Origin of the sequence: Oceanobacillus alkalisoli, assembly GCF_021556485.1 — a bacterium.
In the GTDB taxonomy this organism is placed as follows: domain Bacteria; phylum Bacillota; class Bacilli; order Bacillales; family Amphibacillaceae; genus Oceanobacillus; species Oceanobacillus alkalisoli.
This window is the reverse complement of the sequence record NZ_JAKGBW010000002.1, coordinates 1-57671: the sequence shown is the minus strand read 5'-3', so window position 1 is coordinate 57671 and position 57671 is coordinate 1. Positions and strand designations below refer to the sequence as shown.

At 41.4% G+C, this 57671-nt stretch carries 53 protein-coding genes, 1 tRNA gene, 1 other RNA gene, 1 pseudogene and 1 other annotated feature; of the genes and pseudogenes, 10 read left to right on the top strand and 46 right to left on the bottom strand.

Features of this window, described 5'->3' with window-relative positions:
- Positions 1-283: 283 nt before the first annotated feature.
- From LZD48_RS02440 to LZD48_RS02385, 12 genes are all read right to left on the bottom strand, one after another.
- On the bottom strand, positions 284-1024 hold the full coding sequence (locus tag LZD48_RS02440; RefSeq protein WP_235761146.1) for a PRC-barrel domain-containing protein: 741 nt from the start codon (positions 1022-1024) through the stop codon (positions 284-286).
- Positions 1025-1087: 63 nt separating this feature from the next.
- Positions 1088-1909, bottom strand: coding sequence for a S1C family serine protease (locus tag LZD48_RS02435; RefSeq protein ID WP_235761145.1), 822 nt, complete (start codon positions 1907-1909; stop codon positions 1088-1090).
- Between the two features lie 12 nt (positions 1910-1921).
- A complete protein-coding gene (locus tag LZD48_RS02430; RefSeq protein WP_235761144.1) occupies positions 1922-3958 on the bottom strand; it encodes an ABC transporter ATP-binding protein in 2037 nt (678 codons plus the stop codon).
- Positions 3958-5706, bottom strand: a complete 1749-nt coding sequence (locus LZD48_RS02425; RefSeq protein WP_235761143.1) for an ABC transporter ATP-binding protein — start codon at positions 5704-5706, stop codon at positions 3958-3960. The genes LZD48_RS02430 and LZD48_RS02425 overlap by 1 nt, the downstream gene beginning before the upstream one ends.
- Before the next feature lie 363 nt (positions 5707-6069).
- On the bottom strand, positions 6070-6306 hold the full coding sequence (locus LZD48_RS02420; RefSeq protein WP_235761142.1) for a hypothetical protein: 237 nt from the start codon (positions 6304-6306) through the stop codon (positions 6070-6072).
- 219 nt (positions 6307-6525) lie between these two features.
- Positions 6526-7602: an undecaprenyldiphospho-muramoylpentapeptide beta-N-acetylglucosaminyltransferase gene (gene murG, locus LZD48_RS02415; protein WP_235761141.1), complete on the bottom strand. Its 1077-nt coding sequence runs from the start codon at positions 7600-7602 to the stop codon at positions 6526-6528.
- Positions 7603-7745: 143 nt separating this feature from the next.
- A complete protein-coding gene (odhB, locus tag LZD48_RS02410) occupies positions 7746-9008 on the bottom strand; it encodes a 2-oxoglutarate dehydrogenase complex dihydrolipoyllysine-residue succinyltransferase (RefSeq protein ID WP_235761140.1) in 1263 nt (420 codons plus the stop codon).
- Between the two features lie 13 nt (positions 9009-9021).
- Entirely contained in the window at positions 9022-11868 is a 2847-nt protein-coding gene (locus LZD48_RS02405; RefSeq protein ID WP_235761139.1) for a 2-oxoglutarate dehydrogenase E1 component, read from the bottom strand.
- Between the two features lie 530 nt (positions 11869-12398).
- Complete coding sequence (gene trmL, locus LZD48_RS02400; protein ID WP_235761138.1) at positions 12399-12872, bottom strand: tRNA (uridine(34)/cytosine(34)/5-carboxymethylaminomethyluridine(34)-2'-O)-methyltransferase TrmL; 474 nt, start codon at positions 12870-12872, stop codon at positions 12399-12401.
- Between the two features lie 52 nt (positions 12873-12924).
- Entirely contained in the window at positions 12925-13767 is an 843-nt protein-coding gene (locus LZD48_RS02395; protein WP_235761137.1) for an amidase domain-containing protein, read from the bottom strand.
- Positions 13768-13824: 57 nt separating this feature from the next.
- Positions 13825-14961: a tRNA epoxyqueuosine(34) reductase QueG gene (gene queG, locus LZD48_RS02390; protein WP_235761136.1), complete on the bottom strand. Its 1137-nt coding sequence runs from the start codon at positions 14959-14961 to the stop codon at positions 13825-13827.
- A gap of 317 nt (positions 14962-15278) precedes the next feature.
- Positions 15279-15352 (bottom strand) — tRNA-Gly (locus LZD48_RS02385).
- 222 nt (positions 15353-15574) lie between these two features.
- Between LZD48_RS02385 and dat the strand changes: the two genes are divergently transcribed.
- Positions 15575-16453, top strand: a complete 879-nt coding sequence (gene dat, locus LZD48_RS02380) for a D-amino-acid transaminase (RefSeq protein ID WP_235761135.1) — start codon at positions 15575-15577, stop codon at positions 16451-16453.
- A 207-nt stretch (positions 16454-16660) separates the two neighbouring features.
- Here dat and LZD48_RS02375 read toward each other — a convergent pair whose 3' ends face one another.
- The 20 genes and pseudogenes from LZD48_RS02375 to LZD48_RS02280 form a co-directional block, all read right to left on the bottom strand.
- Complete coding sequence (locus LZD48_RS02375) at positions 16661-17860, bottom strand: aspartate aminotransferase family protein (protein ID WP_235761134.1); 1200 nt, start codon at positions 17858-17860, stop codon at positions 16661-16663.
- On the bottom strand, positions 17853-18653 hold the full coding sequence (gene argB / locus LZD48_RS02370; RefSeq protein ID WP_235761133.1) for an acetylglutamate kinase: 801 nt from the start codon (positions 18651-18653) through the stop codon (positions 17853-17855). The genes LZD48_RS02375 and argB overlap by 8 nt, the downstream gene beginning before the upstream one ends.
- A gap of 9 nt (positions 18654-18662) precedes the next feature.
- The gene (gene argJ, locus LZD48_RS02365) at positions 18663-19889 is read right to left on the bottom strand and encodes a bifunctional glutamate N-acetyltransferase/amino-acid acetyltransferase ArgJ (RefSeq protein ID WP_235761132.1); all 1227 of its coding nucleotides are present in this window, start codon (positions 19887-19889) and stop codon (positions 18663-18665) included.
- Positions 19890-19900: 11 nt separating this feature from the next.
- On the bottom strand, positions 19901-20941 hold the full coding sequence (gene argC, locus LZD48_RS02360; RefSeq protein WP_235761131.1) for an N-acetyl-gamma-glutamyl-phosphate reductase: 1041 nt from the start codon (positions 20939-20941) through the stop codon (positions 19901-19903).
- 770 nt (positions 20942-21711) lie between these two features.
- The gene (locus LZD48_RS02355; RefSeq protein WP_235761130.1) at positions 21712-22671 is read right to left on the bottom strand and encodes an alpha/beta hydrolase; all 960 of its coding nucleotides are present in this window, start codon (positions 22669-22671) and stop codon (positions 21712-21714) included.
- A gap of 121 nt (positions 22672-22792) precedes the next feature.
- The gene (locus tag LZD48_RS02350; RefSeq protein ID WP_235761129.1) at positions 22793-23908 is read right to left on the bottom strand and encodes an ABC transporter permease; all 1116 of its coding nucleotides are present in this window, start codon (positions 23906-23908) and stop codon (positions 22793-22795) included.
- Positions 23905-25167, bottom strand: coding sequence for an ABC transporter permease (locus tag LZD48_RS02345; protein WP_235761128.1), 1263 nt, complete (start codon positions 25165-25167; stop codon positions 23905-23907). Before LZD48_RS02345 ends, LZD48_RS02350 begins: the two co-directional genes overlap by 4 nt.
- A gap of 11 nt (positions 25168-25178) precedes the next feature.
- Positions 25179-26111, bottom strand: coding sequence for an ABC transporter ATP-binding protein (locus LZD48_RS02340; RefSeq protein ID WP_235761127.1), 933 nt, complete (start codon positions 26109-26111; stop codon positions 25179-25181).
- 696 nt (positions 26112-26807) lie between these two features.
- Positions 26808-27623 carry a cytochrome c oxidase assembly protein gene (locus LZD48_RS02335; protein WP_235761126.1) on the bottom strand — a complete coding sequence of 272 codons (816 nt, stop codon included), beginning with the start codon at positions 27621-27623 and terminating at the stop codon, positions 26808-26810.
- 92 nt (positions 27624-27715) lie between these two features.
- Complete coding sequence (locus tag LZD48_RS02330; protein WP_235761125.1) at positions 27716-28351, bottom strand: response regulator transcription factor; 636 nt, start codon at positions 28349-28351, stop codon at positions 27716-27718.
- Positions 28348-29433, bottom strand: coding sequence for a sensor histidine kinase (locus LZD48_RS02325; RefSeq protein WP_235761124.1), 1086 nt, complete (start codon positions 29431-29433; stop codon positions 28348-28350). Before LZD48_RS02325 ends, LZD48_RS02330 begins: the two co-directional genes overlap by 4 nt.
- 27 nt (positions 29434-29460) lie before the next feature.
- Positions 29461-30297 (bottom strand): SAM hydrolase/SAM-dependent halogenase family protein, encoded by an 837-nt coding sequence (locus LZD48_RS02320; protein ID WP_235761123.1) that lies wholly within the window; start codon positions 30295-30297, stop codon positions 29461-29463.
- A 63-nt stretch (positions 30298-30360) separates the two neighbouring features.
- Positions 30361-30610, bottom strand: a binding site (T-box leader).
- Positions 30611-30696: 86 nt separating this feature from the next.
- Positions 30697-31080: a hypothetical protein gene (locus LZD48_RS02315; RefSeq protein WP_235761122.1), complete on the bottom strand. Its 384-nt coding sequence runs from the start codon at positions 31078-31080 to the stop codon at positions 30697-30699.
- Positions 31081-31228: 148 nt separating this feature from the next.
- Positions 31229-31415, bottom strand: a non-coding RNA gene (gene ssrS, locus LZD48_RS02310) — 6S RNA.
- Between the two features lie 351 nt (positions 31416-31766).
- Positions 31767-32291, bottom strand: coding sequence for a hypothetical protein (locus LZD48_RS02305; RefSeq protein ID WP_235761121.1), 525 nt, complete (start codon positions 32289-32291; stop codon positions 31767-31769).
- A gap of 9 nt (positions 32292-32300) precedes the next feature.
- The gene (locus LZD48_RS02300) at positions 32301-33059 is read right to left on the bottom strand and encodes a hypothetical protein (RefSeq protein ID WP_235761120.1); all 759 of its coding nucleotides are present in this window, start codon (positions 33057-33059) and stop codon (positions 32301-32303) included.
- An 82-nt stretch (positions 33060-33141) separates the two neighbouring features.
- Positions 33142-33363 (bottom strand): hypothetical protein, encoded by a 222-nt coding sequence (locus LZD48_RS02295; protein ID WP_235761119.1) that lies wholly within the window; start codon positions 33361-33363, stop codon positions 33142-33144.
- A 363-nt stretch (positions 33364-33726) separates the two neighbouring features.
- Positions 33727-33987: a hypothetical protein gene (locus tag LZD48_RS02290; protein ID WP_235761118.1), complete on the bottom strand. Its 261-nt coding sequence runs from the start codon at positions 33985-33987 to the stop codon at positions 33727-33729.
- Positions 33988-34000: 13 nt separating this feature from the next.
- Complete coding sequence (locus LZD48_RS02285; RefSeq protein ID WP_235761117.1) at positions 34001-34483, bottom strand: OsmC family protein; 483 nt, start codon at positions 34481-34483, stop codon at positions 34001-34003.
- A 226-nt stretch (positions 34484-34709) separates the two neighbouring features.
- Positions 34710-34856 (bottom strand): annotated as a pseudogene (locus LZD48_RS02280) (GntR family transcriptional regulator); the annotation flags it as partial.
- 212 nt (positions 34857-35068) lie between these two features.
- On the opposite strand from LZD48_RS02280, the gene LZD48_RS02275 reads away from it, so the two are divergent.
- The 4 genes from LZD48_RS02275 to cydS all read left to right on the top strand — a co-directional run bounded on the left by LZD48_RS02275 (position 35069) and on the right by cydS (position 38800).
- Positions 35069-35845 carry an NRDE family protein gene (locus tag LZD48_RS02275; RefSeq protein ID WP_235761429.1) on the top strand — a complete coding sequence of 259 codons (777 nt, stop codon included), beginning with the start codon at positions 35069-35071 and terminating at the stop codon, positions 35843-35845.
- Between the two features lie 479 nt (positions 35846-36324).
- A complete protein-coding gene (locus tag LZD48_RS02270; protein ID WP_235761116.1) occupies positions 36325-37671 on the top strand; it encodes a cytochrome ubiquinol oxidase subunit I in 1347 nt (448 codons plus the stop codon).
- On the top strand, positions 37668-38681 hold the full coding sequence (locus tag LZD48_RS02265; RefSeq protein WP_235761115.1) for a cytochrome d ubiquinol oxidase subunit II: 1014 nt from the start codon (positions 37668-37670) through the stop codon (positions 38679-38681). The genes LZD48_RS02270 and LZD48_RS02265 overlap by 4 nt, the downstream gene beginning before the upstream one ends.
- A gap of 5 nt (positions 38682-38686) precedes the next feature.
- Entirely contained in the window at positions 38687-38800 is a 114-nt protein-coding gene (gene cydS, locus LZD48_RS19195) for a cytochrome bd oxidase small subunit CydS family protein (RefSeq protein WP_438822739.1), read from the top strand.
- 341 nt (positions 38801-39141) lie between these two features.
- Here the strand turns inward: cydS and cydC are convergent, their stop codons facing one another.
- From cydC to LZD48_RS02245, 4 genes are all read right to left on the bottom strand, one after another.
- The gene (gene cydC / locus LZD48_RS02260) at positions 39142-40857 is read right to left on the bottom strand and encodes a thiol reductant ABC exporter subunit CydC (RefSeq protein WP_235761114.1); all 1716 of its coding nucleotides are present in this window, start codon (positions 40855-40857) and stop codon (positions 39142-39144) included.
- Positions 40854-42584, bottom strand: coding sequence for a thiol reductant ABC exporter subunit CydD (gene cydD, locus LZD48_RS02255; RefSeq protein WP_235761113.1), 1731 nt, complete (start codon positions 42582-42584; stop codon positions 40854-40856). Before cydD ends, cydC begins: the two co-directional genes overlap by 4 nt.
- 748 nt (positions 42585-43332) lie before the next feature.
- On the bottom strand, positions 43333-43551 hold the full coding sequence (locus tag LZD48_RS02250; RefSeq protein WP_235761112.1) for a YdbC family protein: 219 nt from the start codon (positions 43549-43551) through the stop codon (positions 43333-43335).
- A 12-nt stretch (positions 43552-43563) separates the two neighbouring features.
- Entirely contained in the window at positions 43564-43998 is a 435-nt protein-coding gene (locus LZD48_RS02245) for a universal stress protein (RefSeq protein ID WP_235761111.1), read from the bottom strand.
- Between the two features lie 162 nt (positions 43999-44160).
- Here LZD48_RS02245 and LZD48_RS02240 point away from each other — a divergent pair, with 162 nt between their 5' ends.
- Positions 44161-45201 carry a C45 family autoproteolytic acyltransferase/hydrolase gene (locus LZD48_RS02240; RefSeq protein WP_235761110.1) on the top strand — a complete coding sequence of 347 codons (1041 nt, stop codon included), beginning with the start codon at positions 44161-44163 and terminating at the stop codon, positions 45199-45201.
- 97 nt (positions 45202-45298) lie between these two features.
- Positions 45299-45856: a beta-class carbonic anhydrase gene (locus LZD48_RS02235; RefSeq protein ID WP_235761109.1), complete on the top strand. Its 558-nt coding sequence runs from the start codon at positions 45299-45301 to the stop codon at positions 45854-45856.
- 99 nt (positions 45857-45955) lie between these two features.
- Here the strand turns inward: LZD48_RS02235 and LZD48_RS02230 are convergent, their stop codons facing one another.
- The gene (locus LZD48_RS02230; RefSeq protein ID WP_235761108.1) at positions 45956-47353 is read right to left on the bottom strand and encodes an MDR family MFS transporter; all 1398 of its coding nucleotides are present in this window, start codon (positions 47351-47353) and stop codon (positions 45956-45958) included.
- Positions 47354-48082: 729 nt separating this feature from the next.
- On the opposite strand from LZD48_RS02230, the gene LZD48_RS02225 reads away from it, so the two are divergent.
- Entirely contained in the window at positions 48083-48616 is a 534-nt protein-coding gene (locus LZD48_RS02225) for a YusW family protein (protein ID WP_235761107.1), read from the top strand.
- Positions 48617-48765: 149 nt separating this feature from the next.
- Here LZD48_RS02225 and LZD48_RS02220 read toward each other — a convergent pair whose 3' ends face one another.
- From LZD48_RS02220 to mscL, 8 genes are all read right to left on the bottom strand, one after another.
- Positions 48766-49323: a 5-formyltetrahydrofolate cyclo-ligase gene (locus tag LZD48_RS02220; protein WP_235761106.1), complete on the bottom strand. Its 558-nt coding sequence runs from the start codon at positions 49321-49323 to the stop codon at positions 48766-48768.
- 21 nt (positions 49324-49344) lie between these two features.
- Complete coding sequence (locus LZD48_RS02215) at positions 49345-51021, bottom strand: formate--tetrahydrofolate ligase (protein ID WP_235761105.1); 1677 nt, start codon at positions 51019-51021, stop codon at positions 49345-49347.
- Positions 51022-51598: 577 nt separating this feature from the next.
- Positions 51599-52126, bottom strand: a complete 528-nt coding sequence (locus LZD48_RS02210; protein WP_235761104.1) for a GNAT family N-acetyltransferase — start codon at positions 52124-52126, stop codon at positions 51599-51601.
- Positions 52123-52284: a hypothetical protein gene (locus tag LZD48_RS02205; protein WP_235761103.1), complete on the bottom strand. Its 162-nt coding sequence runs from the start codon at positions 52282-52284 to the stop codon at positions 52123-52125. The genes LZD48_RS02210 and LZD48_RS02205 overlap by 4 nt, the downstream gene beginning before the upstream one ends.
- Before the next feature lie 57 nt (positions 52285-52341).
- The gene (locus tag LZD48_RS02200; RefSeq protein ID WP_235761102.1) at positions 52342-52920 is read right to left on the bottom strand and encodes an SLOG family protein; all 579 of its coding nucleotides are present in this window, start codon (positions 52918-52920) and stop codon (positions 52342-52344) included.
- A 74-nt stretch (positions 52921-52994) separates the two neighbouring features.
- On the bottom strand, positions 52995-53411 hold the full coding sequence (locus tag LZD48_RS02195; RefSeq protein WP_235761101.1) for a spore coat protein: 417 nt from the start codon (positions 53409-53411) through the stop codon (positions 52995-52997).
- A gap of 176 nt (positions 53412-53587) precedes the next feature.
- Positions 53588-54193 carry a Dph6-related ATP pyrophosphatase gene (locus LZD48_RS02190; RefSeq protein WP_235761100.1) on the bottom strand — a complete coding sequence of 202 codons (606 nt, stop codon included), beginning with the start codon at positions 54191-54193 and terminating at the stop codon, positions 53588-53590.
- A gap of 69 nt (positions 54194-54262) precedes the next feature.
- Positions 54263-54646, bottom strand: a complete 384-nt coding sequence (gene mscL, locus LZD48_RS02185) for a large conductance mechanosensitive channel protein MscL (protein ID WP_235761099.1) — start codon at positions 54644-54646, stop codon at positions 54263-54265.
- A 127-nt stretch (positions 54647-54773) separates the two neighbouring features.
- Between mscL and LZD48_RS02180 the strand changes: the two genes are divergently transcribed.
- Complete coding sequence (locus LZD48_RS02180) at positions 54774-56501, top strand: SulP family inorganic anion transporter (RefSeq protein WP_438822738.1); 1728 nt, start codon at positions 54774-54776, stop codon at positions 56499-56501.
- A 213-nt stretch (positions 56502-56714) separates the two neighbouring features.
- Complete coding sequence (locus LZD48_RS02175) at positions 56715-56915, top strand: cold-shock protein (RefSeq protein ID WP_156854769.1); 201 nt, start codon at positions 56715-56717, stop codon at positions 56913-56915.
- Between the two features lie 116 nt (positions 56916-57031).
- On the opposite strand, the gene LZD48_RS02170 is transcribed toward LZD48_RS02175, so the two are convergent.
- The coding region (locus tag LZD48_RS02170) for an IS3 family transposase (RefSeq protein ID WP_235761097.1) at positions 57032-57671 on the bottom strand (640 nt) is incomplete at its 5' end.

Below are 57671 nucleotides of genomic sequence, written 5' to 3'. Positions count from 1 at the left end.
CAAACTTTATGACTTATGTATTACTTATCTTACCGTTTTTCTATCTCAAGCGGTTTACAGCCCGATTAAAAATGTGTTACTTCTTCAAATGCGGAGGCGCCCGTTTCGCGACATACGGATTGGACTGAGCCGGAGGAGATATAGGAAACACAGCGACCAAAGGGAGCTGATGTTGACTTATCGTACGGAGGTGAAGGAAATCCGCTAGTCGCTGGGCGCTGGAGCAAGACGTCTCCTTTGAAATAATAGAAGCACAGGCCTTTTTTAAGCCTGTGCTTCTTTTTCATTGGAGTGCTTTTAATATATCTTCATTACTTGGGTAGTTCGTCTTGTTAGCAAATTGTTCGACCGTTTCATCAAGATAGACATCGCCTTCAAACCAATCCACAGAAGTGATGCGTTCAATCGGATAAGGATAATAATCATTCGTCATGACATTATTGCTCGTAAGGACAATATATTTCACTTTCCAATCATCATCATAAATAAAATCAACGACTTTACCAAGTTTGCCATTTTTCCCATGGGCACGGGAATTCATGATTTCTTCATGGCTGCGCAAATTATTATCCCGGTGATGTCTTCTTAATTCCCCTTCGTCCGCATCGTAAAGCGGATCTTCCATTCTCTCATACCATTCTTCTTCATTACTTCCCACTCTGCCAAGCGGTCGTTTTTCACCACTTAAGATCACATCATCTGACCAGTAACGCGTCCAGCCGAAGTATTTAAAAAGCTGATTTTCCTTATCTCTCGTTAAATCCGTTCCTTCTGGTACTGGCGGACTGTTTTTAATCGTACTTTTATCATACTCCACTTCCATTGATTCATTCTCCGGATTCACACCGATAAAAATACTTGGCGGGAGCAACACTTTCCGTTCAGGCAACCATTTCCTCGTATCTACAATGGCGTAGCGTATTTTCCAATCGTTATCATCGATATATATATCTTTAATTTTACCCATTTCCCCATCCGTTGCATCAATGTTATACGTCTGTAACACAGATGTAAAATGATACATAATCTTCGCCTCCATCACGGTTTATCTTCTACTTGTTTCTTACCCGTTGATGAAGTGATTAAACTAATTCACATAGTCATAATAATAATCGATTGGTATGAATAAACCGACCCTTCCATGGATATCATGATTCAGCGTTGCGAAAATAACACCAATTACTTCTCCTTCTTCCGTAATAATCGGACTGCCGCTATTCCCCCGATAAACCGGGGCCTGAATCATTAAAACAGGCTGATCCCAACTGGATAACTGTGTATAGCCGATAATGGTTCCTTCATTAGCTATCCCATTAAAACGAAGGGGATTGCCGATGAAGTTAATCTTTTCATTTTCTGAAAAAGTTGTTGTTTCTGCGAGCGTGAGATGCGGGAGATCTTCTCCGTTCGTTTCCACTATGGCTAAATCAACGTCTGGATAACTTGCAATAACCTCCCCATGAAGAAGGCCGTGCTCTGGGAAAGCTACCGTAACGAATGTCTCCCCTTCAATAACGTGATGATTCGTAATAATTGTCCCATTATCATTAATGGAAAAACCAGTCCCTTTCCCATCTGTCGTTTCAATTACAACAACAGCTTCTTTATATGCTTGAATATCTTCCTGCTGAGATAATTTCATCGATGTGCGCAAGAAATCAATCGCTGGGATAGAGAATGTTTGCGGAAGTAATGCAATGACATTAAACAGCATCGCTACCGCTATCACCCAGAAGACCCATTTTGGAAAAATACTTTTCGCTGGGGCTTCTCTTCGTTCCTTCGCACGCTGCAGTGCCTTTTGTCGTTCTTCTTCCACCAGCTCCAATAATTCTTCCTCAGCAATTTCTTCATATAAATCAGTATCAATAATATCTATCTCTCTCTCTTCTTGATCCTTCTTTTCCATTATGCACCCCGCCTATGACACAATCGCTCGTGTTCTGCCTTGCTGCATCTGATACATTTGATAGTAAAGTCCTTGCTCTTTAATTAGTTTATCATGGTTCCCCCGCTCTTTCACAGTGCCATGGTCAAGGACGAAAATCATATCTGCCTCTTGGATCGTTGATAACCGGTGGGCGATGATAAGTGTCGTCCGGTCTTCTTGCAGAACGTTTAATGCGTGCTGGATAATACTTTCTGTTTCTGTATCCATATTTGCAGTTGCTTCATCCAATATTAATATCGCGGGATTAAATACGAGCGCACGGGCAAAGGAGATGAGCTGCCGTTCACCTAATGAAAAAGTCCCCCCTCCCTCTGTTACGATTTCGTCATATTTGCCAGGTAGCCTTTCTATAAAGTTTGCGGCCCCAACGGCTTCTAATGCTTGCTTTGCCTGCTCATTTGAAATACGCGGGTCATTCATCGTGACATTTGTTAAAATTGTACCAGTGAATAAGAAAGGATCTTGGAGTACGATTCCCATATGACTCCTCACTTGCTGACGGGACCAATCTGTTACAGGGTACCCATCAATTGATATAGTACCTTGGTTCGTATCATAAAAACGGAAGAGCAAGTTCATAATCGTACTTTTTCCTGAACCGGTATGGCCAACAAAGGCTGCTGTCTCGCCAGGCCTCACTTCAAAAGAAATATCTCTTAATACATTATCAACTCCGTTATAGGAAAAGGTTACATGATTAAACCTCACATGCCCCCTGTATCTTTGAATTCCTTTTGTCTCAAGGGCTTCTCCTTCGTAATCCATTAGTTCAAATACCCTTTGGCCAGCTACCCTTGCCTGTTCGATCAATGGGAGCTGATTTACAATATCTGTCATCGGTTCAAAAAGCCTCGTAATATAATCAACGAATGCATATAACATTCCAATGGATATTACACTTGTTATATCAAGAGAACCGGAACCAAAATACCAGATAAATCCAACAAAGGTGAGATTACGAAAAACCGTCACTAAATTATATGATGTGAGGGCACTTAAGCGGACTAATTTCTTCTGGTACGTATAATGTCTTTCATTTAATTGTTCGAATTCTTCATGGGTCTGTTTCTCCTGATTAAATGCTTGAATAATCGTCATTCCCTGGATTGCTTCATTAATCTTTCCATTCATATCGCTGATTGTCTTGCGAATAACTTTATTATATTTCGTTCCGAAGTATTGATATCCTTTCATCCAGAGATAAATGAGCGGAAGAATAAGGAGACACATCAACGCTAATTTTGCATCCAAAATGAATAAAGCAACAAAAATCCCCGTCATATAAACGAAACTGGAAACGATAATCGACAAGACCCTCTCATATAAATCTCGGATTGCCTCTGTATCATTCGTTATCCGTGCAACAATAGTTCCAGCTGGCCGGTCGACAAAATAATGGATCGGGATTCGTTGGATATGACTAAATAAATCCATCCGCATTTTTTTAATAATTTGATTGGATGCCTGTTGCAGTAAAAAAGTTTCAAAAAACTTAAACACCCCCGCAATGAGCAGCAGCACCATGTAAAGAACGAGTAAGAAAATGATTGGACGCTGTTCCGGATAAAAGAAAGCGTATGATTCACTTAAGTCCAGTCTTGTTGCATCATATTGCATGGTTTCCTCACCTAGCTGAATATTGATCATGTCATCCGAAACATTTCTTGTTCCCTGTAAGGGGACTTCGTCTTCGATAAGAAAATAAGAGATCCCGATTTGCATTAACGTAAGCGGATCACCAACGAGATCATCGGCTGGAGCCAAACGATCCACCCGTTTATAAAACTTGTCATCATGCTCGATCGTATAACGGTCATTATCCTCTGTTACTGCCTGCCAATATCCTTCCACTCCTAGAATATGGTCATCGATTACTGTTTTTGCAATCAGTGGTCCTGCAAGTTCTAGACCAACCGCAATTACAAGAAAGACTAGACCAAGCAAGATACCTTTCTTATAATGCAGTGCATAACCGAAAAGCCGTCTTTCTGTTGTAGACTTTTTCACTATTCACCCACCTCCGTTTCTTCCAGCTGTTGCTGTTCATACTGCTGCTTATACCAGCCATTACTTTTTAGCAGTTCTTCATGTGTTCCTTCTTCCACAATTTTTCCTCGTTCAAGAACGATAATATGGTCAGCATGTGTAACAGCTGATAAGCGGTGCGCAGCAATGAATGTCGTTTTACTTTTTCTCTCGTTACGTAAATGTTTGATTATCATTGCTTCCGTCTTTCCGTCAACTGCTGACAAGGAATCATCAAGTATGAGTATTTCCGGATCTTTAACGAAGGCTCTAGCGAGGGCAACCCGTTGTTTTTGACCACCAGACAAGGTTACACCGCTCTCACCAACTTCCGTATCGAGTCCATTTGGAAGCTGTTTCAGGTCATCTAAGAAGCAGGCAAGATCTAAAGCCCGATAAATCGGTTCATCGGTAGCTTCTGAATGACCAAATTGAATATTTTCCCGGATTGTTTTGGAAAACATCATTTGATCCTGTGGAACATAACCAATCCAACTGCGCAGTTCTGCTAAATTTAATTCCCCAATTGGAATTCCAGATATTACAATTTCCCCTTGCATCCCGGGATACTGCCGAAGCATTAGTTTGAAGAGACTAGTTTTGCCTGCTCCAGTTTTCCCAACGACACCAATTGTCGCTCCTTTCGGTACATGTAAGTCAATATCATACAGTTGATGATAGTTCGTACCTGGATAGGAAAAACAAACTTGTTTAAAGTTAATGCTGGAGACGCTATTGATTTTCTGAGCTGTTTCCGGATTTGTAACGTCTGCCTTATAATCCAATGTAGCATTTACACGGTCAAGAGATGCATTACCTCGCTGTAAAATATTTATCAGCTCCCCGACTGCAAACATCGGCCAAATAAGCATTCCCAGATAAACGTTAAATGTTACTAAATCTCCTAGTGTCAATTGGTTTTCAAAGACAAGAAATGCACCATACCCTAAACCAATCGTGTAAGATAGCCCAACAAGAATTTTCATCGTCGGCTCGAATAAAGCGTCGATTTTTGTCACTTCCATATTCTTGAGATAGACATCTTCTGTCATCTTATCGAACCGTTGCAGCTCTTGAACTTCTTGGACAAATGCCCGGATGACACGTACCCCGCGGATCGATTCAAGTACGTCATTATTCATCTCCCCAAATGCGTCTTGGGCTTTCATAAATCTCGCGTGAATCGCAGCACCATATTTATTCATGACAATTGCCATTACCGGTAATGGCAACAATGCTGCCAACGTCAGTTTCCAGCTGATTGTAAACCCCATCATAGCAATAATCATTAACATAAAAATACTAGAATCAACTAAAGTCAACACACCAAATCCGGCCGTTTGACTGATTGCTTTTAGATCATTTGTCGACCGCGCCATCAAGTCACCCGTCCGATATTTTCCAAAAAAGGTTGGAGTCATTTTCAAAAAATGCGTCATTAATTTCGTCCGCATCCATTTTTCAAGAATCACTGCCCCACCAAATAATGTATAATCCCATAAAAAAGAAATCGTGTAATGGGCAACTAACAAAATGATAAGGAGAAGGATAATGGACTGAAGCAACTCCATTGTTAATGTATTATAGTGAATCTGATCAATCGTAAATCCAATTAGCTTCGGCGGTACTAAACCGATTGCGCTTGCCGTACATAAAGCAATAACGGCAAAACTATAACGCTTCCAATAATATTTAAAGAACCAATCCAATTTCTTAAAAACTGCAAACATCCTTCCACCTTCTTCACTTCTAATAAAACTGCAGCTCACTTTCATTCAGCGTAAGTGTCCGAAACTCATTTCTGGAGGTCCGCAGTCCAGACACCTCTCGCACCTGCTGAGCGGCTGAATGAAAGCGAACATAATAAAAAACACACGGGTGGTTGATGATTCGTGTGTATCGGGTTAATGGAATAGAAAGTAATATTTATGATTCCGTAATAAGTATAGTATCTTGATTTTTAATAGTCAATCTATTTTTAATTTGCTATAATAACGCTTTACTGCAACAAAGTTTTTGACACAAAAAAAGAATATCTCAAGACTCCCTGAGTTATTCTAATAACATTTTCATATAAGTGAATCGACAATCGTTTATTGTCTTTTTATTACACGTTGCTGTCGTTCCTTTCCATAATTAATCATTCGTTCTACTTTCACAAAACTCACTTCTGTAGCTACAGCTATATCTTTTATAGAGACATAAGGGTTCTTCTTGATGAAATTCCAAACTTGTTCGCTTTCCTTAAGACATGTCTGGCACAACATAAAAGGACTATTATCCATCGATTCTTGACATAATCGGCAATTTCGAACAATTTTTCTCATCATCTTCTCACCCCTTATTTAATTTTCCCCTTCATCATACGCCAACAATTTCAATAACACAAGTCCGTTTTGGAATTTTGCTAAAAATACTACTTGCGTATGACGAACTCACCATACTAATTACCCATGAAATTTATCATTTCAGTGATAAATTTGTCGAATTTCAAGTTTATTTAAAATGGGCAACTGAAAAGTAGATGACTATTCCAGTTACCCATTTTTCTATTTTTTCTCCACTTCTTTAATAATCTCAATCACACGTTCACGGGTTGCTCCTGGTTCAAATTGTTTCATTTTATCTTGAATTACTGGTGCTGTTTTCACAAGTTGAAGTAATTCTTCTGTTAGTTTGTCTGCTGTTACTTCTGCTTCTTGAAGTACACGAGCAAACCCTTTTTCCTTAAATGACCTTGCATTGACAATTTGGTCTCCTCTGCTTGCTTCAAGTGATAATGGAACGAGCAACATTGGGATACGCAATGCTAAAAATTCAAATATTGCATTCGACCCAGCACGGGAAAGAACAAAATCAGTTGCAGCAAAGATATCTTTCAATTCTCCATGGACATATTCAAATTGTGCATAGCCTAGGGAGTTAAGAGAAGTATCAACTTTCCCCTGACCACAAATGTGAATAATTTCAAATTGCTGCAACAGTTTCTGTATATTGGTTCGCACTGCTTCATTTATCATTTCCGAACCACCACTTCCACCCATGATGAGCAGAACGGGTTTTTCTCCTTTCAACCCGGTGAATTTCAGTCCTTTATCTCTTTCTCCAGTGAAGAGTTCTTCCCTAATGACCGCACCTACATATTCTCGTTTTTGTTCTGGAAGAAATTCAAGTGTTTCTTCAAAGGTAGCAAGCACTTTCTTCGCAAACGGAATCGATAATTTATTGGCAAGTCCGGGCGTATAATCCGACTCGTGAATGACAGCAGGAACGCCTCGCAGTTTAGCTGCAATCACGACTGGAACAGAAACGAAACCACCTTTGGAGAAAATGACGGAAGGTTTTCTATTACCGATAATACGATAAGCCTGCATAGTCCCTTTCAATACTTTAAAAGGATCTTTAAAATTATCAATTGACATATAACGTCTTAACTTTCCAGTTGAAATCGGGTGGTACGTGACACCGTCCAATGGTTCAATTAAATCTCGTTCGATTCCTTCATAGGAACCGATATAATCAATCTCCCAACCAGCTTGCTGATAAACTGGAATCAGGGCTAAGTTCACAATTACATGACCGGCAGTTCCTCCACCGGTGAAAAGAATGCGTTTATCATTCTTCATCTAACGCTCTCCCTCTCTTCATAAAATGCCATTTCCTTCAATTAGTTTATCTGAAATGAGATAAAAAAGGAAGAGGAATGAAAAAAAGCGAATCTTTCGGGAGTAGTCCCTGAAAGATTCGCTTTAACATTTCAATTAATCTATTAACCTTCAAGCAAGAGATCGTATGGATCTTCAAGCATTTGTTTAATACGTACGAGGAATTGCACCGCTTCTTTACCATCTACGATACGATGATCATAAGAAAGTGCCAAGTACATCATCGGGCGAACTTCAATCGTATCATCCGGCATCACAACCGCACGTTTTACAATGTTATGCATACCGAGAATCCCTACTTGTGGTGCGTTCAGAATCGGGGTGGATAACATTGACCCGAAAATACCGCCATTTGTAATCGAGAATGTTCCTCCTTGCAGGTCGGATAAAGCTAGTTTATTCTCTCTTGCTTTTGTACCAAGATTCATAATTTCTCGCTCTACTCCTGCAAAATCCAGACGATCTGCGTCACGCACAACTGGAACGACGAGCCCTTCTTCCGTCGATACTGCGATTCCAATATCGTAGAATTTCTTAAGAACTAATTCGTTGCCTTGAATTTCCGCATTCAGTAATGGGAATTCTTTAAGCGCACCGACAACAGCTTTCGTGAAGAAGGACATGAACCCAAGTTTTACTCCGTTTTTCTCAAGGAATTTATCCTTACGCTCTGCACGCAATTTCATAATTGCTGACATGTCGATCTCATTAAACGTTGTAAGCATCGCCGCTTCTTGCTGGACATTTACAAGGTTCTTTGCAATTGTTTGACGACGGCGCGTCATTTTAACGCGTTCAACAGGCTTGCTAAATTCTGTTTTTTCTTGTTTTGGTGCCGCGTCTGCTTGTTTCTTCGCTTTATCAGCTGCTTCAATCTGTTGTTGTGCTGCCCGCTCAACATCTTCTGGACGTACACGTCCCAATGGATCAACAGGTGCGATTGTGCTTAAATCAATATTTAATTCACGCGCACGTTTTCTCGCTGCCGGCGAAGCAATTACACCATTTGCATTTGTTTCTTCTGTTTGCTCTGTTTCCGATGCTTTCGTTTCTTCTTTAGTGGCAGGGGCCTCTTCTTTGGCAGAAGTTTCTTCCTGCTTCTGTTCTGATGAACTCGTTGCTCCAGCTTCCCCATTCTCATCAAGTTTTGCAACAATATCTCCTACTGTTACATCTTCGCCTTCCGGTGTAAGTATTTCTGTAATTACTCCAGCAAATTCCGAGTTAACTTCAATGTTTACTTTATCCGTTTCAAGTTCAATGAGCGGGTCGCCCTTTTCTACTTTGTCCCCCTCTTTAACTAGCCATTCTGCGATTGTACCATCTGTGATTGATTCAGCTAATTCTGGTATCTTGATATCTTGCACCAGTAACTCCTCCTTAGTTTTGTGTTAATGCCTGTTTAATAATTTTGCTTTGTGCTGCTTTATGGAAGCTTGGTACTCCTCCTGCTGGTGCAGCTCTTCTAGGTCGGCTAATTACACGTAATGTTTGATCATCTTTCAATAGATCTCGTAAATAATCATCGACGAAATCCCATGCCCCCATGTTTCTTGGTTCCTCTTGTACCCATACAATTTCTTTCACGTTTGGTAATTTATCCAATTCAGCTTTCAAATCTTTCTGCGGGAATGGATAAAGCTGTTCGACTCGCAAGATTTGCAGCCAGTTATAATTCTCTTTTGACTCGGACATTTCTTCTTCAATATCAACCATTACTTTACCACTACCGATTAGAAGACGTGTTGCCTTTTCGCGATTCGGTTCAAAGTTTGGCTGCTGGCGTAATGGCATAAACTTCCCATTCGAAAACTCTTTCGCTTCTGCTCCCATTCTAGGATTCCGAATCATACTGCTCTTCGGTGTCATCATTACTAATGGTCTAGCCTCCACACGGCCTCTTAGTGCAGCTTGTCTCCGTAAAATATGGAAAAGCTGTGCTGATGAAGTGACGTTTGCAATAATCCAGTTATTCTCTGCTGCAGATTGTAAGAATCGTTCCAATCGCGCACTAGAGTGTTCTGGTCCTTGACCTTCATAACCGTGTGGCAGGAGCAATACCATATTGGATTTTTCTCCCCATTTTGCCCGTGCGGAAGAAATAAATTGGTCAAAGATCACTTGTCCAACGTTCGCAAAGTCTCCGAACTGCGCTTCCCAGATTACGAGTGTATCTGGTGAATAAACACTATAACCGTATTCGAACGCAAGAACTGCAGCTTCTGATAAAGGACTATTCCGTACATCAAACGAAGCCTTCGCATCTTTCAAACCATGCAGCGGACTATATTTTTCATTCGTATTAACATCATGTAAAACGATATGACGGTGTGCAAATGTACCACGTTCCGTATCTTGACCCGTAATACGAATCGGAATACCATCACGCACGATCGAAGCATATGCTAATGCTTCTCCTGCGCCCCAATCAAGTACATTACCATCCTCAAGCATTTTTGCACGGCGACTCAAAACACGCTCTGTTTTTCTAAAGCCTGTAAAACCTTCTGGACGTTCTAGCAATTCTTCGTTTATTTCTTTTAATACGACCTCATCCACCTTTGTATTATGGTTATCCAATCCATTTAACAAGTATTCTGGCATTGTTGGTGGTTCCGGTGTACCGATTTCGGTTTCACTCATTTTGCTGTAGATTCCATATAATTTATTGTAGATCTCTTCTTGTAAATTCTCATATTCACCCTTACGAATCGTTCCTCTTTCCTCTAAGCGCCCGGCAAAGATTTTTGCGACTGGTGGGTGATTATCAATTTCTTTATATAGTTTCGGTTGCGTTGTACGCGGTTCATCCATTTCATTATGACCGTGACGGCGATAACCGACGAGATCAATCACAAAGTCTTTCTTAAACTTCTGACGGTACTCCCAGGCAATTTTAATCGCAGAAATACAAGATATCGGATCATCCGCATTCACCCGGATAACCGGCACTTCAAATCCTTTCGCCAAGTCACTTGCATAACGCGTCGAGCGCCCATCTTCTCGGTCTGTTGTATAACCGACAAGGTTGTTCGCAATAAGATGCAGGCTTCCTCCCGTGTTATAACCAGGAAGATTGGATAAGTTGAGCGTCTCTGCAACAACGCCTTCTCCGATGAAAGCTGCATCCCCGTGAATCAAAACTGCAACCGCTTTATTCGGATCTCGTTTCGGGTATCCTCTGTCTGAACGATCATCTTGAGCCGCACGAGCGAATCCTTCGACTACCGGGTTAACAAATTCCAAGTGGGAAGGATTATGTGCTAATGTAATTTTCGTTTTTACTTCTTTATCACTCGGATATGCTTTCGTTGCTCCGTAGTGATACTTCACATCATCCGTCCAACCATAACTGATGGACTTGGAGCCCTCTGAAGGCATTAATTCTTTATCAGATGAATAGTTGAATTCCGAGAATATTTTATCATATGGTTTACCGAGAACTTTCGCAAGAACAGCGAGCCTGCCACGGTGGGCCATTCCCATCATGATATTTTCAATACTTTCCTGTGTTGCGTGATTGACAACTTCATCAATCATCGGCACCATTACTTCTAATCCTTCAATGGAGAAACGTTTTTGTCCTACAAATGTTCTAGAGAGGAAGTTTTCAAATCCTTCCACATCAACGAGACGTTTCAATAATCGTTTTCTTTCCTCATCTGTCGGTTCAACTCTTGCATTCCCTGATTCTATTAAATTAATAAACCATTCTCTTTCCTCATGGTTGTTAACATGTTCATACTCAAAGGTAATGGTTCCTGTATAATATTTCTTTAAACGTTCCACTACTTCCAAACCATTATCCACACCGGCTGGTGCTTTATCCCATAACCATTTAGCTGGGATTTCTTTTAAGTCTTCATCGGTTAAATCATACGTGCTTGCATCTAAATATTTGTCATCTCCACCTTTATAGCCACCAACAGGATAAATATCAGCTTCAGTATGCCCGTAACGACGAATAGCCTCAACATATTTCAAAGCTGAGGTAATTTTTTTCATATCAACGTCATTTACTGCCTCGGTTCCTGCTTGTGTTGCAGTACGAGTATCCCCGTTGTACAGCCATGAAGGTGCTCCATATGTATTAAAAATTTCTTGTAGTGAAGCTTCCACAGCCTCACTGTCTTCTTTATACAATTCGTATTGCTCTTCGATATACCCCCTGTTTGGTCCGTAAATCTGTCGCCAAAATTGTTGTGCAGATTCCCCATTTTGTATCACTTTTGATACCCCCATTGATGTAATATTGCCCGTCCTTGTAAACGGTTAATATTTTTGTAAGGACGGAAGATTCATCCCATCTATAAATATACATGAAAATAATGTGACTTACAACGATTCACCCTTGAAAAAACAGAAGAGAATCGATGATAGCCCTTACATTTCTGACCGTGCTTAAAAAACGGAGGAGTTCTGACAATTTAGGTTGGGAGTTCACAATTCAAGTTGAATCCGTTATAATAATTTTATATACTGCTTATAGTTTCAGGGTCATACAATTGAAGGAGGACGTTTCAATGAAATTAGCATTAATCTTAGGAGTTATCATTACATTCCTCGTTTCCTGTTTCACATCTGGTTACGAAGCGAAACCAGGCGTACCTAGAAATAATCAGTAACTTAAAAGCAGAAGTGCCCGATCAGCGACGTACGGAGGTCAAGAAATCCGCTAGTCGTTGGGCACTGGAGCTGGACAAACAAAAACCGTCATCTTTCATTTAGATGGCGGTTTTCTCCTATTAGACAATTGCTTAGACTAATCCTTGGAATTGTTGCTGCCTTAGTGCTTCGTAAATAATGATTGCCGCTGTGTTGGACAAATTAAGGGAACGCACTTTATCATTCATGTGAATCCGTAGACAGCGATCTTCTTTGCCTGCGATCAATTCTTTCGGTATGCCTGTCGATTCCCTGCCGAATACAAAGAAAATTTCCTTTGATGTATTGCTGAAGTCATAGTCCGTATAATGCTTCGTACCAAAGTTCTCGATATAATAAAACTCACCCTCCGGATATGCCTCGTATAGCTCTTCAAATGATTGATGCTCAGCAACATCCAAATGCTGCCAGTAGTCGAGCCCAGCCCGGCGCAGCATTTTATCATCTGTCGAAAATCCGAGCGGATGCACAAGATGCAGTTTCGTATCGGTTGCAAGACACGTTCTACCTATATTTCCTGTATTGGCAGGGATCTCTGGTTGGTATAATACGACATGTAAACTCACTTTTCTATCTCCTTAATTTCTTAAAGTTAATCAACTTTTTTATTATAGCACGCTACTCCCCAATCCGGAAAAATTTATACTGGATATTCGGTGTCCAAGCTGCGGAGTCCTCATAGGTCCAGTAGCGATTCCGGCTGTTATTTGTATGAGCATTTACAAGCGGCATCCCATTTGCATCTTTATTTACCACAATCGTATTATGATCCCAGCGCCCGTCTCCCTCAAAGTCATAACAGATCACATCCCCTGGCAGCAATTCTTCTGGGCTTGCCACTTCCTTGCCCTTAAGTCCCGATGTCGAGCCGCTTAAATACCAACGCAGCGAATGGGCAACTGCCCAGCTGAAGCTCCAATTATCGCCTGTATACCACCATCCGCGCTCCCGCACCGGGGCACCGCGCATAGGTGCTCCCCCGGCAAGCATGCACTGGGAAACATAGTTCGTGCAATCAACTTCAAACTCTCGGAAATCAGGATTATAGCTATTCCACCAACGTTCGGCATAGCGCACTGCTTCTCTTCTATCATAGACAAAATCCTGTCTCGTCCCGCCTGAATCTTCCAATATTAAATTCGGATTATCTTTTGCCCGCTGCCGCCTTGGGACTTCCTCATGCTTTATTATTTTTCCATTTTTCAATTCCACCCGGTAAAATAGCTGCTGTTCTTCCAAATGATAATGCTCCGCTTGCTTAATTAAAAAACTTAGATGGAGCAAATATTCCTGTGAGGTTTTATCATCGAACCGAAATACCCGAAACCGTTCACCTCTCCCACTAACTTTAACGATACTCGCCTTTTCCCTTTCCCATAAAGCAAGTTTCCGCCTCCACCATTCCGGCTGTTCTGATTCATTCGTAAAGACTGCAAGCCAATATCCCTTTAGAGAATCCATAAAAATCGCCCCCATAAAAGTATATGGGGGCGTGCTTGTACCTATTTCTTTCACTGGCTATACGCGCAATTCAAATTCGAGACCTTTTTCCATTTCATAAAGCACTTGTTCATCTTCTTCCGTCTGCATTGCTTCCTTGATCGCCTCATGCGCTTCAGGTGTTGCAATTTTACCAAGAGACCATGCTGCTGTCCCACGGATTACTGGTCGAGGGTCTTCCTTCATCACGCTTGTTATTTCTTCGACAGCTGTTTTATCTTTATAATGAGCAAGGGCAAGCAGTGCATTGCGCTGGAGCGGTTTTTTGCCGCGCCACGCGCCAGATAGATGACCAAACGTTTCCCGGAATTTTCGATTAGAGATTCGTAGCATTGGTTTTAACTTTGGCTTCGCAATCTCCGGGTCTGGTTCAAATTCGGGATGAATATGGAAATCAACTCCTTTATTCCATGGACAGACTTGCTGACATGTATCACAACCGTAAATCCGGTTTCCGATTTTATTTCGGAACGGTTCTGGTAAAAAGTCCTTCGTTTGCGTGAGGAAAGCAATACAACGCTGGGCATTCAGCTGTCCTCCCTCAATAAGCGCTCCTGTCGGACAAGCATCCATACAAATTGTACAATCTCCGCAGCTATCTGTAACGGGAGCGTCCGGGATGAATGGCAGGTTTGTAATTACTTCACCGAGATAAACGAAGGAACCAAATTCTTTCGTAATAATCGATGTGTTCTTTCCACTGAAACCGATGCCCGCACGTTCTGCAACTGCCCGGTCAGAAAGCTCTCCAGTATCGACCATCACCTTCGTTTCTGCTTCCGGGACTTTCTCCTGAATAAACTCGACAAGCTTTTCCAAGCGGTCACGAAGAACAACATGGTAATCCACACCCCAAGATGCTCGTGCAAAGATTCCCCGTCTCTCTTCCCTAGTTCCGCGGATTTGATTTTTAATTCGGCTCGGATAAGCAAGTGCGATGGAGATGATCGACTGGGCTTCCGGAAGCAGGCGTGTGGGTTCCGTCCGTTCTTCTAGCGTACCTTTTTCAAATCCGGATTGGTAATTCAGTTCTTGCTGCCGGCGTAACCTTTCGCGGAGTTCGCCGAACACATCGGCAGAAGCAAATCCAATCTTATCAATCCCGATATCCTTGCTGTACTCGATAATCTCCTGCTTCAGCTCATCAATCCTCATCACGAACACCTCCTTTATCTTAAAATAGTTCTCTTCATTTTATCATTGAAATAATGCTCATTTCAACACTTGGATAATCAATACAAATCGTATAAGAAACGCCCTACTGGAAGTCCGCAGTCGCGAGGTATCGGGACCGCTTCCCGGAAATACTCTATTCAGAATTTCTAGTCTTGCTTTTTTGTTAAGCAAGAATGAACTATATAAATAGTGAACTATATCTTAGCGAAAGTGTATTGGGATATATTGCATTATAAAAAAACGCAGCGCCTCGAAACCATTAAATTTACGAGACACTGCGTTGATCACATTATGTATGGAGCGGGTGAAGGGAATTGAACCCTCGACATCAGCTTGGAAGGCTGAGGTTTTACCACTAAACTACACCCGCAGACAAGATTCGTTTTTTAACGACAATTAATATTATAGCAACGATGTAAAAATAAATCAAGGGAAATTTTATTCTCCGTTAACCTTTTTATTCAACTTGCATAAATTAACTATAGAATCACGTTTCAAACAATCCCGTTTTATTTAGCTGAAACCATTTACATTGAAAGGTAAAACCGATAGACTAGGATTAAATTTGTAACACAGAAGGGTGAGTTTTCTGATGGCTGTCTATCCAATCGTTTTTGCACAAGGGTCTTTTATGCATAAAGATAAATTGAATTATCCCTTTGAAGAAAGGGGTTTGCAATTTGGAGATGGAGTATATGAAGTAATTCGGATTTATCAAGGGAAGTATTATCTTCTAGATGAACATATTGACCGGTTATACCGTTCCCTATCCGAAATAAAATTGAGTTTTCCTTACGACAGGAAAGATTTTATGGAAACACTTGAAGAACTGCTGGAAAAAAATGAAATGAAAATAGATGGAAAAGTATATTTACAGGTCACTCGCGGATCAGCCCCGAGAGATCATGTTTTCCCAGATAATATTACACCGAATGTCTATGCTTATCTTGAACCCGCAAGAAGAAATGTGGAATTGATGAAGCATGGTGTACCCGTTATTACAATACCAGATATCCGCTGGAGTTATTGCCATATTAAAAGCTTGAATTTATTGCCAAATTTAATGGCAAAACAGGAAGCAAAAGAACAAGGCTGTTTTGAAGCGATTCTTCATAAAGACGGCACTGTTACCGAATGCAGTGCCTCCAACGTCTATTTTGTAAAAAATGGAAAGATTTATACCCACCCAGCAACGAATGGCATCCTTCATGGCTGCGTCCGTTTGGCAGTAGAGCGCTTCGCTGATGAGTTGGGAATTTCTTTTATTGAAGAAGCTTACCATGTTGGAGACATTAAAGATGCTGATGAAGTTTTCTTATCAAGCAGTACGAATGAAATCACACCGATTATAGAAGTGGATGGTCACAAAATCCATGATGGTTCTCCCGGAACAATTACGAAACAGCTTCAACAAGCATATGCCGTTGATGCTGATATTGAGCCAGTGAACCGGCCGATGCAGGAGCAATAAAATGAAACTTCAATCAGTAGGGATTTTTCTTCATCCCCTCCTGCTTGTCATTTGAACGAATCAGGGATTTACGTTCTGTTTATCCCTCACCTCACATGTTGGGTTTTCTTCATATTTAAGGATGATGGTATTACAGAACGTTAATGCTTAATATATGTAAAAAGAGGATAGATGCCTTTGCATCCTATCCTCTTTTCGTCGTGTTTTTTAATTACTATGTTCACTTTCCATCATAACTTCTGCAAATTGCTTGAGAAATTCATCAATCTCTTCTGTCGTTGTTGTAAGCGGCGGTAATATCCGTAAAACATACTCACCTGCGGACAATGCGAGTACGTTTTTCTCTCTAAGCGCATTAATGTATGTTCCCGCTGCTTTTTCCATTTCCAAGCCAATAAGTAACCCTTTTCCTTTAACGACTTTAATTTCCGGATATATTTCTTTCAATTCATTTAACTTACTGAAGAAATACGCACTTACTTCCTGCACATGCTCCGGTATGTTCTCAGCAAGCATCGTCTTAACCGTCGCATAACCTGCCGTTGCTGCAAGTGGATTTCCACCAAAGGTACTGCCATGGGTTCCTGGTGTAAACGACGCAGCAACTTTATCCTTTGCAAGCACTGCTCCGATTGGAAAACCGGAACCAAGCCCTTTCGCAAGCGTCATGACATCCGGTTCAATTCCAAATTGCTCATAAGCGAAGAGTGTGCCCGTTCTTCCCATTCCCGTCTGAATTTCATCCAGCATGAGAAGAATACCGTTTTCTTTACAGATCTGAGCAAGTTCGCTCACCCAAGTCTGATCAACAGGATTCACGCCACCTTCCCCTTGGACAAGTTCAAGGAGAACGGCAGTTGTTCTACCATTATCGATTTTCTCAAGTGCTTCCGCATCATTATAGGTCAAGTATCGGAAACCTGGTGCAATCGGTGTGAAGCCCTCATGAATTTTATCCTGACCGGTCGCTGCAAGTGTCGTCCCTGTTCTTCCGTGGAAGGATTGTTTAAAGGTTACGATTTCCGTCCGTTCCTCCTTCCCCTGATCTTTAGCATATTTCTTTGCTAATTTAATCGCCGCTTCATTCGCTTCTGCGCCACTGTTTGAGAAAAATGCGGCATCAAAAATACTGTTCTCCGTTAAGGTTGTTGCGAGCTTTTCTTGAATCGGTATGTGGTATAGATTCGATACATGCCATAATGTATTCAGTTGTTCCTGTAACGCTGCTTGCACTTGATCTGGAACATGACCGAGGTTACACGTTGCAATACCGGAAGTATAGTCCAAATACTTCTCACCCAAATCGCTCCAGACATAACTTCCCTTCCCTTTTACAACCGTTAATGGAAAGCGCCCATACGTATTCATGACTGCAAACTTTGTCGCTTTACTTAATGTGTTAGACATGCTGGACCTCCCCGATGACAATTTTCGTTCCGACACGCTTCCCGGCTATATAGGACTGTAAATCTTCAGGTGTGAGTCCGTTTAAAATAACCGATTCTTTCACACCGCCGCTAAGTGCCTTTAAAGCGGAATATACTTTCGGAATCATGCCGCCATATATAATTCCTGATGAAATTTTTGCTTCAATTTCCTTTTTCGTCAATTTTGGCAAGAGTACTTTTTCTCCTTCGATTTCTTCTAATACACCTGGGATATCACTGATTAGGGCGAGCTTTGCCCGTAAACTTTCTGCTACTGCCGCTGCTGCCGTATCCCCATTAATATTATAATGTTGCCCCGATTCATGGATGCCGATTGGAGAAACAACAGGGATTCCACCATTTTCAATAATAAGTTTGAGCCAATCGGCATTTACTTCTTTCACTTCCCCGACATAGCCGAGTTTTCCTGAAGAATCCTGTGGTGTCACTTTTAATAGTGCAGCGTCCACTCCACTTAGCCCAATGCCCGTGCCACCGCTTTGTTGGAGTTTTGTGACGATTTGTTTATTCACACTGCCATTTAAAATATTTTCTACCACTTCGAGCACTTCTTTCGTCGTCACCCGTAAGCCATTGACGAATTCACTTTTCACATTCATTTTTGTCAGTGCCTGATTAATTTCCGGTCCCCCGCCATGCACGATAACCGGATGGATTTTCCCGCTTTTCTTTAATTGAATAACTGTATCAAAAAAAGCGGTTGGGAGTTTTTCCAAAATACTGCCGCCAACTTTTAAAACAATAATCTCCACTTTCTCACCTCACGTACGATAGGATGCATTGATTTTCACATAATCATAGGTCAAGTCACAACCCCATGCAGTTGCTTCTCCCGTTCCATTTTGTAAATCCACATGAATGGTTACCGTTTCTTGCTGCAAATATTCGGTGCCCGCTTCTTCATCAAAGTCAATTGGTAAACCATTATCTACGACTTGTAAATCGCCAAGTGCAATGGAAACCTTATCGACTGCAATCGGCTGTTCACTATAACCTACCGCACAAACAATCCGGCCCCAGTTCGGATCTGAACCGTAAACAGCAGCTTTTACTAAATTGGAAGAAATAATTGCTTTAGCAACTTCTCCTGCCGCTTTGTCTGTTCCGGCACCTTTGACTTGCACCTCGATCAGCTTCGTTGCTCCTTCCCCGTCTTTTGCTATTTGCTTCGCCAGATCTTGACTCACATACTGCAATCCGTTAAGAAACACATCCCAGTCCGGGTGGGATTCATGTAATGTCTGATTTTCCTGTAATCCATTTGCGAGGACAAGGACCATATCATTCGTACTGCAGTCCCCGTCAACGGTAATCATATTAAAGGATTTATCTGTCACCTGGCGTAAACCTGCCTCAAGACTTGACTGCTCTACGGCAGCATCTGTCGTAATAAAGGAAAGCATCGTTGCCATATTTGGGGCAATCATTCCAGAGCCTTTTGCCGCACCTGAAATTGTGACCGGCTTCCCGTCAATTTCAACTTCGACTGCTGCATATTTCGTTACCGTATCTGTCGTTAAAATTGCGGACTCAAATCGTTCCGCTCCTTGGTTCTCCGCTTCCTCCATCCAATGGATCCCTTTGTATAGCTTTTCCATAGGAAGTTGTACACCGATTATTCCTGTCGAAGCAACAGCGACATGATCTACCTCGACTCCTTTTTTCTCGGCAACTAACTTTTGAGTTTCTAATGCGTTCTTCTCTCCTTGTGGTCCTGTGACCGCATTCGCATTCGCTGAGTTTACAACAAGGGTCTGGATTTTCCCTGTTTTATCCAAGCTGTTCTTCGTCACTTGCAGCGGTGCAGCCTTGAAGGCATTTAATGTGTAAACGCCCGCAGCGGTTGCCGGTACTTCGGAATGAATCCAGCCGAAATCAAGCTTTGTCTTACGGAGGCCAGTATGGACGCCTCCTGCCTGAAAACCTTTAGGTGTAGTTACCTTGCCTTTTTCCAATATTTTTAGTTGTTTTTCCTTTACTAATGTCATTTATAACCCTCCTATGGATACATTGGAACGGCTGCGAGTCCAAGGTCTTCTTCCCAACCATTCATGAGATTCGTATTTTGAATCGCCTGGCCGGCTGCACCTTTCACAAGATTATCAATCGCCGCAGCAATGATTAATTGATTACTTCTTTTGTCCACCCATATTCCGATATCACAGAAGTTACTTCCCTGCACCGCTTTTGTTGCCGGGAACTGTCCCTCTTCTAAGATACGGATGAATTTAGCTTCTTTATAATAGTTTTCATAGAGTTCGATTACTTCTTGCGTCGTTATATCTTGATTTAGATTTGCATAGATCGTACAAATCAATCCCCGTGTCATTGGGATGAGATGGGTTGTAAGAATCGTTGTTACCTGCTCATCGATTGTTTTGGACAAATATTGTTCGACTTCAGGTATATGCTGATGTCTGCCAATTTTATATGGTAATACATTATCATTCGTTTCTGGAAAGTGCGTCGTACCGGTTGGTGTCCGTCCTGCTCCGGATACACCCGTTTTCCCATCAATTACAATTCCTTTTGGGCTAATGATCCCTTTTTCAAGTGCTGGAATTGTTCCGAGTAATGCAGATGTCGGAAAACAGCCCGGATTCGAAATGATTTTCGCTGATTGAACTTCTTCTTTATAAATTTCTGTTAAGCCGTAAACAGCTTGCTCGATTGTATCCTGGGGTGCTGCTTCCTTCCCGTACCATTCCTCGTAAGCATCACGGGAGTCTAATCGCAAATCTCCGGATAAATCGACAATTTGCACATCGAGCTCTTGTAATTCCGGTACGATTGTTTTCGCCACGCCCGCTGGGGTCGCGATAAAGACAACATCTACTTCAGCTTCTAAACTCGTAGTATCCAAATCTACCATTTTAATCTCGGGAAGATTTTTCAAATGCGGGTAAATTGATGAAAGGACTTCACCACTTTGGGAATGGCTAATTACCTTTGTCACTTCTAGTTTGGGGTGGTTATGCAGTAACCTGATTAATTCAATCGCCCCGTATCCCGTTCCACCTATGATTGCCGCTTTCTTCAATTTGAACAACTCGCTTTCTAAAAATTAATTATTCATTATTATACATAGTTGTGTATAAATATGCAACGGTAATTATAAAAATAAATAAATATTTTATAATAGGAATGAATTTCATAATTACCAAAGTCGGCTTTTCCATCACCATATGTAGTTGGGAACGAACCAACTCAACTACATATGGTGATGGGAAAGCATTAAATACGTATTATGAAATTCATGAATAGGACTACCGATTTCATAAAGCGTAAGTGTGCCAAACTCGCGGAAACTTTCTACTGGAGGTCCGCAGTCCAGACACCTCTCGCACCTGCTGGGCGGCTGGTGAGCCTCCTCAGGTTGAGCATTAAGGGGTCTCACCAAGCCTATCCTCCCGCAGGAGTCTCGAGGTGTCTGGCCTGCTCCTAGGAAAAACCTAATTTGGAACGCTATTTATTATTCCAAAGATATAATTTTATCGTCACATGGCACTAGAATAAATGATATTAATAATAATTATACCTACCAGTTCAGTTGCCCGGTGGAAGGTAACTCCTGCGGGAACAGCACGAGCCTGGAGACCCCTTAGTGCTCAGCCCGAGGAGCTCTAGCAGTGCCTAAGGATGCGCATCCGTCCACCGGGCAACTGAACGGCGATTAGAGAGCAAACCATGAGAACGTGCAAAACACTTACGCTGTATGAAGGTAGTAATCAGCACTATAAAAAACTGGAACATAGCTATTCTAATTAGGATAGAATAGTTATATTCCAGTCTTATAGGTAAACTTATCTATTAATAAAGATGTTTATCAAAAAAGCCGTTCATGGCGCCCAGGTATCCCTCGCGATCGAGGACGATGGATTCGCCGTGGTTCGCTCCGGGTACGATCAGCATCTCCGTATCTGTTTTTGTATGTTCAGCAAGTGCTTTTGTCATTTCGGTTGGAACGAAGGTGTCGCTTCCACCGTGAATGTAAAGTATTGGCACTTGCGCCTTTTCAACCTGCTCTAGAGCAGATGCTTCTTTCAATGAATAACCTGCTTGTAAATCCGTTACCATCCCCATTGTCGGAAGGATCGGGAAGCTCGGTAGATTAAACATACGATCCAGCTGATAATCAAATAAATCGTAGACACTTGAATACGGACTGTCCGCTACGGCAAGCTTCACATTATCTGGCAGATCTTCTCCAAGCGTCATTAAAACCGTTGCCGCCCCCATTGATACACCGTGAAGTATAATTTCAGTATCTTCACCGAGCTCAGCAATGATTCGGTCAACCCAAGCGACATAATCAAGCCTGTCATGCCAACCGAAACCATAATAATCCCCTTCACTTAAGCCATGCCCTCGGCTGTCTGCGGTAAACATATTAAACCCAAGTTCTTCATAATAATATTGACCAAACAAAGCCATGTCCCGAGCACGCCCAAGATAACCATGAGCGAAGACAACCGTCTTATTAGTCGGTTCTTCCGCTTCTAAAAAATAACCTTGAAGTGTAAGATTATCAAAGGATTCCATTTGCCAATATTCAAAATCCTGGGTATCGGCCCAAGAGCGCCAATCCCCTTTCGTAAATACATCCATCGCCTCAGCTGAAACTTCCAGATCTGCGTTTCCACTCAAGAATTCCTTTGTTCCCCGTTCAATCGCCAATTTATAAAAGAACACCCCAGCTCCAACATCCAATATCACTAGAATGACAAGTAAAATTCCGACAATTTTCAACCAACGCTTCTTTCTCTTCAAACTCTTGCTCCTCTCACTTTCTATTAGTCTATTATATAAGAAAAAGAAGGTATCCGCCACACCTCCATGGCAAAAACCTTCCATTTATCGTTGATTGTTTTGAAAGTGTTCAAAAACATATCTAAATATGTCTTTTTTCCATTAAATGAATGCCAACTCCCATGAATATAACTCCCATTAAAATGAGTATGCTGACCGGCATAAGAATCTCTTCAAATGGAAGATTATATAACACAAGATTGTTTAGTGCTTCCATCCCATATGTGAGTGGATTAATTTTTGACAGAGCAAGTAATATGTCTGATTGAACAACTTCAAGTGGCCAGAATGCGCCGCCAATCATTGCCATACTAACGGATATAATTGGCAAAACTGCATTGAACTGCTGAATGTTTTTCACAAGTGCTGTGACGAATATACCAAGCGAGACGATTGTAAATGTGTAAGCGAGCATGATGAGCAAGATTCCTGCGAGCTCCCCGTAAAAATCAACCCCAACAAAATAATGAAACACGGAAAAAATAATGATAATTTGCAGATATCCCTCAAAGAAGCTGTACACTAAATTGGCGAGATAGATTTCCCACTTTTTCAATGGGGACAAAATCATCCGATCCCAAATACCTTCTTTTTTCTCAGTAAGAATCGGCAGCACATTATAGCCAATCGTATAAATGACAAAAAATAAAGTAAAACCAAATATCGCATGCAGTCCCTGGTCAAATTGATAGGAGTCTGCATTTCGGAAATTATCATTCGTAATCTCGAATAAAGGTTGATCCATCGCTTCATGATAAGCAGTTAAAAATGCTTTCTCTTCAGCCGCTGTCTCACCTTGGAATAATTCCAGAACTTGACTTTCCCGAATTTTTTCCGTATAGATATCAGCAATCGTCTGTTCTATCAACTGGACATTCGGTGTTTCCACTCGGATGAACATTTCATAACCGGCTTCCTCCATGATAATTCCTGCTTCAGCTTCACCGAGACGGACAATTTCTTTCATATCCGCTTCTTCCTGCCATTTGAAATGGTAAACTTCATTTCCCTCAAGTGCCTTGCCAATGCTGCCCGTCCGCACTTCTTCTGCACCAGCGACAGGGACTGTAATTTTCTCTCCATTTCCGCCTGTATATCCAATAATTAATGTAAAACCAATCGACATGACGGTAAATAATAGGAAAACCCATGGATTACGAATAAACGTAGTAAATTTTGCTAGGAGAATCCCCCTCATGATGCAGCCCCCCTTTTCGGATAGCTGATGACTCCAATGATAATCGCTCCAATAGCAAAGCATGCAATAAATATAAGATGGTCTGCATTGTCAGTGATCGATTCTCCGCGGAGAATGCTAAGATAAGCAGACATCGCCGCTCCGTTCGGTGTGTAATCGCCCAGTTTTCCCAAGAAAGATCCGGTACCGGACGGAAAGAAACTACCACCAAGAAAGGCAAAAATCGTGACGACAACACCGGAGAAAAAGCTAATAATCTGTTCTGAATTACTCCGAAAACTGATTGCCGTTAAGAGTACAGCCAATCCGCCAACTGCGAGTGTAAAGAAAAATGTGATGACAAGAAAAGCTGTCAAATCGGGCCAAGTAACATCAAATGCGAAATAAGCGAAAATGAATACAAGTATCGCTTGAATCCATGCAAAAATCAAAGCAGTAAGCAAAATCCCAATAAAATAAACCCATCTAGAGAAATCAGCAATAATCATCCGGTTAAAAATATGTGATTGTCTCTCTCGAAACGCATATTGTGCAATCGTTGTTGCCATAAATAATACATTCATGACAATCATTCCAATCGTATAATATGCTTTCGCCGACAAGGGTTCATGGGGACTGACAGAAGAAACTTCTTGCGTGATTTCGGCTCCCTTTTGTTGTAATTGTTGTGGGTCGATTCCGTTATTGCCAAGAAATGTTCCAAGCGTAAATTCTTCTTGGTACATCGCTACAATTTGTTCAACGATATTACCGGCAATTTCCGAACCTGCTTTGTAATGAATGATTGCTTCCGGATTCATTTTCTCATCCAGCAAAATGTTCTCTAATAAATCAGCTGAAAAGTTTTCTGGAAACTCGAGAATCGCCGCATAGGAATCATCTGCCTTTATCGCATCCATTTCCCGAGCGTGAGCTTCTTCCACGATGATCATATCATTCAGTTCCTCACTCCGAAGCACTTCTTTAAACATTTCGACCGGAGCGAGAGAATCTGTTACCGCGGCAAACGCTGCGATGATTTCATCTGGTAAGTCACCATTTTCTAGTTCCGTTAAAAAATTTTCTACTTGAATTTCTTCATCTTCATGCTCGATAATTGCAAGTTTAAACGTAAGATCAATCTCTCCGCCATCGATGAGATTTCCTAAAGCATTTCCTAGAATTGTAATTAGGATAATCGGCAAACCAATCAATAATACGATTTCTACTGGATTACGCAGGAACTGGAGATATTGTTTTTTTATCATTTGGAAAATCATGTCCCTACCTCCTAGTCCCTTAAGGCTCTGCCCGTTAAATGCAGAAATACATCTTCGAGCGTCACCTGTTTTACATCAACAGCCCGTAACTGGACGCTTGTTTCTTCGGCAAGATGGGCTAATTTCGAGAATATGGCTACATCCTTCGAAACAACGAGCACAATCTCATTGCCCTCCACTTTCATTTGATGAATTTGCGGTTTTTCCTGTAGTTTCGTGATAAATGATTCATTCCAATAATCTGCTTTTAGGTAAATCGTATTTTCCGAAGCAAGAATTTGCTTAATCTCATCTTTCGTCCCAGAAGCAATCAGATTACCCTTATCCATAATGTAAATCCGATCACATAAATATTCGACTTCCTCCATATAGTGACTCGTGTAAAGTACTGTCATCTGTCGTTCCTTGTTTAATCTTTTCACCGTTTGCAAAATATAGTTCCGGGATTGCGGATCAATACCGACAGTCGGTTCGTCCATGATGAGAATCTCTGGATCATGCAGCATCGCAACCCCGATGTTTAGACGTCTTTTCATCCCTCCGGAAAAAGTTTTGACTACATCTTTTCGCCGGTCAGCAAGACCGATTTGTTCAAGAACTTCACTAATTTTATTCTTCAATTTTTCCCCTTTTAACCGGTAAATCCTTCCAAAGAACTTCATATTTTCTTCTGCTGACAAATCTTCATAGAGCGCAATTTCCTGTGGAACAATTCCGATGATTTGCCGTAAGCTTTTCGGGTTTTTAATCATGCTTTTATTCCTAAATTTAACATCCCCGCTCGTCGGTTCAAGCAGCGAGGAAAGAATAGAGATTGCGGTTGATTTTCCAGCTCCATTTGGACCTAGCAACCCGACAATTTCTCCCTTTTCGATATACATATTCATGTTTTTAACAGCTTTCGTCTGTTTATACTTCTTCGTTATATCAATCAGTTCAAGCATAGATGCACCTCCTGTTATCAGTGTAAGATGAATAGAGTAGAATTGAAACTACCCGGAGTCACTTTATCACCATGACCTCCGTCACTTTTTTTAATTTATAACTCAACTTTCGCAGTCTGAAATAGTGGATCGCTTTCATTCAGCGTAAGTGTGCCTAACCCGGAAACTTTCTACTGGAGAACCGCAGTCCAGACACCTCCCGCACCTGCTGAGCGGCCGGCAAGCCTCCTCGCGCTATCGCGCTGCGGGGTCTCGCCAGGCCTATCCTCCCGCAGGAGTCTCGAGGTGTCTGGACTGCTACCATGAAAAACCTAATTTGGAACGCTATTTAGTATTTCAAAGATATAATTTTATCGTGACATGGCACTGGAATAAATGCTATTAATAATAATCATCCCTACCAGTTCAGTTACCCGGGGGACGGTGACTCCTGCGGGAACAGCACGAGCCTGGAGACCCCTTAGTGCTCAGCCCGAGGGAGCTCTAGCAGTGCCTAAGGATGCGCATCCGTCCACCGGGCAACTGAACGGTGATTAGAACTCTAGTCTAGAGAATGAGCAAATCACTTACGCTGAATGAAAGCGACGGGCACTTGATAAGAATGGTTTGCTTTCCTATTTTAGGTGTGAAAGTTGAATTATCATAATGGAAAAACAAAAAACATCACTTTCTACCATCGAAAGTGATGTTTTACCGTTAGTTTTCTTCACTATATTTTGGTGCCACGAACAAGGCAATACCAAACAGAACGAGCTGACTGATTAAGAGCATGATTCCGCCTTGCATCTGCTCTTCCGTTGGGTTGAATGGTAGAAGAGCCGCAGCAAACTCTGGCGGCACTTCCCTTATATTGGGCATACAGACAGCAAGGGATTGCATGAACAGCTCAACATCTGTATAAACAAGATAGAGGCTCTCTTTGTTTAGAAGCAATATCAGACTATACGGCACAAAGAAAAGAACCGTGAGGATCGTAAAGGTGCGTTTTTTCTTCGCGTTTAAAAATTTGGATGATATGATCGGCATCCATAAGAGAATTCCTGCAATCAGCAACGCAAGCATAAAAAAATAATTAATATATAAATCCAACCGCGCGAAATTAAATACACTTGCAATATGATAGCTATAAAAAAGAATGAAGAAGATTAGGAATCCAACAACTGGTTTCGTTAAAAATTCGAAAACTTTATCCAGTATTTTAATTCTCCGTGCTCGTTCAAATATCTCCGTTTTAAACCCGATAATAATTAAGGGCGGTGCAACAAGCAATAATAATACGAGCTGTAAAATATGATAGCTGAACTTAATCCTTGCAATTACGTTAATCGGGCTGCCGAGTGCTGCAAATACAGCTAGCATACCAAGTACGAATGTGACCTGCTTCCAAATCGGATACTTTTTATCCTGAGGCAGAAGTAAAAAATAAATAATAAAAATAAAGCCGATATAAATAAGTATTCCGCCATTCCAAAGGGTGGAGTAATGAAATTCATCCAGTATAATCTCCAGCATAGATTCACCTTCCCTTGTGAATTTATGCATTTAGTATAGCGTACTTTTCTAAAACCTTACGCATGAACTTCTAACAAACTCATGACAACTCGTTATGAAATATCATGCTTCACCGCATAGATAGCAAGCTGTGTACGATCACGTAAACCTATCTTTTGCAGAATCGTCGTAATATAATTTTTCACTGTACCGACGGATAAATAAAGTTCAGCTGCTATTTCCTTATTTGTCTTACCTTCGCCAACAAGCTTTGTAATGAGCAGTTCCCTTTCTGTAAGTTCGACTTCAATCTCTGGCTTTTCTGTCCGTTCAAGCAACCTGGGCAATACTTTTGCCGCTACTTCATCATGCAGGGTCAATCCGCCTTTCATCGCACTGTAAACAGCTTCAATCAATTTCTCCGGAGCTGCCGTTTTTAATAGAAATGCACTTGCACCTTCTTTTAGTGCCTCGTAAGCATACGCTTCATCATTAAACGTCGTGAGCATAAGAATCTTTATGTCGGGGAATTCATTGCGGATGATTCGGGTTGCCTCAATCCCATTCATCACCGGCATCCGGATATCCATCATAACAAGATCGATTGCATTCTTGCGGACAATATCAATCGCTTCTTTTCCATTGGTTGCCTCTTCGGTAACGTTTATTCGCTCGTCCTGCTCTAAAATCATCTTTAACCCCTGCCGGACAATTCTTTGGTCCTCCACTAATAATACCCGCCACTTCATTTGCTCTCTCCTTTCGCTAGCTTACCAGATACGATAAAATGGTCATCCGTTTGATACACCTTAAGGCTCCCATTTATCTCTTCCACCCGTTCTTGCATATTTTTCAGGCCAAACCCAATCGTAAAACGTTTTCTCTCTTGGATCGGATTGGAGATTTCAAATAATATATCACCGGTTGCAGTTCTGCTCAACGCGATATGAGCATTTTTCTTATCACTATGGCGCATAATGTTTGTCAGGGCCTCCTGAATAACTCGGTAGAGCACGACACTCATTTCATTTGTAATCGGAATGGATAACACACCTTGATTCAGCGTGAATTGAACAAGTAAATGACTTTCTGCCTCCAGCTTGCGAATCAAGTGGATAACCGTCGCGATCCCTTCGCTTTCCTCCGTTTGTAATGCTTTCACTGCTAAACGGGTATCTTCCAGACTTTCTTTCGCCATCTGTTTCAATTCATCATATGTAGGATCTTTTTGCTGAATCGATAACATTTCAAGACTCATGATCAATGCAGTCAAGCGGTGCCCGACCGAGTCATGAAGATCCCTTGCAATCCTCGTTCTTTCCTCTAACCTCGCATTATTCTCTGCTGTAAGATGGAGACGTTTCATTGTCCGGTACTCACCGAGCAATTCCTCATAAATTTCCCGTTGCTCTCCCCTTTCCACATTCATCTGGTTGACAGTAAAGCTTAGAATACCAATGAAGATATAAAGCACGATTCGCTCCATCGTCAAGTCATCTGGCAAAACTAGTAAGAATAGAAGCATACTTGCTTGAATAAAGAGGATGATCAGGTTCTTTTTTTCCAGACGAAAAGCTGCATCCAACACAATGTATAAGAGCAACAATGCAGTTACTATCCCTTCCTCGGTGAAAAAGTATCCATGAACCGTAAGAATAATGAACTGAGCAGTATATTTCCAGATAAGAAAACGAGGAATCGTTAGCAAAAAATAAATCCCGAGCGTAACAGCAAAGGCAAAAATTGAAACTGCCTGAAATGTACTGTTAAAGCTGATTTCATACAGCCATAATAAGCTAAAGCTCATGATTCGAATCCAAAATATCTTCATCGTCTCACACCATTTAAGGAAATATGTTTATTTTTCAATCGTAATCGTCCAATTCACCCCAGAACGAATATGGTAGGCATCTGCAAAGGAACCCTGATTAATCGCTACTCCTAGATTATCAATAGAATTCACAAATAACAATGGTTCACCAAGGCGTCTGTCTGCGAATGACCGATCAAAGGTAATTAAATTTTTATATACTTTCGTTCTGTTATGTTCAATCGTCACTTCAACTGCATCACCGTAATCGATGCCTGCTTGTTTAAAAAATTCACGGTTAATATTTGTCCATAGATTCCCAAACCTGCTATCGAGTATGTCAATATTTCCGTGAATGACACCGTCTAAGTATGTCACTTGGGGAATTTCGAGCTGCACCACATCATTAAGTGAAAGTTCCGGGCCGACTTCTTCAAAACGAATGACACCGGCCGCGAGTCTTGCTCCGGTAAAGGCATATACATCACGACCATGGAATGTATAGGATTCACCAGAACGAGGCAGACGATTGACGTTTTCATCAATAACCCGAGCCGCAACTATACCTGTACTTTTTGCAAGGTGAGTTAGAGTTCCATTATTCGGTGTCACGATATAATGCCCGTCGGCCGTTTTTGCAACAATGCTTAGGCGTTCCGTTCCTACCCCGGGGTCGACAACGGAAATGAACACGGTCTCTTCTGGCCAGTATGCAACCGTCTGGTATAAACGATACGATGCTTCCCAAATATTATATTGCGGGATTTCATGCGTCAGGTTGGATATTCTGAGCGTTGGATCAACAGAAAAAGCAACCCCGTTCATTGCGCTCACTGCCCCGTCATGCAATCCGAAGTCTGTTTGTAATACGATATGTCTTTTCAAAAGAATCGCCCCTTTATCATCTTTTATTTCAGATATAAAAAAACCCATGTCAATATCACAATTGATAAGGACGTGGGTTTATGTTCGTGGTACCACCTTATTTCGCTAGATGTTCACACAGCTAGCCTCATGAAGTACAATGTATATACTTTAGTTTTGGTAACGAGTTGCCAACTCGGCACAGCCTACTAGATTACGTTCAGCCTGCAGCTCGGAGGCCATTGTTCGTGACATCAATTTTGCTTCTTTTCACCAGCCGAAGCTCTCTATTCAAAAATTGACTATCCTACTTTTCCCTCTTCTTCGCTATTGTTTGCTTTTTCGAATTACTGTTATTATATGCAAAAGACAGAAACAATGCAAGAAAATGAAAGACATGACGAATTTACGAATAAAGTGTCATGTCCCTTCCTCTTTTTTCCGTTTTAATTTTTGAATCTGTTCCTGTATTTTTTTATATTTCAATTTAACATCTGGTGATTGGACAAGGTAGATAACTAGACGAACGGTTAGAAATAAGAGCCAGCTAATAAGATGAATATGAGTAACAAGCGTAGCCCAAGCCCACATATTTCCAGCCCCTACCTGTTCCATCAAATACGTATATGCACCGGTTTCCGTTTCCCGCTGCGCAACCACAAGCAGCGCAAGAAGAGGTGCAAGCAATGCAAATATAAGGGATAATACCGCTGGTATGCGGTACTGGTTTCGTACCCAAAAGACGATTCCTGTACTGAGTGCAAGCACAATAAAAATGATGTAAAAAGTTAAAAAACCACCCATAATCCCACTCCCAACATCTGTAAAACGCTCTCTATTTCTATAATTCGATTATAGGTGGTGAAATCTGTTCTGTCCATGGTTAGGAATGAGCATTTTTTACAATGAAAAGGCTGACCTCCATAAGGAAATCAGCCTTTTATAATATGTAGGTACAGCCACAATTGCCGTATTTCTGAAATAAAAAGTTTTAAACCACCACTTTATTCAAGTGGGTGTTTGCAGAAGCCTTCCTGTCTTCCGTTCGGTGACGGCACGACATTCCAACCTCGATATAAAACTCCCTATTCAACATTTAGAGGTTAAAACTTAATTCCATACGAACATTGCAGCTTGTAATCATATTCTATACCTTCTATTGAATAAATGCAATGGTAAAAGCTTACTTTTCCTAATTTAGATGTCTAAATCCAATAATATCAAGGTTTCTGATAACTCCCATGGCTAAAACCATGGGGTTCTTTGGGTTAGTGGAGACTCGCCACCAACAGCACACTTCTTAGGGCGACCTTATCAATCTTTCGGTTCGAGGTTGCCATCCCTACCCTGTTGCGCTTTTCCAAAGAAGTTCGTGGGGCTAGAACGTCTCGTTCGGTGCTACTCCGACTGGCCAATGAAGACCGTTCGTACACTTGCGACACCCACTCAATTATTAGAGTCGGCAACGTTGTCATTCCGACTAGTCTGTTTTAAGCGATATACCAACGCATTTGCTTGTTGCCGTGTTGCTTTAATCTTGCGACTTCTTGATGATGAAGAGCGACGAAGTTATGCCATCCACGGTTACACAAATCGATGTCTATGGCATCTAAAGTATCGACGGTGTTCCCAATGAGGAAAGCACTATACAGATCACGTTGGATACGTTCACCTAGAATATTCTCATTCCAACGTTCGCTTAGATCTTTATTGTGATAGGTGCCGGTTCCATGATGGAACTGGCTTGCTTTGACTTCGACCGTATTAATTTTCTTGATTTCTCTTCCTTGATAATTTAGTTTTCGGTCAATTACCCCCATCAACATAGCAGGCGCTCGATTGGCTATGACCCTACCGTAGCGCTTTTTCTTGTTGATTCTTCCATTCTTCTTGTTCCGTGTGGTTTTCTTGGCTCGTTTTTGAAGCCCTTGCATGCTGATCGTTTCTACACGAATATCTGAACCTAATGAGAGAACATGGTTAGCGAGGGTTTCATGCGACTGTTTTCGTTTCACCGCAAACTTTCAATGCAGATCTTTGCGGCTCGTCTTTAGTCGAAGATAGCGTTTCGAGAAGTGCCAGGCTAGCTTCACGCCACGCTTGAGGGTGCCGTCTTTGTTGTAGTTGTTTGGATTGGTTGCTCGTTTGCTTCTGTCCATTGCTCGTTCAATCTTGCGAAGCTTCTTGTTATCTGCCACACATTCGGGCGCTAATTCATGCAGCTCCACGTTTTTCTCACTAGAAATAGCGAGCGTACTTGTCCCGACATCCAGTCCGACACGTTTTGTTTCGTCACCAGAAACGATACGGTTTTTCTTCCATGACTTATCTGGCGGAAAACCTTCTTGTACAAGTTGAGCAAAATAGCGAACCTCCCCGCGAATTTCCCTAGTGATTACACGTACATATTTGGTTCGATTATTTAATGCAACCTGTGCATAATAGTCGTTGCGCTTGATTATAAGCGGTACCCTAATGGAACCTTTCTTTGGCTGAGAAACAGGATTTACCTTGGAAACTCGTGTCTGTTTCCCCCAGATGATAGAACCATCTTCGTAGCGCAACCCAGTTATATTTGATTTGTTTCCAATGGAGAAATCATCCGACCAGCGTTTAAAGTTTACCTTTTTCGCCTGGCGGTATTGGACTTTTGGGATTGCTTGGAAAGCTCTCGTCGCAAGTTTTTGTGCTTCAAACGAGCCGATGTTCTTGGCAAATTTCGCTTGCATGGGTGCGACAAAGGCATGAAGTTGATATTCTGAATATCCGTAGCTTTGTTCCATCGCATGGATTTCATCGGTCAGTCGTTTATATTCACGCATGATTTCTTTTTCTTCCGCTGTCCGTTCATTTGTCTTCTTCGCTTTAGCGGAGTGGTACTTGGCTGATGGCTTGTTTTGTTTTTACGGTCATTCGATAGGTCTTATCCGCAAGAACGGCGCGCAAACGTTTTTGAGCTTCCCCAAGGCAAGCATTATAGATATTTTTCCCGATACGCATTTTCTTGTCTAAAACCTTTCGATCATAAACAGTTGTTTTCATTTCTAGTTCTAGCACATAGCTTGGAGTCGCGTCTCTTCTTGCCATTGGGTATACTCCTTTCTAACATTTTTTTCTACTTTCGGTTGTCTTGGCTCTACGAAAATCGTTCATGTTCATAATCACACCATACCGAACATGCATTCGCGATATTTGTATGCTAATTCGACAATAAAAAGAACGAGAAACTAAAAAGTTCGGCTTACGACACCCCACAAGGGAGTGCCCCACTCCGAACTCACTATCATCCTCCCCTTAAAGGAGTGAGCCTTCTCGTTCGTAAGTTCTGTAATGATTCCGATCAAAAGCAGTCAAAAATCGCTCTGAATTCCGATACATGCCCATTCTCCTAGACTTTTAATACTTGAATTATGACAGACCAAAAATGGGACAGCAACTTTACTGTCCCATTTAAGCCATATAAATAACGAAGGCGATAATCGAGAGAACCGTAGCAATGACATATATCCAAGACATGATTGGCACATTACTGGTCCAGGAAGATTTTTCATATTCCAAGGATCGCTGCATTTCGTCTTCTATCGTCTGACCACTTTCTTTATATGCTTTTTGCTTTTTTTCTTCTTCTTTCAAAACACGGTACGTAAGAATGGTTGCAATAACACAGACGATTGTAATTAATCCAATTGTAAAAGCATTAAATTCAAACATCGCTTCTCCCTCCTTAATCAAGGTCCATTATGACCTGGTCTCCCCCATTCAATGAATAGCTTGCTTTTAATTCCGCATTTAACGAATAAGAAACAGCACAATATTTATTTAGCGATAATTCGATTGCCCGGTACAATTTATCCTCTGGAATTTCGCCAATTACGGTGTAATGCAAATAAATATCCCTATAACGGCGCGGATGACTTTGTGCTCTGTCCCCTTTGGCTTCGACATGGAAGTCTGTTGGGACAAGCCTCATTTTTTCCAAAATCGCAATAATATCAATTCCAGTGCAACCAATCACCGTTCCAAGTAGCATTTCCATAGGAGCAGGTCCACGACCTTCCCCGCCAAACTCTGGTAATCCATCTGTAATCAGTTGATGCCCAGAAGGGGTTACCCCAGTAAAAGCCCGTTTCCCTTCCCATTTCATCTTTAATTCCACAAGAAGTCCTCCTCTTTTCAGTTGAAAATCCATCAGATCATTGAATTTCATAAGGAATTTCCTGCTTCTATTACATCATAAATGAATGGAAAATACTACACCTTCCCTCTGTTCCTTTTTTTAGTATCATATTTTTATTAAAGACCCAAGTTTAATCCATATAGATTAGCTTTATCTACTATAATTACTATTTCCATATTTGTGACCATCCATTTCAAAATATCCTGCCCCATCCAAATTGCATATAATCTCTCATCTTTTTCTCAGTCAATCACGCTATGAAGAGCTTCAGCAACTCATCATAAGCTAAGATAACCGTACTCCGGTTCACCCCCAACTGTTCAGACAATTTCCGTTCTGAAGGTAACTTGCTACCAGGCGGAAATTCACCGTATGAAACTTTGTTTTCTAGTTTCTCTACTATTTGTAAATATAATGGCTATTTACTTTTGCGATCAAGTTTCCACATAATTGTTGCCTTCTTTCTCTGTGAAAAAATCTTTATTAACAATTATTTAATCATTTGGCTTGTTATTAGCACTCCACTTCTTTGTCAGAGGAATGACTTTTTCTATACTTAATATTGGTAGACAATACTCACCAAGCGTATAATGAATTGATAAGAGGTGATTCGTGATGTGTTTAATCCATTTTCATTTAGGAAAACATCCTAATTATAAATTAATTGTCGCGGCAAACCGGGATGAATTTTACGGAAGACCAACAGAAAGAGCCCATTATTGGCCAGACGCCCCATTTCTTCTTGCAGGAAGGGATATGCTTCAGCAGGGTACATGGCTAGGAATTACGAAAGAGGGCCGATTCGCTGCATTAACGAACATTCGGGACCTGACTCTTGAGTCAGAAGATAAGAAATCGCGCGGACACATTGTCCGTGACTTTTTATCCTCTACGGACTCTCCTATTTACTTTCTTGAAAGGATTCGTAACGAACGAACTGCTTATGCCGGATTTAATATTCTTGTCGGTGATGCGTTTGGACTTTTTCATTATAATAACGTAGATGATATCATTATGGAAGTTCCAGCTGGAACACATAGTTTGAGTAACGCAACATTAAACACGCCATGGCCGAAAGTTGTTCAAGGAAAGGATAAATTAGAAACTTATCTTGACCATAACAATCGAGTAAACACGGATAACTTGTTCCACATTCTTGAAAATACAGAAGAAGCTCCTGATTCAAAATTGCCAAATACGGGAATAGAATTTGAACTTGAGCGGAAATTATCTGCCTCTTTTATTAAAACACCGGATTATGGTACCCGCTCGGCAACTGTTGTAGTGATTGACAAAAATCATAATGTCGTCTTCAAAGAAAGAACTTATACAAATGGAGAACTAACATCGGAAGAGAAATTCACCTTTAGATTGCCGATTTCAGCGAAATAAACTTATGATAATAATTACTGTTGCTTTTGTACACAATAAAGGTGAAGGCGTGCGGTTAGGGACGCACAAACTGTGCCTCCCAGGATGGAAGGTAGTTCGATGTCGCCCCATACGTGAGCGAACTTAATCGAACTTCCACTCTCTCTTTGAAATAAAGGAAACACAGCGACCAGCAGAAGCTGATGTTGACTTTCACCGCAAGGATATAAGGACGACTAAGCCTCACAAAGACCGATCGGCAAGTCTTCTTTATCGAGTGAAGGAGTATGAAGTTTGATCGGTCCTGCACGCTGGAACTGGACACTGGACACAATAAAGTAACGGGTTTTTTGAAAAATTGTCATAAGTAGATCGGTCTTTCATGTCGTTTATAAGCTACAATAGAAAGACGAAAATAGTTTTTACTATTGCTTTAGTAAAAACTGTTTTTCCTTATGTTCAACATTACACGAACCGACAGAGAAATGGAGGAAAAACATATGTTTCATGATCCTGTTTTCGCAAGTAGGATGCTCACTCTACTCACACTATCGTTTCATATTATTTATGCGACTATAGGTGTAGGGGTACCACTGTTTATTATGATTGCACAGTGGTTGGGAATTAAAAAGAATGATGATCACTACATTTTAATGGCTAGACGCTGGGCAAGAGGTTATATTATCACGGTTGCTGTAGGAGTAGTCACCGGAACCATTATCAGTCTCCAACTTGCCCTGTTATGGCCGAACTTTATGGAATTAGCTGGTAACATCATTGCTTTACCCTTATTTATGGAAGTTTTCGCATTTTTCTTCGAGGCTATTTTCCTTGGTATTTATTTATATACCGGAAACCGATTTAAAAATAAGAAGACTCATTTTTTCCTATTGATACCAGTTGTAATCGGTGCTGGGATGTCAGCTTTTTTCATTACAACAGTGAACGGCTTTATGAATGCGCCGCAAGGATTTGATATTGTAAATGGAACACTTGTTAACGCAAACCCGGTTCTTGCCATGTTTAACCTAGCATCACCTACAAAGATTGCTCATGTGCTTGCTGCATCTTATATGACGGCAGCCTTTCTATTAGCAACCATTGCAGCATTTAAACTGCTGAAAGGCTCAAAACATACGTATCACAAAAAAGCATTGCATATGACGATGAAAATTGGATTAATTTTCGCCGTTACCGTAGCAATAATTGGTGACTTCTCTGGTAAATATCTGGCAGAATACCAACCTGAAAAGCTTGCGGCCGCTGAATGGCACTTTGAAACGGAAGAAGGTGCGCCGCTCCTTCTATACGGAATACTGGATGAAAATCAAGAACCGAAATATGCAATTAAACTTCCATATGTGTTAAGTATTCTCGCTTTCGGAAATCCTTCATCTGAGGTAATTGGTCTGAACGAATTTCCAGCAGAGGAACAACCACCACTTGAAGTGCATTATTACTTCGACATTATGATTACGATCGGTATGGTGATGATTGCGCTATCCTTCATTTATTGGCTTGGAACACGAATGAAATATACATTTATTGAATCCAACTGGTTCCGCTGGCTCATCGTTTTAGGCGGTCCGCTATCCATGTTAGCTATTGAATCTGGTTGGTGGCTCGCAGAATTCGGTCGTCAACCGTGGATCATGCGTGGAATCATGACAGTCAGCGAGGCTGCTACCACAAGTGATTATGTTGGTTTAATGTTTGTCCTTTTTGCTATTCTTTACCTCATCTTAGGAATTGGAACGGTTGTTATTCTGCGTAAAATGTTCGCAAATAATCCGATAGAAAAAGAATTAGCGAAAGTTCAATCTACACAAGGTGGTGAGCAGTCATGAGTTTAGAAATATTAGGGATTTCCGTACTGTGGACCTTCTTATTCGGATATGTCATCCTCGCTTCGATTGACTTTGGTGCTGGATTTTTCAACGCGTATAGTATTTTGACTGGTAAAGAGAAAATCCTTTCAAAGGTTATTCAGCGTTACCTATCACCCGTATGGTCCGTAACAAACGTGTTCTTTGTATTTTTCTATATTGGGATTGTTGGATTTTTCCCAAAAACGGCAACTTACTTTGGAACAGTTTTGCTTATTCCAGGGAGCATTGCTTTAGTCTTAATGGCAATCAGAGGTTCTTACTATGCCTTTGAGTCTTACCGAGCGGGTCATAAAGGGTATGCCACGATGTACGGTATTGCGGGGCTTCTCATTCCTCCGGCTCTATCGGTTGTGCTTGCGATTGCTCAAGGTGGATTTGTCTCCATTGAAGATGGAACGCCAAAGCTTGACTATTTCGGGTTATTCACAAGTCCATTATCATGGTCCATCGTCGTCCTTGCCATTGTTGCTGTATTATACATTTCCGCAGTATTCCTGACGTGGTATGCAGATAAAGCGCAAGATGCTGACGCAAGAGACTTAATGCGGAAATACGCCTTAATTTGGGCTATCCCGCTGATCGTAGCTGCTTCAGGAATTATTATTGAACTCCGCTACCATAATTATATGTTATTCGAAAACTTGATGAATCTATGGTGGATGTTTGCTGTTTCCTTTGTGTTATGGGCTTTGACAACGTGGATTATTTGGAAGAGGAGAAACTATACAGCTGCATTGTGGCTGTTGGTCGGACAATTTGCCTTTGCATTCTTTGCATATGGTATTGCCCATTATCCATACTTGCTCTATCCACACTTGACAATTCATGAAGGTTTTACGAACCAAGCGATGGCTATTTCACTTGTTGTTGTATTCGTGCTCGGGCTCGCCTTATTGATCCCGTCCATCTATCTATTATTAAAACTGTTCCTGTTTGATGAAGAATATATCCAAGGTAAGAAGGAGTGAACGAAATGTTTAATGATTTTTTAATGTTTGTTGCTCCGGGATTAGCGATTATCATAGCCATCATACTTGCTTTTGTCGTAGCTGAAAAAGATGATGCATTTAGAGACGATAAAAAATAAAAAACGTGATTGCTCCTCGGGGCAATCACGTTTTTTATTATCATTCAAATATTAAAATGCTATCGATGACCAAATAAAATAGCTTTAGCCAGAGGCTTAGTCGCACTTATACCCTTGTGCTGAAAGTCAACATCAACTCACTCTCGTCGCCTGAGTTTCCTTTATCTCCCTTCCGGTAAAAAGGAGATTCGATTAAGTTCGCCCCTTCCTGGGGAAACATCGAACTACCTCCCGTCCTGGGAGGTACAGTTTGTACGTTGCTGCGACTACTGGATGTGCTAGTACAGGCGTTGCGAAACGAATCGCGAACCTAGCCTGTAAGGGCGCTTACGCCTTTGATCTTACCCATGAAAAACACTCTGTTCGATTTGTTTTAGTTCGTAAAAATACCCTTTTTGTTTCATTAATTGTTCGTAGCTGCCGACTTCAACGATTTGTCCTTCTTCCATGACGATGATCTGATCCATTTTTTCCAACCCGTTCAATCGGTGGCTGACAAGGATAAGAGTGTCATCTTTAGCTAACTCGAATAGTTCCCGGTAGATGCGAGTACTTGTGACGGAATCCATTGATGACGTAGGTTCGTCGAGTAACCAGAGATATGAGTTTTTAAGCATAGCACGGGCAATCGCCAGTCGCTGCTTTTCACCACCTGAAAGATTTGCACCTTTTTCAAGGACTTCATCATCCAGATTGAAATGACTTAATTCCACTTTTGCTAGTATTTCAACAAAACAACCATCTGTTGCGTGATCAGTCGCGATTTTTAAATTATCTCTAATTGTTCCATAGAAGAAATGGTTTTCTTGCAGAACAACATTTGCATACTTCCAAATACTTTCCTCATTCAGCTTTCTTATTTCTTCGCCGTTTATAAGAATATCCCCCTGAACCGAAGTGCCAAAGTTTAATACTAAACGAAGCAGGGTTGATTTTCCAGATCCGCTCGGTCCAACAATTGCTGTCCTGGAACCTGCCGGAAAATGTAAATCAATTTGAGTCAGAGTCTTTCTTTCTTCTTCTGAATACGTAAATGACACACTCTGAAACTTGATTTCAGGTGAAGAATCCAAGCGCAAATCTTCCTTTTCCTGCACTTCAGTCGGCTCATTTCCCACAACTGCTGATAGTCTTGATGCAGCTCTTCTGCTATCTTCCAAATGACTTGGGAAAATCGCCATCGATGTCGTATCTTCAAATACAGTAAGAGAAATCATTAACAACATCGCCAGGAAAATTCCATTCAATGTTCCTTCCGTAATCAAGTAGGCACCTATTCCCAGTACAGCGACTGAAACTGCGAGCGATACGAACGTATTTAATGATTCGCTATAAAGGTGATGGATTCTCGCTTTTTCCTGTTCACGTACATAGCTTTCAGCCATTTGGTTGAGCGTTTCTTCCTTTTCATCCATCCGCTGATAAATCTTTAAATCACGGAAACCGTAGAAGAGTTCTGTCACTTCTGTTGATAATTTCCCACGCTTTTCTCGTAAACCTTCATCTACCCGGCGTTGTCTTACTGCGAAAAATGCTGGCACAAGTACTGTTGTCAGTAGAAAACCTACAAAAATAACGATGGCATGCGCAATTGAAAAATATGCCGTGAAAGATATCGTACATAAGAATACGAGAAATAACACAATTGGCGGATAGAAAACCCGCAAGAAGAAGTTCTGCAGCGTCTCAACATCTCCTACAATTCGCGCGAGCAAGTCCCCGCTCCGGAACTTTTGAAAGATCTGCGGAGCGAGCGGCTCTAACCTTTCATAAAATGACACCCGTAAGTTACTGAGCATCGTAAACGTCCCTCGGTGGGAATAATAACGTTCCCCGTAACGACCGATTGCAGAGATAATTCCAAATAGCTTTACCGTACCAACAAGCACCATTAATGTATAGATTGGCGGGGCTAAAGCTGCTTGCGAAATCAAATATCCACTCGCCGAAAATAAACCAACAGCGGTAATCCCTCCAATAAACCCACAAATAATGGAAAGGATAATGTCTTTCTTTTCTTTAAAAAGTAAGCGAATCACGGTTGTTAAATCCTTCATCTCTGCTCACCTCCTTGCTCAGCTGAAACCATGGAACGGTAATCTGAATTTGTTTTTAACAAAGCTTCATGAGTACCTACTGTCACTACCCTTCCCGAATCAAGTAAGATAATTTTATCCGCATGCTTAATCGTGTGCAGTCGATGAGCTACTGTAATAATTGTTGCATGCTTTGCCAACTCTTTGATTGACTGCTGCAATATCCGCTCGGTTCGTAGGTCGAGCCCAACAGTCGGTTCATCAAAAAGAATGATGGAAGGCTGTTTTAAGAAAGCACGTGCTAGAGCGACCCGCTGTTTCTCTCCGCCAGAAAGTCCGCGTCCAGCTTCACCTATAGGAGTGTCATACCCTTTTTCAAGAGAAGCTATCAGTTCGGCAATTCCCGCTTTTTCTCCTGCAGCTTCTATTTCTTCTCTAGTCGCTCCCGTTCTGCCGCCAATCGCAATATTCTCTGCAACCGTTCCTGAGAATAAATAGGGGTGCTGAGAAATATAACTTAGTTCATTAAACCAGGAGGATTCATCATACTCAGAGCGAACTCTTCCATTCACGAGAATTTCTCCACCTGTATTCGCAACGAGACCAGCAATTACATGTAATAAGGTTGATTTCCCTGAACCGGTTTTGCCAATTATCGCGACCTGTTCATAAGGGGAAATGTCTACCGAAATATGATCTAGCCTAAACCCTTCTTCTTCATAATAGAAGCTGGCATCATGCAGTGCTATGGCAGGTGGCTTTCTTGCTTCAAGCGGATAACTTCCCCATTCTACTGGAAGATCTGGCAAGTCGAGTTCTTTCTGCAATTTATTAAACGCACCACTGCTCCCCCGGCCTGTATGGAATGCATTTCCAAGTTCTTTTAGTTTATTATAAAATTCCGGTGCAAGGATCAGCATTAGAAAACCGGTGAAAAAGGTAATGTTTTGAAAGATAATCAAGCGGATTGCAACTTCCAGCGCAATCAGTCCCATACTGAGCATGGAAATAAATTCAAGTGCGAACGAGTTTGCGAAAGCTGTTTTTAGAACGACCATTGTCGCATCTCGGAAGTTTAAACTGCTTTCTTCTATTTCCGCTTTTTGTTTTTTTGAGCGGCCATACAATTTAAGTGTCGTCAATCCTTGCAATGTGTCAAGAAACTTCCCTGAAAATGCTGCCATTTTATCGAGTTGTTCTTCCGACTTATCTTTCGTACTAAATCCAATGATTACCATAAAGATTGGGATAAATGGTGCCGTGATCACAATGATAATTCCAGTAGTGAAATGCTCGGTGAAAATAGTAATAAGCAACATAATTGGGATGATGAGGGACTGGATAACCTGCGGAATGTAACTGCTGTAGTAGTCATCTATCTCATCTACCGTATCCATTATGACACTTACTTTTTCACCGGATCTTCCATACATTGCGGTTTGCATATTCGTTTTGGAATATTTACGAAGCAGCTGACTTCTCAGTCCACTTTTCACCAATGCAGCGAGACGTACTCCGATTTTTCCATTGCCATAGTTAAATAATGTCCGCCCGAGTAATGCTGCGAGCAATAATGCAAGATATGGTAAAAGGTCAGCAAAAGCTGTTCCTTGTAGAAATGCTTCATTCACGATATACACAAGCAAATAGGCTTGTGCGATAATACTGGATCCGCTGAGCAGTGAAAATATAACCATCAGTATTAGCTTGCCTTTATGTTCTTGTGCAAGTTCTTTCCAACTATGCATATCCTATTCCTCCTTTTACTAAGAAGTGAAGTCTTTCACATAAGTATAACCGATTCATCACTTCCCAGTAAAACACAAGGGCTTTCGTTAACAAAGCTGTCGAAATTACAAAAACAACAACGTCATTTCTCCCCCCATATCAATCGGCCACTTTTAAAGTAAGTACATAGAAATCTATTTAATCAAAAGTTTTCAAACCCGATTGAATGCTCGTTTTCATATAGCGTAAGTGATTTGACCCGTTCACTCATTCAGAGCTCCAATCGCCGTTCAGTTGCCCGGGGGACGGATGCGCATCCTTAGGCACGGCCTCAGCCTCCTCGGAAGAAGGACACTTCCTGCGGGGTCTTCGGACACGTGCTTTTCCCGCAGGAGTCACCGTCCCCCGGGCAACTGAACTGGTTAGATGATTCTCTAAATAGAAATTGCTTCTAGACAATGGGGATTAAACTCCTGGAATATTAAACAGTGGTCTATATTCGGTCTTTCCTGGTAGCAGTCCAGACACTTCGAGATTCCTGCGGGAGGCCGGCTAAAAACGGTCACGTCCTGTGATCAACACCGGCATTAGAACTTCCTGTTCGGAGGTAAGCCTGGCGAGACCCCGTAGCGCGAGGAGGCTTGCCGGCCGCTCAACAGGTGCGGGAGGTGTCTGGACTGCGGACCTCCAGTGGAGAGTTTCGGAGGTTAACACTTACGCTGTATGAAAGGTATGGTCTGTTTCGAGCTGTGAAAGTTAAGTTAATATTTAATTAAAGTTTCCCAAACTTTCTTTTAGTTTAAGCACCTCTTCTTTTGTCAGGGTAACGCCTTTGCCCATTTTTTCATGTTCTGGTGCCCAGTCCCTTAAATCGTATTTTGGATCCCTTCCATTCCAGCTGACGAGATTGAGTTCTTTCGTCCAGCCTTTTGGTGATTCGGAAAGGACTGCGATTGTTTCGATGATTTCATATTGAATAGCCATCATTATTCCTCCTGCCTATTTAATAACTAAAACTTGGCTCGCTGCTCGTTGCACAATCGTGCCGCTCACACTCCCGAGGAAGAGTTTCTTTAAATTACTAAGTCCCCGGTGCCCGACAATAACCATATCAATTGCATGTTCCTCCACATAATCACAAATCGCAACACCAGGATTTCGTTGGGAAAAGTCGGTAATGATTTCAATGTGTACTGTGTATCCGGAAGCTTCTAATGCCTTTTTGATTTTCTCGAGCTTCGGGTAAATCATTTCCGCATCATTCATCGATAAGTTACCGCTCGCAGCCGTATTATTAGTCGTAATCCCTGGCGTCACTACCGTTACAATATAGAGCTGGGAATTTTCAACTAATTTTGCTTGAATTTTTGCTTCATCAATTGCTTTTCCGCTTAATGCTGACGTATCATAAGCAACAAGAATTTTGCGGACCATAGACTTTCCTCCCCTTCTATTTCTTTATTTTAACAGATAATTGCATATTTCTACAATAATCGCATGAACAGGAACCTTAGAAATGCAATTCATTTTCTTATTTGCACTGCTTCTAGTATGCTTCATTTAGATTGAATAATTGCAGATGAAAGGGGGTAAATAATGAAACAAGTTAGTAGTAATGTCATTCAGTTCCGCGGGAGCCATTATGACTTTGGTCGATTTCAAGGCAGTGAATTAGTTAACTCCCCAATCCTTACCGCTCGAAGAAGGCAATTGAAAAAACGAGCAAAACACCATTATATTGTTGATGAAGAAAAAATTAGACCCATTATCCAACACTTTAATCCCGGCATCTGGGAAGAATTGCTCGGTCTTGCTGATGCTCTTGAAATAAGCACGAAAGAAGCACTCCGCGAATTTGGAGGTTATTATTTCGAATACGGAAAGAGCGGTTGCTCGATTCTAACGGGAAACCAGTTCATGATTCGAAACTATGACAATGACCCCATCACTTATGAGGGTCGTTATGTACTTTATGCACCAACTGATGGCGGATATGCAACGATCGGCCCCTCCATGCAGATTACTGGACGGACGGATGGCCTGAATGAAAAAGGGCTTGCCATCGGTTACAACTTTATTAATAGACTTCGCTCAGATGATGGATTTATTTGTAACATGATTGCGAGACTCGTTCTTGAAGTTTGCGCAACCGTCGATGAAGCAATTGAAATGCTAAAGGAAATTCCCCATCGCCACTCCTTCAGCTACTCCCTCGTTGACGCAACTGGAAAAACACTTGTTGTTGAAGCCTCTTCAAGCGAAGTTGTCACGAGAATTGGAACAGTCTGTACGAATCACTTCGAGAAATTAACAAAAGAGAATCGATACCGGATGGATGATTCCTTACGCCGTTACGAGGCAATGGCTACTCAACAAGCGGAAATTGGTAACGTGTACGATGCATTCCGTATATTAAATGATACAGACAAGGGAGTTTTCTCAAAAAATTATGGAGCCTGGGCGGGAACCATTCATACAGCAGCATATTTACCGGAGCATATGCAAGCTTGGATTGCCTTTGGCAGTGACCGCTTGCCACTTATTTTTGATTTTAAAAAGTGGCTTGCCGGAACCAGTGTAAATGCTAAGCAAATCAAGGGGGAGCTTGAATCGACAAATGGATTTATCAACGAATAATTGATCTCTTTTCCTCCATTCCTTCATTTATAGTTCCTTTTTTATTAATATATGGTATATTTTAAAAAAGGAATTTTAGTGTGGAGGAGAATGGTAGATGAGTTTACAAGATTTACTAGATTTTAATCAAAAGTTTGTAGAAGATAAAAGCTATGAAGCGTATCGGACTGACGTATACCCGAATAAAAAAATGGTCATCTTCACGTGTATGGAATCAAGATTATTAGAACTCTTACACCGAGCACTTAATCTTGAAAACGGAGATGCGAAAATTGTTAAAAACGCCGGAGCTATTATCCGTAAACCTTTCGATAGTATTGTAAAAAGCATTTTAGTTGCAGTTTATAATTTGAAAGCTGATGAAGTAATCGTCATCGGTCACCACGATTGCGGTATGTCAAATGTCGATGTTGACGCGTTGAAGCAAAGAATGCTTGATCGCGGCATTAGCGAAGAACGCCTTAATACATTAGAATATAGTGGTATCGATTTGGATGAAGAGTTTCACGGATTTACGGAAGTGGAAAACTCGGTCACGCAAAGTACGGAAATCATCCGCAATCACCCATTACTACCCGAAGGAATTAAAGTACACGGCCTCGTGATTGACCCCCATACAGGAAAAGTTGATGTTGTAACTAGAGACGGAGAATAACAAAAGCGCAGAACGGATGTGACTAGTTTTATTTTATAGTTATGCCATGCAATAATTAAAAAGACTGAGACGATTTTTAAATTTCGTCTCAGCCTTTTCTTATACTTTGCGATCTTTAATATAAAAGGACATAATGAACCCGATTAAAGATATGATTCCCGCGAAAACAAACGATATATTCACTCCATGAATCATTCCTTCAATGCCCTCTTCTGGTATCGTAAAGGTCGTCATAATCGTTATCGGAAGGGCCGTTCCGATCGAACCTGATACTTGGCGAAGCGTATTGTTAACCGCTGTTCCATGAGAAATCAAATCCATCGGAAGAACGTTTAATCCCGCTGTCGTCACCGGCATCATGACCATGGATATACTGACCATTCGTAAAGCATGGGTTACGGCAATATACGTAAATGACGTTTCCGGTGTCAGGACGGCAAACATAAACGTTGAAACCGTTAAGATAAGCATCCCTGAAACCGCCAGCCATCTTGCACCAAATCTGTCAAACATCCGGCCTGTGATTGGGTTTAACAATCCTTGAATGATCGCACCTGCGAGGAGGGCAAGCCCAGATTCAAATGCGGAAAAGCCAAGCATTGTCTGCATATATAATGGTAAGACAATTGCTGCACCAATTACCGCAATGAACGTAATCATCCCGATTATCGTTGTAATGGTAAACATTTTATATTTCATAACTCGGAACTCCAAGATTGGTTCATCGAGTTTAAACTGACGGGTAATAAACCAAACTAGCGTGATAATACCTACGCCAAACCCGAGTAGAACTTCTGCACTTCCCCATCCAGCACTTCCGGCCATACTGAAAGCATAAAGAATTCCTCCAAAACCGAATGTCGAAAGTATGATTGAAAGAACATCCAATCTTGGTTTTGTCTGCTTCGTTACATTCTTTAACACAAAATAAGCGAGAATGATGTCAATAATCGCAATCGGCAGAATCATCCAGAACAACCAACGCCAGGAGGCTACCTCGACAATATAACCCGAAAGAGTTGGTCCAATCGCCGGTGCAAATGCGATGACGAGACCGAACATCCCCATTGCAGTTCCCCGTTTTTCAATTGGAAAAATAAGCATGAGAATCGTCTGCATAAGCGGCATCATAATACCTGCACCCGCTGCTTGGAAAATCCTTCCCAACAAAAGTAATTCAAAACTTCCTGAAATTGCAGCTGTAAATGTTCCTAAAGAAAATAGGCTCATTGCTGTTAAAAATAGGGTACGGGTCGTAAATCGCCCAATAAGAAAAGCAGTGATTGGTATCATGATTCCATTAACAAGCATGAAAACCGATTGCAACCACTGCACGGTATTTTCCGTTAATTCGAGATCGATCATTATTTTAGGTAGTGCAGTTCCGAGTAAAGTCTGGTTCAATATTGCAACAAACGCACCAGAAATAAGAACAATAACCAATGGTACCCGATTAAAGTTTTGTATATCTTGACCTTTTGATAAATTATCTCCCATATATTTATTCCTTCTTTCCTCATTCTCTTGACAAGTATACGTAACTTTATATTTTATCACTGGTTTTGCCGGGAAACAATTTTAATGACCATTACAATCCTTATCTTCGTTACCATTTATTCCTTTTATTCAGCGTAAGTGTCCGAAACTTTCTACTGGAGGACCGCAGTCCAGACACCTCTCGCACCTGCTGAGCGGCTGGTGAGCTTCCGCAGGCAAGCTTACCTCCGAACAGGTAGTTCTAATGCCGGCGTTGGTCACAGGACGTGACCGTTCTTAGCCGGCCTCCCGCAGGAGTCTCGAGGTGTCTGGACTGCTACCAGGAAAAACCTAATTTAGAACGCTACTTATTATTCCAAAGATATAATTTTATCGTGACATGGCACTGGAATATATTAATAATAATTATCCCAACCAGTTCAGTTGCCCGGTGGACGGTGACTCCTCCGGGAACAGCACGAGTCTGGAGACCCCTTAGTGCTCAGCCCGAGGAGCTCTAGCAGTGCCTAAGGATGCGCATCCGTCCACCGGGCAACTGAACGGCGATTAGAAAGCAAACCATGAGAACGTGCAAAACACTTACGCTGAATGAATGGAATTTTTGGCTTTTGTAAAATATTACAAGAGGATACTCAACCGTTTCGGATAGTGAAATTCGGGCAATAAGTTTAGGGGGCTTCATTTTTGGATAAGTTAATATATATCACAATGAAAAGGAGACTGACATCAATGAAAAAACTTTTTTCATTACTTACCATTCTACTATTATCCACCATTCTTGCAGCCTGTGGAGATAATGATGAAGTAACAAACCCACCGCAAGATGACACAACGACAGAAAATCCTGATAATGGTGCAGCAGATGATAACACGAATGAAGACAATCAAACAGATAATAACAACGAAGCAAATGGAGATAGTGATAACGCCGATTTTACAAGTGATTACATCTTTACGAGTTTCGATTTAGAAGTTGATATTGAAAACAATGATGATGCAGTTGATGTCGATTATGACGTGGACGATGATGATAATGAAATCGAAGCATCTTATGTGAACAAACCGGACAATATCAATTTACGAGGCAATGAAGCAATGGATGAGCTTGATAGCATCTTCACTTCCTTCGAATTCGATGAAAACACTCCAGACGAAGAAGTGATCAACGAAGTGCTTCAAGCATTCAACATTCCAGAAGATGCTGCTAAAGTGGATTTGGAAATCGAATTCGGTGATAATGTAGAAAAAGAATACAGAAGATAAACTAATACTTCATTCAGACGAGGTTTCCATGCCTCCCCCACCTTCTCATTTTAGGTTTCCCTCATGTTTAGAGGTAGGGGTATTACAGACCGTTAATGCGTGAAATAATAACAATCGCACCGCTTTTTTTTGAGCTGGTGAGATTGTTATTATTTCACGAAACCATTTTCCGTAATCAAATATTCTACCGGAACATCAAAAGACTCTTTTGGTACTTCTGCAACTAATTGTCCGGAATAAAGCAGAGAGACTGTTCGATTTGGATAATCTGTGAGAAATCGGTCATAATAGCCACCGCCAAACCCAACTCGATATCCCCGTTCGTCAAAGACAAGGCCGGGTACTACAAGGAGATCAATTTCCTGCTTATCCACTTTCACTGTTTCGGAAGGATTTGGTTCACGAAGATTGAAATAACTTGCTTCCAGTTGTTCAAAGTGATCAAGCTTATAAAAATCAAGCCTTCTTACGTCCGGGACACACTTCGGAACGACGACCGTTTTTCTTTCTTTCCATCCTTCTTTAATTAAAGCTTCTGTATCCCATTCAAAACCGGCAGATACCGTAATACCGACTGTGGTTGCCTGTTTCCAGAGTTCAGAATTAATGAGATTTTGAATAATTTCCTTCTCAATTTCCGCTTTCTTCTCCATGTCTAGATTTGTTAAGTTATCTTTTGCGAGATTTCTTAGATTTACTTTATCCAATACCGTCCCTCCTTCTCTTTTTTAAAACAAGCCGACAATTTTTCCTTCAGGAGTGACATCAATATTTACGGAGGCCGGATTCTTCGGCAAACCTGGCATTGTCATTACCCTTCCCGTCAAGACAACGAGAAATCCTGCCCCTGCGGATACTTTCACTTGTTGGATTGTAATATGGAAATCCTGGGGTGCTCCGAGTAATGCCGAATCATCTGATAAAGAGTACTGGGTTTTTGCCATACAAATCGGCAGCTTATCATATCCCAACTTAACAAGCCTCGTGATTTCACGTTCGGCTTCTGCTGACAGTTCAATCCCAACTCCGCCGTATACTTTTTGCACAAGTTTTTCAATTTTTGTCGTGATCGAGTCTTCCAGACTATACGGATGGCGCAATGTACTCTCTGTTTCACAAAGCTTTACAACTTCACGTGCGAGGTCTTCTGCACCTTTTCCACCCTGTGCCCAGACGTCAGAAAGAACGACTTGCACACCAATCTCTTCACATTTCCGCTTTATAATGTTGAGTTCTTCATCTGTATCTGTCGGAAATTTGTTAATTGCAACGACGGAAGGAATGCCAAATACGTTTTGCATGTTTTCAATATGCTTAAGTAAATTTGGTAAACCTACTTCAACCGCTTGGACATTTTCTTCATTCAGATCGATTGCAGCTATTCCACCATGCAGCTTTAAAGCTCGAACAGTTGCAACAATTACCGCAGCATCTGGTGCGATATTCGCCATCCTGCTTTTAATATCGATGAATTTCTCTGCTCCTAGATCTGCTCCAAACCCAGCCTCTGTTACCGTATAATCCGCATATTTTAAAGCAAGCTTTGTCGCCATGATACTATTACAGCCATGTGCAATATTTGCAAACGGACCACCATGGATGAGTGCTGGTGTTTTCTCCAGTGTTTGTACGAGGTTCGGTTTTAAAGCATCCTTTAATAAGGCCGCCATTGCTCCGTGGGCATGAAGCTCGCCTGCTGTCACAGGCTCATCATCATAAGTGTAGCCAATAATAATATTTCTCAGCTTCTCCTTCAATTCCTTAAGATCATTAGAAAGGCAAAGGATAGCCATAATTTCAGAAGCGACCGTAATATCGAAGCCATCTTCTCGAGGTACACCGTTTTTTTCTCCGTCAAGCCCATTTACGATATGACGGAGCTGCCTGTCATTCATGTCGACAACCCGTTTCCACGTAATTTTTCTTGTATCGATATTTAGTTCATTTCCTTGATGGATGTGGTTATCGATCAAAGCAGCCAGAAGATTGTTAGCGGCTCCGATTGCATGAAAGTCACCAGTGAAATGAAGGTTAATATCTTGCATTGGAACGACTTGAGCGTATCCACCGCCTGCTGCTCCTCCTTTTATGCCGAACACTGGACCAAGCGAAGGCTCACGTAAGGCAATCATCGCTTTTTTCCCGATTCGCTTTAGCCCGTCACCGAGTCCAACTACCGTAGTCGTTTTCCCTTCCCCAGCTGCTGTGGGATTGATTGCAGAAACTAGGATGAGTTTACCATTAGATTCATTGCGCATTTTCTCAAGGGCAGTGAAATTTACTTTCGCTTTGTAATTTCCGTATAGTTCAATGTCACTCGCGTCAATCCCCGCTTGTTCTGCAATCTTTGTTACCGGCTCCATTTCAACAGATTCTGCAATTTCAATATCTGTTTTATAGGTCATTTGCTTCTTCCTCCTTTATAATCATCCTTGCCTAACTAGTTCCATTGCCAGCTCATTGCTTTCATACAGCGTGAGTGTGCCTAACCCTGAAACTTTCTACTGGAGGTCCGCAGTCCAGACACCTCTCGCACCTGCTAAGCGGGCGGCAAGCCTCCTCGCGCTATCGCGCTGCGGGGTCTCGCCAGGCTTACCTCCGAACAGGAAGTTCTAATGCCGGCATTGGTCACAGGACGTGACCGTTCTTAGCCGGCCTTCCGCAGGAGTCTCGAGGTGTCTGGACTGCTACCAGGAAAGGCCGAATTTGAATCACTGTTTAATATTCTGGAAAAGTATACTCCTTATCGTGGTCGAATAATTTCTATTTAAAATAACCATCTTACCAGTTCAGTTGCCCGGTGGACGGTGACTCCTGCGGGAACAGCACAAGCCTGGAGACCCCGCAGGGCGGTAGCCCGAGGAGCTCTAGCAGTGCCTAAGGATGCGCATCCGTCTACGGGACAACTGAACGGCGATTAGAAACTCCAGTCTAGAGAATGCGCAAAACACTTACGCTGTATGAAAGCAATGGGCGGTGCTTTTAATTTTGGATATTTAAAATCATTCGGATGGTATGTATTGTGTGTCCTTCGAGTTCGTCGTCGAATTCGGAAATTTTATGGAAACCTTTTTGCTTATAGAATTGGATTGCTCTGTTGTTCTGGCGTTCCACATGAAGGGAAATCTTCGTTGCGGATAAATGGTTCATTCCGATTTGCAAAAGGGCGCTTCCGATTCCTCTTCCTTGATATTCTGGATGGAGATAGATCGCATGCAAGTGGATACTATTGTCGGAATACACTTGTGAATAATTAGCAAAGCCAATGAGTTCTTGATTGCTTAACGCAACATAAAAGTTCGAACTGCGGCGCTGTTTTTTTAATGTTTTTATACTGTAAGCTTGACTCAGGAAACTATCCTGAACCCCTGATGGAATGATTCCTGCATAAGTTGAATTCCAACTCCTTTTCGCAACTTCTTGGATCGCTGGAATATCTTTTCTTTTCATTTTACGGATGGTTAGGTACATATTTTTCACCTTATCATTTATTTCATGTTTCATGTTCATTTCCGTTTCGCTTTCCGTTCCTGCTGTTCTTCAAGGATCGCTTGTCCAACAGATGAAGCCTCGATTCCTTTTTTTACTGCCGCAGCAATAACGAAGTATAAAATAAGGAAAGGTACAATGAATAAAAATAAATTTATTAATGATGCAACAATTTCCACAACCTTACCCCCTCAATCTTTATTATACTTATTTATCTAGCTCGGTTCCATCTATTTTTATTCTTGATTCTTTTGTAATTTGACCCATAATTCCGGGTCAGTCATTTGAATTTCTTCCACAATCTCATCAAGATCCATCGGAGTGATGAAATAGATTGGATAATCCTCACTCATTTTCTTTGCAGCATCAAAAAAATAGCGGACGCTTCCCGGAAATTCTTCATCCATCAGCAAGAGACTAACATCACTTTTCTCCGCAAACCATTGGTTTCGCGCCTGAAATTGATAAGGACCTTTATAGTCACCGACATATAACGGCTTGTAAAAGTCTGCCGTCATAATGATTTCCTGATATTTCTCCTGAAGCATCTCGGGCCAACGCTTGTCCTGATTTTCAAATGCAGGGAAAACCGCCAGATTAACATCATACTCCTCTTCTTTTAAATCAAGTACGACTTCAGCTGTCCAGAGTTCCACTCCCATCTGTCCAGAGACAATCACCCATTCCACTCCTTCTTCCATAAATCCGATAACCCTTTTCTTTATCGCTTCTTTAATAATATGAACTTTCGGATCGTTTTCTTTAAAAATTCCCATTTCAAGGGATTTATAGCCACTTACATGTAATACTTTCATTTTTTCACCTCTTATGGTGCATTGATTAAAAATAGGCTGGAACCATTACGTTCCAGCCTAACCTCTTTACTATCTTAACACCATTTACCTGGCTTTTTCCAATGATTCCCGTGATGCATACCGCAGCCCGGTTGAGTTGCGCCCATTACTTGGCCTGGTCCGGCTCCAGGGCCCATACCCATTCCACCTGGCCCCATACCGCCCGGACCACCTGGCGGGCTATATGCGCCGGCTACTTGCCCTCCTGGTCCTGATGGTGTTTCAAAGGCTCCCCCGAATTCATTCACACTGTTCCAAGTGTTTTGTACGGAAGTAGAATGTGGATAAAAATGTTTATTTTTCTGTAAATGATGATTCATAACTGTCGTATGAGATGGGTGCACATGATTTACCGTACTTTCAGAGAATTGGTTAACACAGTTATGCTTAGTCGGATAGATAATTGTTTTACATGCCTGACAACCACAATGGCGTCCATGTTGATGCCGCATAAAATAATCCCCTTTCTGTTATAGATTCACTACTAACCTATGTCAACACCTAAGGGGATGTATAAGCAAGTACCCAGTAAAGGAAAAATATATGGGATTTACGCTTGGTACCCGCTTTAGTCAAACGCTAATAATTCATTATTTATCTCTTCACCTTCACAATACCGCTCTCAAGCTCAAGGATAGGATCTGTCCCCTCGAAATAGCGGACCATCATATACATAGGTATGATATTCACCTGATTCACCGAGTGGACAGACATCAAATGTTACAATGTCTTCGATGAAATGTTTATCTATTTCTCTTCCAAGCCAAACGCTTGGGAGCTTGTTCTCATCCAGTTTTACAATTTTACTTTTATACCCAGCGTCGACAAAATCAATGAGCAACTTAAGCGCTTCTTCCTGCTCGGTCCAGAGCGGATAATAAGCTTTTAAGTCAACCGATTCAGCAAGCTTTTCTCCCCATTCCCGGTGTCCTTCCAAATAAATATCCCCATATCCTATTCCTTCAATTTGATAATCTTTTTTTATTTCTTCCAGTTTACGTTTGTAATCCGCTGTGTAATTTTCGAAATCGGTAACGACCCATTCAATCGGTATGTTTAAGCGCACTGCTTGATCTTCCAGCCGGTCTAGCTTTTCTCCGTGGGCAACTGTTTCCCCGCTTTTGCTCCAAACAGTCGTAATAAGGCAAACGACCGTGTTCCCTTGTTCTAGCAAACGGTGTAGCGCAAACATTGAATCTTTCCCGCCACTAAACGATAATGCTATATTTGTCATCAGCTCTTTCTCCTTCCATTATATTACCTTGTATAAAAGCCAGGCATTCCGGCATCACCTGGCTTTTTGTTAATTTTGTCCATTTTTTTCTTTTAATAAATCGCGGATTTCGGTAAGTAGTTGTTCCTGTCGATCAACTTCTTCTTCCTCTTTTTCTGCTTCCTCTCTCCGTTTAAATTTATTCAATACACGGATAGCCATGAAAATTGAAAATGCAATAATCAAGAAGTCAACAAATGATTGAATAAAACTTCCATACATAATTTCTGCATCCCCAAGCGTTATTTTCAAGCCGGTGAAATCAATGCCACCTGCTAACATACCAATAATTGGTGTAATAATATGATCAACAAAAGAAGTGACGATGGCGTTGAACGCTGCTCCAATCACAACTGCTACTGCCAGATCAATGACATTCCCCTGAAAAGCAAATTCTTTAAACTCTTTCCACACGCAAATCCTCTCCATTCCTTTTTAGCTATTTTTTATTTTTTCAACATAAATGATTGAGAAATGCACTTATTTCAGTACTTTTATGATTATATGATATTATAGATGGTAGAATCAAATAGGAGCTGAAGTGAAATTGTGGAAAGACAATCGATTCAAGGGTTTAACTGCCAATGATGTTAAGCAGGATGTGGTTGCTGGTATTACAGTTGGTATCGTTGCAATCCCCCTTGGTATGGCATTTGCAATTGCGTCAGGAGTGAAACCGGAATATGGCCTATATACGACAGTCATTGCGGGAATTCTTGTAGCATTGTTCGGGGGTTCGAGATACCAGATTGCCGGTCCAACAGGAGCCTTCATCCCTATCCTGCTTGCGATTGTTTTAGAATTCGGTTATGAGGATCTGTTGATTGCAGGATTTATGGCAGGAATCATCCTCATGGTCATGGGGTTTTTTAAGTTAGGGAATCTGATAAAATTCATTCCCCGCTCGGTCACAATCGGGTTTACAGCTGGTATTGCCGTCATCATCTTTTCAGGACAAATTGAAAACTTCCTCGGTCTAGAGGGCATGGAAAAGAAGGAATATTTCCATGAAACGATGCTGCAGATTTTTGAAAAACTGCCGACAATAAATTGGTACAGTATTTTAATTGCAGTTCTAGGAGTTCTCATTCTTGTATTTATACCACGATTTTTCCCGCGCGTCCCCGTACTATTAGTAGCACTGATTATTCCCGCACTACTTGCTTATGTATTTTTTCCAGGTAAAGTGGCAACGATTGGCACAGCCTTTGGAGGCATTTCGCAAAGTTTGCCCAGCCTGCAAATCCCGGAAATTACATGGAATAAGATTATCACTTTGCTGCAACCAGCATTTGTCATCGCAATGCTTGGCGGGATTGAATCCTTACTGTCTGCTGTTGTTGCTGATGGAATGACAGGGAAACGGCATAATTCCAACCGTGAGCTGGTTGGGCAAGGGCTTGCCAACGTCGTAACACCGCTTTTTGGAGGTATACCGGCAACCGGTGCGATAGCCCGTACGGCTACGAATATTAATAGTGGAGCCATCAGTCCATTATCTGGCGTATTCCAAGGTGTATTTGTATTAGTTACGATTCTTGTTTTTGCACCATTTGCTTCACATATTCCGCTTGCAAGTATGGCACCGATTCTGATGCGAGTGGCACTTAACATGAGTGAATATAAATCATTTTCCCATATTATACGCTTGAAATCGAGCGACTCTTTAGTCTTAGTCGTTACGTTCCTGCTGACGGTATTCGTTAATTTGACTGTTGCAGTACAATTCGGATTACTGCTCGCTATGGTTTCATTTGTGAAACGAATGAGTGAAGTACTTGGTGTCGAAAAAGTTATTCCAAGCCATTTAAAAGACGAGCAAGTTTTAGAAAATGAGAAATTGGCAGCAAAATGTCCGCAGCTTGCCTTTTTCACGATTGAAGGGCCATTATTCTTTGGTGCAGCTGATAAATTTGAATCCATGATTACCCGTTCGATTAACCAAAAGCCAGAAGTACTCATTTTGAAAATGAAGCATGTTTCTTATATGGATGCAACCGGCGGAAATAACTTAACCTCCCTTATCCGCGACTTCAAGAAAACTGGCGGAACTACTCTGTTTGCAGAGGTGAACCCAGATGTGCTTGAAGCTATAAAGATAAGTGGATTATATGAAGAAATTGGTCGAGAGCATATCTTTAATGACGCGAGCAAGGCGGTCGACTACGCATTAGAAATCATCAGCGTCCCAAATTGCTCACGCTGCGGCAAAAAAGCAGCAAACGCCTGCCAAGTCTTCCAAGAAAGTAAAAAACTCCAATCTTCCTGAGCGGGACACTGGGGTCAGAGCTTTTGTCCCACTTCCCCGTCTTAAATATTTTTTAAAAAAGTTTGCAATCAGCAAACGATGATGCTATACTTGAAGTAATTATTTGCGTTCGGTGATAATAAGGATAGAAATAACACTGGTTGTTATCGTCTTGAATTGGCAACTTGAACAAAAATAGTAATAAACGTGCAACACGCACATGGAGGTATTTTAATGAACACAGGTTCAGTAAAATGGTTTAACGCAGACAAAGGTTTCGGTTTCATTGAAGTTGAAGGTGGAGACGATGTATTCGTACATTTCTCAGCTATTCAAGGCGAAGGTTTCAAAACTTTAGAAGAAGGTCAATCTGTTTCTTTCGATATTGAAGAAGGAAACCGCGGACCACAAGCAGCAAACGTTGTTAAATTATAAGACGTATTAAAAAAAGCCTCTCCCGAATTTCGGGGAAGGCTTTTTTTATTGTTTTAAACTGGGACAAGATCTCTGTGAACTGCGCCCTGTCAAGTGGACAGTAAAAAAATAAAAATCTATGCCGCAGCCTGGTACCGATATTCTAACGGTGTTAGGCTGTTTAATTTCGTTTGGTATCGTTCTTCATTATAAAATTCCATATAAGCGTCAATATCGTCCACTAATTCTTCATAGTTCTTGTAATGCGTTAGGTCATAACATTCGCATTTAAAATGGCCAAAGAAGCTTTCTATCGGTGCATTATCAATGCATTTACCAATCCGGGACATACTACGGGTCATGTTAGCTTCAGTCGTAATCTGACGGTATTCCTTCGATGTGTACTGTGAACCACGATCACTATGGATTAACGGAGATGCATCTGGATTGGATTCTATCGCTTTCTTAAGCGTATTCATTACTAAAGGATTGTCGTTAAACCTTCCGACTTCATAGGCGACAATGGATCCATCATAGAGATCTTTAATCGCACTTAAATAAGCTTTCCTGTTCAGACCAAATTTTAGATGCGTGATATCTGTTACCCACTTCTCATTTGGTTTGTCCGCAGTAAACTCCCGATTAAGAACATTCTCTTCGATATGAACAAAGCTAGTCTTGGTGGAATAGCCATTTGAACGGCGAATAAAGGATTTCAAACCTAATTCAATCATTAAACGTCGAATGCGTTTGGGGCTGTACTTTTTCTTATAGTGG

Excerpts from the sequence above, each read along its gene's own strand:
- LZD48_RS02440 (WP_235761146.1), bottom strand. The coding sequence starts at position 1,024 with ATGTATCATTTTACATCTGTGTTACAGACGTATAACATTGATGCAACG.
- LZD48_RS02435 (WP_235761145.1), bottom strand. The coding sequence starts at position 1,909 with ATGGAAAAGAAGGATCAAGAAGAGAGAGAGATAGATATTATTGATACT.
- LZD48_RS02425 (WP_235761143.1), bottom strand. The coding sequence starts at position 5,706 with ATGTTTGCAGTTTTTAAGAAATTGGATTGGTTCTTTAAATATTATTGG.
- LZD48_RS02420 (WP_235761142.1), bottom strand. The coding sequence starts at position 6,306 with ATGATGAGAAAAATTGTTCGAAATTGCCGATTATGTCAAGAATCGATG.
- murG (WP_235761141.1), bottom strand. The coding sequence starts at position 7,602 with ATGAAGAATGATAAACGCATTCTTTTCACCGGTGGAGGAACTGCCGGT.
- LZD48_RS02395 (WP_235761137.1), bottom strand. The coding sequence starts at position 13,767 with ATGGATTCTCTAAAGGGATATTGGCTTGCAGTCTTTACGAATGAATCA.
- queG (WP_235761136.1), bottom strand. The coding sequence starts at position 14,961 with ATGAGGATTGATGAGCTGAAGCAGGAGATTATCGAGTACAGCAAGGAT.
- dat (WP_235761135.1), top strand. The coding sequence starts at position 15,575 with ATGGCTGTCTATCCAATCGTTTTTGCACAAGGGTCTTTTATGCATAAA.
- LZD48_RS02375 (WP_235761134.1), bottom strand. The coding sequence starts at position 17,860 with ATGTCTAACACATTAAGTAAAGCGACAAAGTTTGCAGTCATGAATACG.
- argJ (WP_235761132.1), bottom strand. The coding sequence starts at position 19,889 with ATGACATTAGTAAAGGAAAAACAACTAAAAATATTGGAAAAAGGCAAG.
- LZD48_RS02350 (WP_235761129.1), bottom strand. The coding sequence starts at position 23,908 with ATGAGGGGGATTCTCCTAGCAAAATTTACTACGTTTATTCGTAATCCA.
- LZD48_RS02345 (WP_235761128.1), bottom strand. The coding sequence starts at position 25,167 with ATGATTTTCCAAATGATAAAAAAACAATATCTCCAGTTCCTGCGTAAT.
- LZD48_RS02340 (WP_235761127.1), bottom strand. The coding sequence starts at position 26,111 with ATGCTTGAACTGATTGATATAACGAAGAAGTATAAACAGACGAAAGCT.
- LZD48_RS02335 (WP_235761126.1), bottom strand. The coding sequence starts at position 27,623 with ATGCTGGAGATTATACTGGATGAATTTCATTACTCCACCCTTTGGAAT.
- LZD48_RS02330 (WP_235761125.1), bottom strand. The coding sequence starts at position 28,351 with ATGAAGTGGCGGGTATTATTAGTGGAGGACCAAAGAATTGTCCGGCAG.
- LZD48_RS02325 (WP_235761124.1), bottom strand. The coding sequence starts at position 29,433 with ATGAAGATATTTTGGATTCGAATCATGAGCTTTAGCTTATTATGGCTG.
- LZD48_RS02315 (WP_235761122.1), bottom strand. The coding sequence starts at position 31,080 with ATGGGTGGTTTTTTAACTTTTTACATCATTTTTATTGTGCTTGCACTC.
- LZD48_RS02300 (WP_235761120.1), bottom strand. The coding sequence starts at position 33,059 with ATGGAACAAAGCTACGGATATTCAGAATATCAACTTCATGCCTTTGTC.
- LZD48_RS02295 (WP_235761119.1), bottom strand. The coding sequence starts at position 33,363 with ATGGCAAGAAGAGACGCGACTCCAAGCTATGTGCTAGAACTAGAAATG.
- LZD48_RS02290 (WP_235761118.1), bottom strand. The coding sequence starts at position 33,987 with ATGTTTGAATTTAATGCTTTTACAATTGGATTAATTACAATCGTCTGT.
- LZD48_RS02285 (WP_235761117.1), bottom strand. The coding sequence starts at position 34,483 with ATGAAATTCAATGATCTGATGGATTTTCAACTGAAAAGAGGAGGACTT.
- LZD48_RS02275 (WP_235761429.1), top strand. The coding sequence starts at position 35,069 with ATGTGTTTAATCCATTTTCATTTAGGAAAACATCCTAATTATAAATTA.
- LZD48_RS02270 (WP_235761116.1), top strand. The coding sequence starts at position 36,325 with ATGTTTCATGATCCTGTTTTCGCAAGTAGGATGCTCACTCTACTCACA.
- LZD48_RS02265 (WP_235761115.1), top strand. The coding sequence starts at position 37,668 with ATGAGTTTAGAAATATTAGGGATTTCCGTACTGTGGACCTTCTTATTC.
- cydS (WP_438822739.1), top strand. The coding sequence starts at position 38,687 with ATGTTTAATGATTTTTTAATGTTTGTTGCTCCGGGATTAGCGATTATC.
- cydC (WP_235761114.1), bottom strand. The coding sequence starts at position 40,857 with ATGAAGGATTTAACAACCGTGATTCGCTTACTTTTTAAAGAAAAGAAA.
- cydD (WP_235761113.1), bottom strand. The coding sequence starts at position 42,584 with ATGCATAGTTGGAAAGAACTTGCACAAGAACATAAAGGCAAGCTAATA.
- LZD48_RS02250 (WP_235761112.1), bottom strand. The coding sequence starts at position 43,551 with ATGATGGCTATTCAATATGAAATCATCGAAACAATCGCAGTCCTTTCC.
- LZD48_RS02245 (WP_235761111.1), bottom strand. The coding sequence starts at position 43,998 with ATGGTCCGCAAAATTCTTGTTGCTTATGATACGTCAGCATTAAGCGGA.
- LZD48_RS02240 (WP_235761110.1), top strand. The coding sequence starts at position 44,161 with ATGAAACAAGTTAGTAGTAATGTCATTCAGTTCCGCGGGAGCCATTAT.
- LZD48_RS02235 (WP_235761109.1), top strand. The coding sequence starts at position 45,299 with ATGAGTTTACAAGATTTACTAGATTTTAATCAAAAGTTTGTAGAAGAT.
- LZD48_RS02230 (WP_235761108.1), bottom strand. The coding sequence starts at position 47,353 with ATGGGAGATAATTTATCAAAAGGTCAAGATATACAAAACTTTAATCGG.
- LZD48_RS02225 (WP_235761107.1), top strand. The coding sequence starts at position 48,083 with ATGAAAAAACTTTTTTCATTACTTACCATTCTACTATTATCCACCATT.
- LZD48_RS02215 (WP_235761105.1), bottom strand. The coding sequence starts at position 51,021 with ATGACCTATAAAACAGATATTGAAATTGCAGAATCTGTTGAAATGGAG.
- LZD48_RS02210 (WP_235761104.1), bottom strand. The coding sequence starts at position 52,126 with ATGAACATGAAACATGAAATAAATGATAAGGTGAAAAATATGTACCTA.
- LZD48_RS02200 (WP_235761102.1), bottom strand. The coding sequence starts at position 52,920 with ATGAAAGTATTACATGTAAGTGGCTATAAATCCCTTGAAATGGGAATT.
- LZD48_RS02195 (WP_235761101.1), bottom strand. The coding sequence starts at position 53,411 with ATGCGGCATCAACATGGACGCCATTGTGGTTGTCAGGCATGTAAAACA.
- LZD48_RS02190 (WP_235761100.1), bottom strand. The coding sequence starts at position 54,193 with ATGACAAATATAGCATTATCGTTTAGTGGCGGGAAAGATTCAATGTTT.
- LZD48_RS02175 (WP_156854769.1), top strand. The coding sequence starts at position 56,715 with ATGAACACAGGTTCAGTAAAATGGTTTAACGCAGACAAAGGTTTCGGT.